The sequence below is a fragment of the Microcoleus sp. FACHB-68 genome (assembly GCF_014695715.1).
Classification (GTDB): Bacteria; Cyanobacteriota; Cyanobacteriia; order Cyanobacteriales; family Oscillatoriaceae; genus FACHB-68.
The window spans coordinates 1-50,187 of record NZ_JACJOT010000010.1 but is presented as its reverse complement, the minus strand read 5'-3'; the positions used below and the strand labels follow the sequence as shown (position 1 = coordinate 50,187).

Annotated in this window: 54 protein-coding genes, 1 tRNA gene and 1 pseudogene; 27 read left to right on the top strand and 29 right to left on the bottom strand. The window is 46.8% G+C overall.

What is annotated here, in order from left to right; translation table 11 throughout:
- The first annotated feature begins 239 nt into the window (after positions 1–239).
- Complete coding sequence (locus H6F73_RS17710; protein WP_190760105.1) at positions 240–440, top strand: hypothetical protein; 201 nt, start codon at positions 240–242, stop codon at positions 438–440.
- 54 nt (positions 441–494) lie between these two features.
- Here the strand turns inward: H6F73_RS17710 and H6F73_RS17705 are convergent, their stop codons facing one another.
- Positions 495–1,385: a YihY/virulence factor BrkB family protein gene (locus H6F73_RS17705; protein ID WP_190760104.1), complete on the bottom strand. Its 891-nt coding sequence runs from the start codon at positions 1,383–1,385 to the stop codon at positions 495–497.
- A 127-nt stretch (positions 1,386–1,512) separates the two neighbouring features.
- Between H6F73_RS17705 and H6F73_RS17700 the strand changes: the two genes are divergently transcribed.
- Positions 1,513–2,070 (top strand): hypothetical protein, encoded by a 558-nt coding sequence (locus H6F73_RS17700; RefSeq protein ID WP_190760103.1) that lies wholly within the window; start codon positions 1,513–1,515, stop codon positions 2,068–2,070.
- On the opposite strand, the gene thrC is transcribed toward H6F73_RS17700, so the two are convergent.
- The gene (thrC, locus tag H6F73_RS17695; RefSeq protein WP_242072534.1) at positions 2,015–3,055 is read right to left on the bottom strand and encodes a threonine synthase; all 1,041 of its coding nucleotides are present in this window, start codon (positions 3,053–3,055) and stop codon (positions 2,015–2,017) included. The genes H6F73_RS17700 and thrC overlap by 56 nt on opposite strands.
- Before the next feature lie 293 nt (positions 3,056–3,348).
- Here thrC and H6F73_RS17690 point away from each other — a divergent pair, with 293 nt between their 5' ends.
- Both H6F73_RS17690 and H6F73_RS17685 read left to right on the top strand, forming a co-directional pair.
- Positions 3,349–3,633: a hypothetical protein gene (locus H6F73_RS17690; protein WP_190760113.1), complete on the top strand. Its 285-nt coding sequence runs from the start codon at positions 3,349–3,351 to the stop codon at positions 3,631–3,633.
- Positions 3,634–3,907: 274 nt separating this feature from the next.
- A tRNA-Met gene (locus H6F73_RS17685) sits at positions 3,908–3,984 on the top strand.
- Between the two features lie 236 nt (positions 3,985–4,220).
- Here the strand turns inward: H6F73_RS17685 and H6F73_RS17680 are convergent.
- Positions 4,221–4,625: a hypothetical protein gene (locus tag H6F73_RS17680; RefSeq protein ID WP_199330653.1), complete on the bottom strand. Its 405-nt coding sequence runs from the start codon at positions 4,623–4,625 to the stop codon at positions 4,221–4,223.
- A 503-nt stretch (positions 4,626–5,128) separates the two neighbouring features.
- Here H6F73_RS17680 and H6F73_RS17675 point away from each other — a divergent pair.
- Positions 5,129–6,604 carry a DUF697 domain-containing protein gene (locus tag H6F73_RS17675; protein WP_190760101.1) on the top strand — a complete coding sequence of 492 codons (1,476 nt, stop codon included), beginning with the start codon at positions 5,129–5,131 and terminating at the stop codon, positions 6,602–6,604.
- Between the two features lie 382 nt (positions 6,605–6,986).
- Entirely contained in the window at positions 6,987–8,375 is a 1,389-nt protein-coding gene (locus tag H6F73_RS17670; RefSeq protein WP_347239564.1) for a GTP-binding protein, read from the top strand.
- Positions 8,376–8,425: 50 nt separating this feature from the next.
- Here the strand turns inward: H6F73_RS17670 and H6F73_RS17665 are convergent, their stop codons facing one another.
- Together H6F73_RS17665 and H6F73_RS17660 are read right to left on the bottom strand one after the other, a co-directional pair.
- The gene (locus tag H6F73_RS17665; RefSeq protein ID WP_190760100.1) at positions 8,426–9,253 is read right to left on the bottom strand and encodes a TlyA family RNA methyltransferase; all 828 of its coding nucleotides are present in this window, start codon (positions 9,251–9,253) and stop codon (positions 8,426–8,428) included.
- Positions 9,254–9,310: 57 nt separating this feature from the next.
- A complete protein-coding gene (locus H6F73_RS17660; protein WP_190760099.1) occupies positions 9,311–11,152 on the bottom strand; it encodes an ABC transporter ATP-binding protein in 1,842 nt (613 codons plus the stop codon).
- A 96-nt stretch (positions 11,153–11,248) separates the two neighbouring features.
- On the opposite strand from H6F73_RS17660, the gene H6F73_RS17655 reads away from it, so the two are divergent.
- Complete coding sequence (locus tag H6F73_RS17655; protein ID WP_242072532.1) at positions 11,249–11,677, top strand: DUF4112 domain-containing protein; 429 nt, start codon at positions 11,249–11,251, stop codon at positions 11,675–11,677.
- 312 nt (positions 11,678–11,989) lie between these two features.
- Here the strand turns inward: H6F73_RS17655 and H6F73_RS17650 are convergent, their stop codons facing one another.
- The 4 genes from H6F73_RS17650 to H6F73_RS17635 form a co-directional block, all read right to left on the bottom strand.
- The gene (locus H6F73_RS17650; protein WP_190760098.1) at positions 11,990–12,700 is read right to left on the bottom strand and encodes a Coq4 family protein; all 711 of its coding nucleotides are present in this window, start codon (positions 12,698–12,700) and stop codon (positions 11,990–11,992) included.
- Between the two features lie 283 nt (positions 12,701–12,983).
- Positions 12,984–13,640 (bottom strand): TetR/AcrR family transcriptional regulator, encoded by a 657-nt coding sequence (locus tag H6F73_RS17645; RefSeq protein WP_190760097.1) that lies wholly within the window; start codon positions 13,638–13,640, stop codon positions 12,984–12,986.
- 210 nt (positions 13,641–13,850) lie between these two features.
- A complete protein-coding gene (locus H6F73_RS17640; RefSeq protein WP_199330652.1) occupies positions 13,851–14,294 on the bottom strand; it encodes a DoxX family protein in 444 nt (147 codons plus the stop codon).
- Between the two features lie 305 nt (positions 14,295–14,599).
- Positions 14,600–15,139, bottom strand: a complete 540-nt coding sequence (locus tag H6F73_RS17635) for a Dps family protein (protein WP_190665539.1) — start codon at positions 15,137–15,139, stop codon at positions 14,600–14,602.
- 84 nt (positions 15,140–15,223) lie between these two features.
- Between H6F73_RS17635 and H6F73_RS17630 the strand changes: the two genes are divergently transcribed.
- A complete protein-coding gene (locus H6F73_RS17630; RefSeq protein ID WP_190760096.1) occupies positions 15,224–15,385 on the top strand; it encodes a hypothetical protein in 162 nt (53 codons plus the stop codon).
- A 21-nt stretch (positions 15,386–15,406) separates the two neighbouring features.
- Here H6F73_RS17630 and H6F73_RS17625 read toward each other — a convergent pair whose 3' ends face one another.
- Both H6F73_RS17625 and H6F73_RS17620 read right to left on the bottom strand, forming a co-directional pair.
- Positions 15,407–16,081 (bottom strand): HEAT repeat domain-containing protein, encoded by a 675-nt coding sequence (locus tag H6F73_RS17625; protein ID WP_190760095.1) that lies wholly within the window; start codon positions 16,079–16,081, stop codon positions 15,407–15,409.
- 254 nt (positions 16,082–16,335) lie between these two features.
- Positions 16,336–16,953 carry a methyltransferase domain-containing protein gene (locus H6F73_RS17620; RefSeq protein WP_190760094.1) on the bottom strand — a complete coding sequence of 206 codons (618 nt, stop codon included), beginning with the start codon at positions 16,951–16,953 and terminating at the stop codon, positions 16,336–16,338.
- A 188-nt stretch (positions 16,954–17,141) separates the two neighbouring features.
- Between H6F73_RS17620 and H6F73_RS17615 the strand changes: the two genes are divergently transcribed.
- Positions 17,142–19,529 carry a PAS domain S-box protein gene (locus H6F73_RS17615; RefSeq protein ID WP_190760093.1) on the top strand — a complete coding sequence of 796 codons (2,388 nt, stop codon included), beginning with the start codon at positions 17,142–17,144 and terminating at the stop codon, positions 19,527–19,529.
- A 60-nt stretch (positions 19,530–19,589) separates the two neighbouring features.
- Here H6F73_RS17615 and H6F73_RS17610 read toward each other — a convergent pair whose 3' ends face one another.
- Entirely contained in the window at positions 19,590–21,047 is a 1,458-nt protein-coding gene (locus tag H6F73_RS17610; RefSeq protein ID WP_190760092.1) for an MFS transporter, read from the bottom strand.
- Between the two features lie 163 nt (positions 21,048–21,210).
- Here H6F73_RS17610 and H6F73_RS17605 point away from each other — a divergent pair, with 163 nt between their 5' ends.
- Positions 21,211–21,756 (top strand): phosphoribosyltransferase family protein, encoded by a 546-nt coding sequence (locus H6F73_RS17605; protein WP_190760091.1) that lies wholly within the window; start codon positions 21,211–21,213, stop codon positions 21,754–21,756.
- Here H6F73_RS17605 and H6F73_RS17600 read toward each other — a convergent pair.
- Positions 21,753–22,697 (bottom strand): AEC family transporter, encoded by a 945-nt coding sequence (locus H6F73_RS17600; protein WP_190760090.1) that lies wholly within the window; start codon positions 22,695–22,697, stop codon positions 21,753–21,755. The two genes, H6F73_RS17605 and H6F73_RS17600, sit on opposite strands and share 4 nt — an antisense overlap.
- 345 nt (positions 22,698–23,042) lie before the next feature.
- On the opposite strand from H6F73_RS17600, the gene H6F73_RS17595 reads away from it, so the two are divergent.
- Together H6F73_RS17595 and H6F73_RS17590 are read left to right on the top strand one after the other, a co-directional pair.
- Positions 23,043–23,825 (top strand): M15 family metallopeptidase, encoded by a 783-nt coding sequence (locus H6F73_RS17595; protein ID WP_242072531.1) that lies wholly within the window; start codon positions 23,043–23,045, stop codon positions 23,823–23,825.
- 180 nt (positions 23,826–24,005) lie between these two features.
- Positions 24,006–24,716 (top strand): ATP-dependent Zn protease, encoded by a 711-nt coding sequence (locus H6F73_RS17590; RefSeq protein WP_190760088.1) that lies wholly within the window; start codon positions 24,006–24,008, stop codon positions 24,714–24,716.
- Between the two features lie 901 nt (positions 24,717–25,617).
- Here H6F73_RS17590 and H6F73_RS17585 read toward each other — a convergent pair.
- On the bottom strand, positions 25,618–25,794 hold the full coding sequence (locus H6F73_RS17585; protein ID WP_190760087.1) for a hypothetical protein: 177 nt from the start codon (positions 25,792–25,794) through the stop codon (positions 25,618–25,620).
- A gap of 984 nt (positions 25,795–26,778) precedes the next feature.
- Here H6F73_RS17585 and H6F73_RS17580 point away from each other — a divergent pair.
- The 7 genes from H6F73_RS17580 to H6F73_RS17550 all read left to right on the top strand — a co-directional run bounded on the left by H6F73_RS17580 (position 26,779) and on the right by H6F73_RS17550 (position 31,489).
- Positions 26,779–27,297, top strand: a complete 519-nt coding sequence (locus tag H6F73_RS17580; RefSeq protein ID WP_190760086.1) for a phycocyanin subunit beta — start codon at positions 26,779–26,781, stop codon at positions 27,295–27,297.
- Positions 27,298–27,375: 78 nt separating this feature from the next.
- On the top strand, positions 27,376–27,864 hold the full coding sequence (cpcA, locus tag H6F73_RS17575; RefSeq protein ID WP_190760085.1) for a phycocyanin subunit alpha: 489 nt from the start codon (positions 27,376–27,378) through the stop codon (positions 27,862–27,864).
- 255 nt (positions 27,865–28,119) lie between these two features.
- Positions 28,120–28,986: a phycobilisome linker polypeptide gene (locus H6F73_RS17570; protein WP_190760084.1), complete on the top strand. Its 867-nt coding sequence runs from the start codon at positions 28,120–28,122 to the stop codon at positions 28,984–28,986.
- Positions 28,987–29,067: 81 nt separating this feature from the next.
- Complete coding sequence (locus H6F73_RS17565) at positions 29,068–29,433, top strand: phycobilisome linker polypeptide (RefSeq protein WP_190760083.1); 366 nt, start codon at positions 29,068–29,070, stop codon at positions 29,431–29,433.
- A 27-nt stretch (positions 29,434–29,460) separates the two neighbouring features.
- Complete coding sequence (locus H6F73_RS17560) at positions 29,461–30,300, top strand: HEAT repeat domain-containing protein (RefSeq protein ID WP_190760082.1); 840 nt, start codon at positions 29,461–29,463, stop codon at positions 30,298–30,300.
- Between the two features lie 171 nt (positions 30,301–30,471).
- Complete coding sequence (locus H6F73_RS17555; protein ID WP_347239562.1) at positions 30,472–31,131, top strand: HEAT repeat domain-containing protein; 660 nt, start codon at positions 30,472–30,474, stop codon at positions 31,129–31,131.
- Positions 31,132–31,186: 55 nt separating this feature from the next.
- Entirely contained in the window at positions 31,187–31,489 is a 303-nt protein-coding gene (locus H6F73_RS17550; RefSeq protein WP_190760081.1) for a Dabb family protein, read from the top strand.
- A 97-nt stretch (positions 31,490–31,586) separates the two neighbouring features.
- Here the strand turns inward: H6F73_RS17550 and H6F73_RS17545 are convergent, their stop codons facing one another.
- From H6F73_RS17545 to clpS, 5 genes are all read right to left on the bottom strand, one after another.
- A complete protein-coding gene (locus tag H6F73_RS17545; RefSeq protein ID WP_190760106.1) occupies positions 31,587–31,991 on the bottom strand; it encodes a fasciclin domain-containing protein in 405 nt (134 codons plus the stop codon).
- Positions 31,992–32,386: 395 nt separating this feature from the next.
- Positions 32,387–32,584: an NblA/ycf18 family protein gene (locus H6F73_RS17540; RefSeq protein ID WP_190760080.1), complete on the bottom strand. Its 198-nt coding sequence runs from the start codon at positions 32,582–32,584 to the stop codon at positions 32,387–32,389.
- Positions 32,585–32,677: 93 nt separating this feature from the next.
- The gene (locus H6F73_RS27305; protein ID WP_190760079.1) at positions 32,678–33,100 is read right to left on the bottom strand and encodes a ssl1498 family light-harvesting-like protein; all 423 of its coding nucleotides are present in this window, start codon (positions 33,098–33,100) and stop codon (positions 32,678–32,680) included.
- Positions 33,101–33,462: 362 nt separating this feature from the next.
- Entirely contained in the window at positions 33,463–33,756 is a 294-nt protein-coding gene (locus H6F73_RS17530; protein WP_190665518.1) for a DUF2103 domain-containing protein, read from the bottom strand.
- A 214-nt stretch (positions 33,757–33,970) separates the two neighbouring features.
- Positions 33,971–34,264 (bottom strand): ATP-dependent Clp protease adapter ClpS, encoded by a 294-nt coding sequence (gene clpS, locus H6F73_RS17525; protein ID WP_347239563.1) that lies wholly within the window; start codon positions 34,262–34,264, stop codon positions 33,971–33,973.
- 534 nt (positions 34,265–34,798) lie between these two features.
- Here clpS and H6F73_RS17520 point away from each other — a divergent pair.
- The 4 genes from H6F73_RS17520 to H6F73_RS17505 all read left to right on the top strand — a co-directional run bounded on the left by H6F73_RS17520 (position 34,799) and on the right by H6F73_RS17505 (position 38,650).
- A complete protein-coding gene (locus H6F73_RS17520) occupies positions 34,799–37,258 on the top strand; it encodes a dynamin-like GTPase family protein (protein ID WP_190760078.1) in 2,460 nt (819 codons plus the stop codon).
- A gap of 195 nt (positions 37,259–37,453) precedes the next feature.
- Positions 37,454–37,813 (top strand): KGK domain-containing protein, encoded by a 360-nt coding sequence (locus H6F73_RS17515; protein WP_190760077.1) that lies wholly within the window; start codon positions 37,454–37,456, stop codon positions 37,811–37,813.
- A gap of 120 nt (positions 37,814–37,933) precedes the next feature.
- Entirely contained in the window at positions 37,934–38,317 is a 384-nt protein-coding gene (locus H6F73_RS17510) for a KGK domain-containing protein (RefSeq protein WP_190760076.1), read from the top strand.
- An 87-nt stretch (positions 38,318–38,404) separates the two neighbouring features.
- Entirely contained in the window at positions 38,405–38,650 is a 246-nt protein-coding gene (locus H6F73_RS17505) for an HNH endonuclease (RefSeq protein WP_190760075.1), read from the top strand.
- Here H6F73_RS17505 and H6F73_RS17500 read toward each other — a convergent pair.
- Positions 38,562–38,912: a hypothetical protein gene (locus H6F73_RS17500; protein ID WP_190760112.1), complete on the bottom strand. Its 351-nt coding sequence runs from the start codon at positions 38,910–38,912 to the stop codon at positions 38,562–38,564. The genes H6F73_RS17505 and H6F73_RS17500 overlap by 89 nt on opposite strands.
- A gap of 402 nt (positions 38,913–39,314) precedes the next feature.
- On the opposite strand from H6F73_RS17500, the gene H6F73_RS17495 reads away from it, so the two are divergent.
- On the top strand, positions 39,315–40,031 hold the full coding sequence (locus tag H6F73_RS17495) for a response regulator transcription factor (RefSeq protein ID WP_190760074.1): 717 nt from the start codon (positions 39,315–39,317) through the stop codon (positions 40,029–40,031).
- A 234-nt stretch (positions 40,032–40,265) separates the two neighbouring features.
- Here H6F73_RS17495 and hemG read toward each other — a convergent pair whose 3' ends face one another.
- A complete protein-coding gene (gene hemG, locus H6F73_RS17490; RefSeq protein WP_190760073.1) occupies positions 40,266–41,717 on the bottom strand; it encodes a protoporphyrinogen oxidase in 1,452 nt (483 codons plus the stop codon).
- A 97-nt stretch (positions 41,718–41,814) separates the two neighbouring features.
- Complete coding sequence (locus tag H6F73_RS17485) at positions 41,815–42,039, bottom strand: DUF2811 domain-containing protein (protein WP_190760072.1); 225 nt, start codon at positions 42,037–42,039, stop codon at positions 41,815–41,817.
- Between the two features lie 744 nt (positions 42,040–42,783).
- Here H6F73_RS17485 and H6F73_RS17480 point away from each other — a divergent pair.
- A complete protein-coding gene (locus tag H6F73_RS17480) occupies positions 42,784–43,044 on the top strand; it encodes a hypothetical protein (RefSeq protein WP_190760071.1) in 261 nt (86 codons plus the stop codon).
- Positions 43,045–43,490: 446 nt separating this feature from the next.
- On the opposite strand, the gene H6F73_RS17475 is transcribed toward H6F73_RS17480, so the two are convergent.
- From H6F73_RS17475 to H6F73_RS17455, 5 genes are all read right to left on the bottom strand, one after another.
- Positions 43,491–44,132, bottom strand: coding sequence for a methyltransferase domain-containing protein (locus H6F73_RS17475; RefSeq protein WP_190760070.1), 642 nt, complete (start codon positions 44,130–44,132; stop codon positions 43,491–43,493).
- Positions 44,133–44,206: 74 nt separating this feature from the next.
- Entirely contained in the window at positions 44,207–44,545 is a 339-nt protein-coding gene (locus H6F73_RS17470; RefSeq protein WP_190760069.1) for a DUF3082 domain-containing protein, read from the bottom strand.
- A gap of 265 nt (positions 44,546–44,810) precedes the next feature.
- Entirely contained in the window at positions 44,811–45,764 is a 954-nt protein-coding gene (gene ispE / locus H6F73_RS17465) for a 4-(cytidine 5'-diphospho)-2-C-methyl-D-erythritol kinase (protein WP_190760068.1), read from the bottom strand.
- Between the two features lie 15 nt (positions 45,765–45,779).
- Positions 45,780–46,661: a 16S rRNA (adenine(1518)-N(6)/adenine(1519)-N(6))-dimethyltransferase RsmA gene (rsmA, locus tag H6F73_RS17460; protein WP_190760067.1), complete on the bottom strand. Its 882-nt coding sequence runs from the start codon at positions 46,659–46,661 to the stop codon at positions 45,780–45,782.
- Between the two features lie 141 nt (positions 46,662–46,802).
- Positions 46,803–47,153, bottom strand: a complete 351-nt coding sequence (locus H6F73_RS17455; RefSeq protein ID WP_190760066.1) for an NfeD family protein — start codon at positions 47,151–47,153, stop codon at positions 46,803–46,805.
- Between the two features lie 168 nt (positions 47,154–47,321).
- Between H6F73_RS17455 and H6F73_RS17450 the strand changes: the two genes are divergently transcribed.
- Entirely contained in the window at positions 47,322–48,377 is a 1,056-nt protein-coding gene (locus H6F73_RS17450; protein ID WP_190760065.1) for a LuxR C-terminal-related transcriptional regulator, read from the top strand.
- A 112-nt stretch (positions 48,378–48,489) separates the two neighbouring features.
- On the opposite strand, the gene H6F73_RS17445 is transcribed toward H6F73_RS17450, so the two are convergent.
- Positions 48,490–49,269: an ATP-grasp domain-containing protein gene (locus H6F73_RS17445; protein ID WP_190760064.1), complete on the bottom strand. Its 780-nt coding sequence runs from the start codon at positions 49,267–49,269 to the stop codon at positions 48,490–48,492.
- Positions 49,270–49,322: 53 nt separating this feature from the next.
- Here H6F73_RS17445 and H6F73_RS17440 point away from each other — a divergent pair, with 53 nt between their 5' ends.
- On the top strand, positions 49,323–49,892 hold the full coding sequence (locus tag H6F73_RS17440) for a Uma2 family endonuclease (RefSeq protein WP_190760063.1): 570 nt from the start codon (positions 49,323–49,325) through the stop codon (positions 49,890–49,892).
- Positions 49,893–49,992: 100 nt separating this feature from the next.
- Here the strand turns inward: H6F73_RS17440 and H6F73_RS17435 are convergent.
- A pseudogene (locus H6F73_RS17435) lies at positions 49,993–50,187 on the bottom strand (photosystem II q(b) protein); the annotation flags it as partial.

The following is a 50,187-nucleotide window of genomic DNA, read 5'->3' as shown; positions in this document are numbered from 1 at the left end:
GATAATTTTCTGGCGCAGATCAAGACTGTAGGGTCTCATAGTTATTGTCAAGTCAAAGCCTTTTTACCTTTTCTTGCTCTCTATTCTACCTCATTCAATCGAGAACCGTTATATATAAAGACGTATATAAACCAACAAGGTTGGTACACTTTAAAATGTGGCTGACTTTTGTGAAATTACTCCTGGCTTGTTATCGTTAGTGTGAATACTTGAGGCGATCATGTTAGGAGGAAACAGCCGTGAGCCGATCTTTCAATTCGGGAACAGCCGTCTTGCCATACATTTTTGGCATTGTCTTGGGGTTAACAGTCCTCGTGTGGCTGCTGAGAGGCTTTGGAATTCTCACATTTATTCCCGGCTCAATCCTGTGGATATTAATATTGCTCTCTATTACCACCGGCATCATCAGCCGGCTGCAAAGCCGCAGGGGAAGGTACTGAGTGGAGTGTGCTGAGTGCTCAGTAGTGAGTGGGAAAGTAGTGAGTCCCTCTTACCTATTTTCTTTTCCCGTATTGAGGCCGGCGCATGACCTCCCCAACTGTGACATTTAACTGAGCGCCAATTAACATCATTAGCGAACTCAAGTACAGCCACAGCAACAAAACAATCACAGCACCCACAATCCCATAAGTTCGGTTGTAGTTACCAAAATGGGAAACATACAGCCGAAACAGGCCCGATAAAATTGCCCAAAAGACTGCCGCTAAAACAGCACCGGGCATAACCGGCGTTCCAGCAGGCCACCGGCTCGGTCCATAACGATAGATAAAGCCAAAGGCAACAGAAACAATTCCTAAAGCCACAGGCCAGGTAAACAGCCGCCAAAGTCTCAGTAATCCATACTCCACGGTATCATCACCTTGGCTGGCAACCAATCGCACGATCAGGTCACTAATAAACACCAAGGCTGAGGCGTTGATCAGCAGCAAAATCGTCCCAAGGGTGAGAGCGAGAGAAACCAATTTGGCTAGCCAAAACGGTCGAGTTTGAGAGGGAGGAATTTGATAAATTTGATCAAGGGCGGCCATCGCCGCGCTCAGGGCACCCGAAAATGCCCAGAGCGAGGCAATAAAGCTCAAAGAAAACAGCCTTTGATTTCTCGTAATGCTAAGCTCTTGGATCAAACTGCGAATCAGAATGCGAACATCATCCGGGGCGAACTTAGCGACCTGACGCGCCAGGTCGTAAATCGTTGATTGCAATGATTCAAACAGCCCAATTGCCGCTAAAAACGCCAAAATCGCCGGACAAATGGCTAACATCGCGTTATAGGCCATTTCCGCCGATAAGCCGGCTAATCGCTGTTCCCCCACGCGCTTGATAATTTCCCGCAGTGTTGCCAAATTCAGGTGGCGAAAGAACCGGAAAAAGCGAGTTGATAGCATTTTCGATTTAAGATTATTATTACTTATCAATTCTTTGTCCTTCGTCATTCATTATGGGCATCCTTAAATAAGGACACAAAGCACGTTCAGACAAAGAACAATTTAAAATCTAAAATCTAAAATTGATATGACTCACGACGTTAAGCAGTGGTTGGATGAAATTAAAGCTCTGCAACAGCAATTAGCAGAGCGTGAAGCCGAACGAGAGGCGGCCCATACGAGTGCCGAACATTGGCGCGAACTTTACAACAAAGAAGCGCAGCAGCGTCGAACTGAGGCGAAGCTAGCCCAACAAACGATTGAATCTCTGAAGGCAACAATTCAGCGCCTTCAGGAAGGCTTTCCCCACCTCAAACCCGGCGGAACCGGCACTGGGGACACCCTCGCTCAACAAATGGAACAATTGGCAGCTGATGAAGCAAAAGCCAAACTGGTGGAGTTGTTCAGGGAACGGGATCTGGTTCTTCAAGAAGTTGCGCGTTTGGCAGATGCCCTGAAAGTCGAACAAGCTGCCCATATCCAAACCCGCGAAAGTTTAACAACGGCTTTGGGGGATACGATGGACCGGCTTAAAGCCGCCCGCGCCGCCCTCACCGGCACAGATGGGCCGGCAGCGACGGCGGCTGAGGCTAAAAACCCATTACTGATGCTACCGCCGATAAACTCGGATCAATCCCCTGCTTAAATGCGTTGTTACAGTGATGGATGGCACTATCTGGGTCTTTAAGACCGTTGCCGGTGAGCACGCAAACCACGGTTGCGCCGGCAGGAACGCGATCTTTCACTTTCAGTAAGCCGGCGACGGATGCAGCACTCGCCGGTTCACAAAAAATACCTTCTTGGCTAGCCAGTAGACGATAAGCCTCTAAAATTTCCTCGTCTGTGACAGCATTAAATTGCCCTTGGCTCGCTTCTCCCGCCGCGAGTGCCCGCTCCCAGTTGGCCGGGTTGCCGATCCGAATCGCTGTGGCCAAAGTTTCTGGATTGGTCACAGGTGCGCCGGTGACGATGGGGGCTGCACCGGCTGCTTGAAATCCCATCATTCGCGGTAAGCGACCGCATTTTCCTTCCTGATGGTATTGACAAAAACCCATCCAGTATGCAGTGATATTCCCCGCATTACCCACGGGAATACACAGCCAGTCGGGGGCATCACCGAGAACGTCTACCACCTCAAATGCAGCGGTTTTCTGACCTTCCAGCCGGTAGGGATTGACCGAGTTTACCAGCGTCACCGGATAGTGAGACGCCATATCCCGCACAATCTCCAGCGCCCGGTCAAAATTTCCCTTAATTGATAGAACTTCAGCCCCATACACCAACGCCTGCGCCAACTTACCCAGCGCCACATAGCCTTCCGGAATCAGAACAAAGGCTCGCATCCCCCCCCGCCGTGCATAAGCTGCTGCTGCGGCTGAGGTATTGCCGGTGCTGGCACAAATCACTGCCTGCGCTCCGGCTTCCTTGGCTTTGGAAATGGCCATTGTCATTCCCCGGTCTTTAAAGCTGCCGGTGGGGTTGAGACCATCATATTTCACAAAAACTCTCACCTCTTTACCAACCAGCTTGGCAATCGAGGGAACGGGGATGAGAGGGGTGTTGCCCTCTTGCAGGGTCACTACCGGCGTGGTATCTGTCACAGGCAGGTAAGACCGATAGGCTTTGATCAGACCGGGCCAGCCTTTAGCAGCGACCGGCTGGTCGCCCGTATGAAGGTTTGCCCCAGAGGCATGAGAATCAGCAGCAGACAGGCTCAGAGTCACGGTTTTTAGGGGTTCAGATGCAAACAAAATTAGTTTTAACCTTTAGTTTACCTCGATCCTCCAGAAAGCCTACGCCTTTGATCAGATGCTGGTAAAAATCTCAGTCAGTTGAGAAACTGACACAAGCAGAAAATTGACAAATTGGATGCAAATTAATTTATAGTTCAGGTTACAATACGTCATGGTGTGAGTAGGCAAAAATGACTAACCAATTACAGATGTCAAATTGTCCATCCACTTGTACTCAGTCCCCAGGGTCTAGCGATGCTCTGGTGTCGTCACCCATTAGAAATAAACCGATAGAATCGATGAAGTCTCCTTATCAAGCCGATCAGCAAGTGAAGTTCCTGCATCTCCAAGCAGAAATTGAAACCTTATTGTTACAACTGCAAACTATCAAGCAGCGGCAAGAACCGCAGCAGCCAGTTTTAGCCGGCTTTACGGCAGGTGAGACACTCCGGCAGCCGGCAGGTGTAGGCCGATAAGGAGAAGGGGCAGCGAACCCAATCGGAGCAGTCTAGTGAGACGCTTGTGCCAGTAGCTGTACTGCCGTCGTTTCAGCAGCAGTCAGTTTCTGACTCGGATGATCGGCCCTTAAGGCTGAGGGTTAGACGCTACTCTTTCATGACGCTGACAAGGCAACCCCTAAAGCGCAACAGTCAAAATCGCAGTTGCGCCGGCAGGAGTTCAAAATAGTTTGTCTAGAGGGGTTGCCAATTTGTTAGGTTCCGAGTTATATTAATAAAAGCGACAAAGCGACGCGGGATAGAGCAGTCTGGTAGCTCGTCGGGCTCATAACCCGAAGGTCAGTGGTTCAAATCCACTTCCCGCCACCAAATAAAAACTTTAAAAGCCCTGTAATCAGATCTGATTGCAGGGCTTAGTTTTTAGCGCGATAGAAATTCCAGCGAGTTTTTCTAATAAAAATAAGTAGATGCGTGTCGAAGGCTTTCCCTTCTGTCGTTTCAGCAATTGCCAGCCGGCCAGAGCTGGCAATCATTATCGCAAAGCCTTTGGGTGACTTTTGTGTGTTTGAGCGTTAGCGCTAATTATCATGAGCCTTAGGGGACGATTACCACAAAGCGCGTACCGGCGAGCGGTCGGACGAGCCGTTCGGCGAACGGTCGAAGAACTCGTAACTCTGTAGATCGCAAAGATTGACGCGGTAGTCTTCGACCGTTTCACCGTCAGCGAAGATACCCCTGATGTCGTAGATGCAGGTGCGACGACCGTCGGCAATGCTCACTTGTGCGGACTCTCCCCGGTTGAGCACATCCACCCCTAAAATATCTCTTTCCCAGTTATTAACGCCGGTAGGAGAGGTGTAAAACTCTGTTAAAGGACTGCTTGCTCTGTTGATGAGCGTAAACGTGAGATTTTCAGTTTGAGCTTGGGTGCTTTTGACACTCAGTGAAACTAATGGCGCAGCTAAAGCGGTAGCGGCCATGAAGGTACAGAAGGACTGATTGAACCTCATCAAATTATCCTTAGAAAAGATTACCTGAGAATACCTATTATTGAATCGCACTACCTTGGCGGAAAGTCAATGGTTTGACGAACTATTTTTTAAAGATAGGTCTAGGGAAAGCCAGCGAGAGCGTTTGCTTCGCGTGTAGGTTCGCGTCGCCTCAGGTAACGGATCGTACATCCTGCTCAAGATTGCTTGACGGGCTTTATCTAAGGTTGAGTAAGGGATAGTCAGCGCCCTAACCCTTGCCTATCCTGTGCTTACGGCGAAATTTAGGGAACAATTCAGTTTGACGAGTTAACATATCCTTCCGTAAAAGATTTTTCTTTGGGTATTCATTGTGAATGAATCTGTGAAAAAGTGATTGTGATTTCACCGGCACCGGGCAACCCTACGCAGCAGTGCCCCTAAAGGTAGAATGAGATGCAGTGAAGCGTGTGAAGCTAAAGCAAGGTCTAACCTTGTTTTATCTTTTGCCGGCACGATCCCAAACAAAATCTTAAATTCTGTCTATGGCTGTCAACTTGCGGCGACCCATTTTAATTGGGGGCATTGGTCTTTCATTTTCCCTGTGGTTGTTAGAAAGTCTCCATCACTCAGTTGTGCAGGTGGGTGAGTGGACGGTTTTGGGGGTGATCGGAGCCGGCGCGGCGGCGTGGTGGCTTCAGCAAGGAACGCCCAAAATCAAACCGACTCCAACACTGGCGCTTCTAGACCGGCAAACGGTAGAAAAAGCCCTCGCAGAAGCAGAAACCATGATTGGGCATCTGGAGGCTGAGACACAAAACCTCGATGCCAATTCTCAAGCGGCGATCAAGGGTGTGTGCCAGACAATGGGGGAACGGGGAAACCAGCTCAAAGCTGAGTTAGACCGGCAGGAAATTCGCCTTGCTGTTACTGGTGGGAAGGCAGCCGGTAAAACAACGCTGATCCAAGCGTTAAAGTCTGCCATGCCGCAACTCCAGCCAATCACCTTCACAGAGACACCGGCATTGTTTGCGGGGACGGATAGCGGAACCACTGCCCAGAAAAATGCCCTAGAATTGGCAATTGCCTCAGACTTGGTGCTGTTTGTGATCACCGGCGATTTAACTGAACCGGAATGCCAAACCCTGCAACAACTAACATCCGCAGGTGTGCGAACTATTTTGCTGTGGAATAAGCAAGACCAATATTTGCCCGAAGAACGAGCAACCGTTTTGCAGCAGCAGCAATTCAGGATTAAAGAAATCCTAAATAGTGGGGATGTGATGGCGATTTCCGCTTCCCCTGTGCCGGTGAAAGTCCGCCAGCATCAACCGGATGGTTCAGTCAAGGAGTGGCAAGAGGTGCCGGCACCAGAGATTAATTCTCTCACGAGCCGGCTCTGCCAAATTCTGGCAGAGGATGCCCAAAAGCTGGTATTTGCAAGTACCCTGCGGGCAGCCGGTGCATTGAAATTAGAAGCAAAAACGGCATTGAATCGTATAAGACGTGATCGCGCCATGCCGGCAATCGAGCAATATCAGTGGATTGCTGCCGCAGCCGCCTTTGCCAACCCTGTTCCCGCCCTCGATTTGCTTGCAACCGGCGCAATTGCCTCTCAGCTTGTTGTTGATCTCGGTGCCATTTACCAGCAAAAGTTTTCCCTCCAGCAAGCCCAGGCAATTGCTACGACAATGGCAACTTTTATGCTGAAGTTGGGGTTAGTTGAACTTTCCACAAAAACAATTAGTACCGTCCTCAAAAGTAATGCAATTACCTTTGTTGCCGGCGGCGCAATTCAAGGCGTGAGTGCTGCTTATCTGACGCGAATTGCGGGGGTGAGTTTGATTGAATATTTCCAAGCTCAAGATGTTGCAGTGCCGGTTTCTGATGAGAAACCTTTGAATTTTGACAAGTTGGGGAAAACACTGCAAAGTGTATTTCAGCAAAATCAGCAGGCTGCATTTTTGCAATCTTTTGTCAAGCAAGTTGCGAGCCGGCTGACTCCTCAAACTGCCGAATGAGCGATGGCAAAGATAGGATGGGCAGGGCTATCGCTCTACTCATCCTAGAAATAAGGTAATAGCTAAAACAGATAAAAGCTTTGAATTAATTGTTAGCTATTTAATAAATATAATTTTGGCCGGTTTAATGCCAAGGAAATTAAACCATATTTAAGTAAAACATCCAGTAATTTATGAGTGATTCCCACTCAATATGAGTAAATATCTGTCGGAAAACCGAAATTAAATTGTATTGAAGTTCGACAAATTCTCCAACGATAATGAATATGCAGGTGTCTTTCCCCATCTAACCTTGAGTAATCCTCAATCGCCCCAACCCAATCCCAATGTTGAGCGTCAGGCATCTAAGCAAGACACTCATTTTAACCGCGCCCGTGCGAGTCTGCGGCAAACGCTGTCCTGGTATTCTCATGTGCGCCGGCAGCCACAACTTGCCAAAGATACAGAACTGCAATCTGCCATGCAGAAACAGCTTGATGTTTTGTCGGGAAATCTCGCTAAGCTAGACCAAAGCATGATTCGCATTGCTGCCTTTGGTTTAGTCAGTCGTGGCAAATCAGCGGTTTTGAATGCCTTACTCGGCCAGAAAATTTTGCAAACCGGCCCAATTAACGGCGTCACTCAATGGCCGCGTTCGGTGCGCTGGATGCCCAATCCTGACGGTAAAGTGCAGGTCGAGTTAATTGATACCCCTGGATTGGATGAAGTCGATGGCCAGGTCAGGGCGCAGATGGCGAGAGATGTGGCCCACCAATCCGATTTAATTTTGTTCGTCGTTGCCGGCGATATTACCCGCACTGAGTATAAAGCCTTATCTGAGCTGCGGAAGACGCGCAAACCCCTAATTTTAGTCTTTAACAAAATCGACCTTTATCCCGAACAAGACCGGCAAGCGATTTACCAACAACTGCAACAGTTAGCTGCCGGCGAGAAGGAAAAGGGGAGAGTGGGAGAGGGGGAAATGCCCTCAACGTCTAATGCCCCATCCCCAATGCCCAATGCCCCATCCCCAATGCCCAATGCCCTATCTCCCGATGATATTGTCATGGTGGCGGCAGAACCGATGCCTCTGCCGGTGCGAATTGAGTGGCCCGATGGTCGGATCACGAACGAATGGGAAACCCCGCCACCGCAAGTCGAGGAACTTCAGCAGAAAATTCTTAATATTCTGAATCGAGAAGGGCGATCACTTTTGGCGTTGAATGCCTTGATTCAAGCGAGAGACGCTCAAGCAAATATTGCAAGTAAAACACTAGATTCTCGTCAAAAGGCAGCAGAAGACCTGATTTGGGAATTTGCTAAATATAAAGCTTTGGCTGTTGGCGTCAACCCTTTTGCCTTTTTAGACTTGTTGGGAGGAGTGGTGGCGGATTTGGCGCTGATTCGCTCATTGGCGCGGCTGTACGGATTGCCGATGACCGGCTATGAAGCGGGTAAACTTTGGAAAACGATTTTGTTGAGTGCCGGCGGTTTGTTACTCAGTGAAATGGGCAGTAGCTTAGTTTTGGGAATTAGCAAAAGTGCCGGTGCGGCTGCCGGTGCGGCGGGTGATGGGGGTGGGATTACGGCTTATGCCGGCGCTGCAGTTGCTCAAGCCAGTTTAGCCGGTTATGGAGCCTACACCGTCGGTCATGCAGCGCAAGTGTATCTGGAACAAGGTTGTACATGGGGTCCAATGGGTTCCGATACGATTATTCAAGACATTTTAAATCAGGTGGAACCGAACACCGTTATTGATCGTTTGCGGCAAGAATTATCGATGAAATCTTAAATTTTTGTCAGCGATTTTTAGGGCAATTTCTACCGGCACTTCTCACCCATTTAAGCCGGCTTCGGTTTCAATTCTCGCACCGCAGTTTCAGTAATTTGGGTGATTTCCTTTAAATCTGGCATTGGCAGCAAACTTTCCATTGCCAACCACAACAGATACTCAATATTACCTGCCGGCCCGACAATTGGCGACCAGGTTAAACCGCGATACTGCCATCCCAAACCACCGGCAGCTTGCAAGACTTGGGCGATCGCATCCGCATGATCCGCCGGATCTCGCACAACACCCTTTTTACCCACTCGTGATCTTCCCACTTCAAACTGCGGTTTCACCAGCAACACTGCCTCTCTGGGTGATTGCAGGAGATCCCACAGTGCCGGCATAATTTTGCTTAGGGAAATAAACGACACATCCACCACACCTAAATCTGGTAACGGTGAATCTTCACTATACAAGTCAATTTTTGTCAAGTTTCGTAGATTCGTGCGTTCTCTCAACAACACGCGCGGATCATTTCGCAGACGCCAATCAACCTGCCCGTAGCCAACATCAATGCCGTAAACACACTCCGCACCGGCTTGTAGAAGGCAGTCAGTAAAGCCGCCGGTGGAAATGCCCCCATCAAGGCAAATTCGCCCTTGTACGGGAATCGCAAAGACTTCTAAGGCTTTTGCCAGTTTTTCGCCGCCTCTGGAAACATAGGGCGAACGGGCTTTTACTTTAATTTGTGCCGCCGGATCGACTTCCGTACCTGGTTTATCAATCACCTGCTGATTTACCATTACTTCGCCGGCACGGATCAGCCTTTGGGCCAACTGCCGCGATTCACAGAGGTTGAGTTCTACTAATAGGGTGTCGAGTCGTTGTTTAGCCGGCATATCGGCTGGATGTAAGGCTATTTTTAGCCTGGATTAGGTTACTGAAGATTTTACAGGTTATTGGTATCCTGCTGCTTGAATTGTAAAAAGTTGGGCGTAGCGTCCATTTGCTTGCAGTAATTCTTCGTGGGTTCCTTCTTCTATCAGTTCGCCGGCTTCGATGACTGCAATTTTGTCCGCCATTCGCACGGTAGAAAAGCGATGAGAAATCAGGAAAACCATTTGTTTTTGAGTCAGGGTGCGGAAGCGCTCAAAAATTTCAAATTCGGCTTCTGCATCCATCGCGGCTGTGGGTTCATCCAGCACTAAAATATCAGCTTTGGTTCGCATGAATGCCCGTGACAAAGCGATTTTTTGCCATTGACCCCCAGAAAGTTCAATTCCTGATTTAAACCACCGGCCTAATTGAGTTTTAAAGCTTTCTGGCATAGTTTCAATAAAAGGTCGCGCCATCCCTTTTTCTGCGGCAATTTCCCAGCCGGCTTCGTCTTCTAAGCGTTCTACATCACCCACCCCTACATTTTCGCCCACAGTAAACTGGTAGCGAACAAAATCTTGAAAAATTACACCAATGCGCCGGCGCAAAATACCCACATCCCATTCTTGCAAGTCTAACCCATCGAGTAGAATACGACCGGCAGAAGGGGTATATAAGCGTGTCAGCAGTTTGATTAAGGTTGTCTTTCCAGAGCCATTTTTACCAACAATTGCGAGTTTTTCCCCTGGTTTAAGGTGGAATGATATATTTTTAAGGGCCGGCTGTTGGCTTCCGGGATAAGTAAAGGAGACATTTTCAAAACGAATGCCATCATTTGCAACTAAACCTTGAGTGACTCTCCCTTGCTGTTTAAAAATATCTTGCTTGAGAAAGTCGTAAAGATTGGCAAGATAAAGGTTATCTTCGTACATTCCGCCAATGGCGCTGAGTGTGCCGGCAAAGGTGGTTTGTCCTTGCCGAAATACCATTAAATACATGGTCATATCTCCCAGAGAAATACGACCGACAATGGTTTCTAAAACGATCCAGGCATAGGCGAGATAAAAGGCAGTTGTACTTAGTAGCCCTAATAAATACCCCCAAAAACCACGCCGCAGGGTGAGGTCACGGTCTTCGCCATAAAGCCGGTGAAAAATGTTACGATAACGTCCGAGTAATACCGGCCCTAATTGATAAAGTTGAACTTCTTTTGCGAAGTCTTCACGCGCAATTAGAGTTTCTAAATAATGCTGTTGTCGGGTTTCTGGGGAACGCCACCGGAATAAACGGAAAGCTTCGCCGGCAAAGCGCGTTTCGGCAAAGAAGGGAGGAATGGCTGTGATTACCAGTACAACAACTGCCCATCCTGAAAACTGTAATAGTAAGCCGCCGTAAGTAATCAAAGAAAGGGCGTCTTGCACTAGCTTAAAGGTGCGACTGACTAAACTCAAAGGCCGGCTGGATGCTTCATGCCGCGCCTGTGTCATTTTGTCGTAAAATTCTGAATCCTCGAAGTGAACGAGATCGAGAGTCAGCGCTTTTTCTAAGATTAAAACATTGACTTTTTGACCCAGCAGCACGCGCAACAAGGACTGGCAAACGCTTAAACCGCGTTGTGTGCCGGCAAGTAGCATCACAACAAGCGCTTCTAATCCCACGTAGCTGATAGCCGTCCAGCGATCGCTTGCCAGTCCACTTTGAGAAGCACTGATGACGCTATCGACAATTAATTTGCCGGCATAAGCAACGGCGGCTGGCAGGATGCCGGCGACTAAGGTAAGAAGGGCAAAAATTACTGTCAGCGTGCGGCTGGTTGTCCAGACTAAGCCTAATGCCTTCCCGCTGTACTGAAACACGGATAACGCTTGGCGCAAGCTTTGCCGGCTCCATTTAAAAGCGCTTTGTTTTTTCGGACTCCTCATGTTTTATCTATCAAATGGCGAGGAAAAGGTTGCAGTTTTGAGCTTAAGTTCCACTCTGCTTTCAGTCTTAAGGTATAAGACCCGTCGCGGTTGCTTATGGCACTATTATTAATTATGAACACTACACAACGTTTAGCGACTCTCAACCGCATCCGCAAACTCAGCCGGCTGATGGATACAGCCATCGGCATCCCTGGCACGCGTTTTCGCATTGGCATAGACCCTATTCTGGGCTTAGTTCCCGGTGCCGGTGATTTAGTAAGTACAGCCTTTTCAGCTTACATCATTTATCTAGCCGCCCGGTTTAACATTCCCCGCGAATTCTTGGCAAAAATGATTTTTAATGTTGGCTTAGAAGCTGTTGTGGGGACAGTTCCATTGATCGGTGATTTGTTTGATGCTTACTATAAATCGAATATACGCAACCTTGCCATTTTAGAGCAACATCTTCAGGCGGTTGATCCGAAACTTGAAGAACTTTCAGAAATACTGCCTGACTATACAGAATCGACTTTTTCTAAATAAGCCTGCTTGGAATCAATTTCTCGCGAAAGTATTCCAAACAAAAATAAAATTGTTGATGGCTAAATAAAGGCCGGTGTGGCAAAATAAAGCTATGTATTAATCAACAATTTTTTAATTTTGGCTAGGCTTTCGTTCACGATTTATTCAATTAATTTTATATGAATAAAAAAAGAAAAACTCAAGGGTATTATTATTGAGTTTTTCTTTCCTTTTAATAAACATCTATCATTGTCTAGGCTAGGGATATTTGTGGAATAAAAGTTGCATTTATTCCACAAACATCCCTAAACAAGATTGTTTTACTCTGTGGTTTTACCAGTCCAGATCCAAACTTGGCAGCCGGTTCTTCAGACTGTAGGGTTCATCAATGACAGGATTCGTAATATTTAATTCCTCACGCCATTGCCGCACAGGTTTGTCCCAACCGGCTTCCCAACGCTGAGCAATCAGCGGTTTAATTTGTATTGCCATCCCCATGCCTCTTGCCGACTGCTGCGTTACATAGTCAAGCTTCTCCGGTTGGCGCTTAAGCGCTAAACCCATACTAGCAACCTGAAGCAACACACCCATCGGATAGCCTATCTGAACTGCGTGAATTGCCAACACTCCCAACTCGCCGCCGGTAGGCCCAAAGCCTGTTATCAGGTGTACAATATCGTGGGTTTTCCGTAAGCGCATCGTCACCCAGTCTGCATCGGTTTTAACATCACGGCGACGGTAAAAGTTGGGGTCGAAGCCCAAGGCTTTCATCACGGTGGCATAGGTATGACCAAGCGTGCCTGGGGGTAAATTTGATAAAGCTTCGAGATCGATTTCAGGGCCGAGATAGCGGCTTTCCATCATAGCGCGGGCTTCCGGGATGGCTTTAACCCGTTCGACGCACACCTTCATCTGATCACTGCCTCGAAAGTTATCTTCGATGTCAAAAACATTTTCTGTTTTTTCGCCCATCGATTTGAGCAAATCCGTAACAGTGTGTAGATTGCGAACGGTTCGGGTGAGATCTTCAAATTGTTTCAGCATAATTTTCTCTAGATTGTGCGTAGATAATTTGTAATGACAAGGCTTTGTTGATTACCAATGAGCTTTATAACTTGAGCATCTTTTATTAGCCGGCTCTAATTGGGTTTGACATTATTCTTTTGGTTGCTATTTGTCATCGGATGATCATTTGTATAGGTTGAGCAAACCTATTGCGAATCAAGACAACTCAGCGGTTGTCTTCATGGGAGTGATTGCAATTACAAAGATTAAGTTCAACGAACAATATCGATATTTTTGATAGCAATGGGCAGGGTATTGAGCATTACTGCCGGCCTCCAATGCCGTACTCTAGAGTGCGTATAAAGTCATCCAAAATTTTGCCAATTGCACCCTGATCAAGCTCAGGCCCGTCTTTAACCAACTGCTTCACATTAAGCCCCAAGTGGGCAGGGATAAACTGCCTGAGTTCGTTACCCAGCGTAATAATCGTAAATGCTGCAATATCTGAGTTTATATCAGCCGCTAGTTCACCGAGCGCAACACCCTCTTGTACACACTTTCGCATAAATGCTATTGATGCCGCATTAGTGCGTTTAAAGACTTCATCCCGAAAGGGCACATCGCCGTGATTTGGCCCCCGATAAAGGATTTGGCTAAAGGCTGGATTTGCCAGTTGAAACGCTAAAATTGCCTCAAATAAAGCCCGCAAATATACAAAAAAGCCGGCTTGAATGCTAGGCAAGTTAACACTCGCAATGAACGAATTCCTTGCCTCAATCGCTAAATCGACTAGGTAGAGATACAAGTCTTGCTTGTCCTCAAAGTATTGATAAAAGCTACCTTTAGCGATTTTTGCCTGACTGACAATACTTGAGATCGACGCCGCTTCATAGCTGTGATTAGCAAACTCGGTGATCGCTGAGTCGATAATGATCCGCTGTCTCGTATCAGGCAAATTAAAGAACGTCTGGGACGGCATAAACCAGCTCAAGGCTAATGTGACCAGTCAGTCACATGACTGATTAGTCACAATCTAGCGCAAGCGCATAGGTCTGTCAACCCCTCCCCTAAAAATGAAAGGCAGTGGCTTATGGCAAATTGACCGGCTATATAAACTATTTACGTTTCCAAGCAGTCTAATGCGGTTGAAGATGGCAAAACCGGCATCGCGTCTTTAGCATCCCAAGCTTCAACTCGTAGGCAACTTAGAAATTAAATTTTTTGGAATAATACTTGCTTGCTTATCGGGATCGCTAGGCTTTGTATACCACCACGCCCAAGCAATCAAAACTGCTTGTAACGGTAGCCTAACTGCTTGAAACCAAGGCGAATCTGGAATTCCATCAATATGAATGTGATTGACAGCCATATTAATATTCGCTGGAAAAACTGCGATAAATAACGCAATAATTCCCCAAGCCGCCGCACGGGAAACTGGCGGGACTAATAAACCGATTGCCCCCAATATTTCAAAGAATCCACTAATATAAACTAATTCCAGGGGGTAGGGGAGTTGAGGTGGCATGATCTTTACAAATGGCTCGGAAATTGTAAAGTGAAGCACGCCAAGTACGATTAAAGCTACTGATAAAATTACTCTAAATATTTCTTTTAAGTTTTCAATTTTAAACATATAGTTTTTGTATTTTTATATATTATTAATTATCATGATTTGTTGCTTGACAAATCACTTATTTTTGTTAAAATCGGCTTTTAGCCAATATAAAACGATTGAACCCACCTTTAAGATGGCAGCCGGCAGAACAATAAAACAGTTTTTATTAAAATTCCTTGAACTCAAGCCAACACTCACGCCTAGCTCAAACATTTTTCTCTCAGCGGCGTCAGTGTGGCATGAGTCAAGGATTAAAACTGTAGCGGCATATTAAACCGGCTAAAACTGCCAAGAGAAAAATGTCTCAACTTCTGACAAATTTTCTAGACGTGAGCGGCAGTTTGGGGCGAAGCTTGAGGCTTTTGTCCATCCGATACCAGGGATTCCCCCTCGATAAACGAACGCAGCATCCAAGCCATTTGTTCGTGCTGTTCCATCAAGCCGGTTAAAAAGTCTGCCGTTCCTTGATCGTGGTATTTGTCACCAGACTGATCGACATGATCACGCAGGTTACGGATAATTTGCTCGTGATCATCGACCAAGCGAGCAACCATTTGTGTTGCTAAAGGCAGATCGCCAATGTGCTCTTTAATCGAGGCATATTTTAGGAAGCCTTCAGCCGTTCCAATCGGATAACCGCCCAAAGTTCTAATCCGTTCTGCAAGCTCATCAATGTTAATGGTTAATGCTTGATAGTGTTCTTCCCACAATTGGTGGAGTGAGCGGAACTGAGGGCCAACCACATCCCAGTGATACTTCTTGGTTTTGATCAGCAAAAGATAAGCATCGGCGAGGTCATGATTGAGTAAATCAATGACACCATCGCGTTGCTCGTCAGTAAGACCGATATTTAACTTACGCATTCAAGAGCCTCCAAACGTTCTGACTTCTCATCTATTGCAACAAATTCAACACCTAATTACATCAACCGAGAGGAGGATAACAAGTTGGCACGAAGTGATAGAATTTCTATTCTGCCGGCAGGAGGCGAACACAACCTTACGGTGGTATCCATTACTACCTCAAAAAGTTTGACTGTCATGCCGGCAAAACCCAGACAAGCTCAGCATCAACAAGCTTTGTTTGCGTGCCAGAAAGCTGGCAAATAGCAATCCTTAAATCTGCCGCGCCTAAATTCCCGCCTCATCCAAACGCTGTAAAGAAATACTCGCCGCCTCAGCCACTTGCCAATGAGCATCCTTTGCTAAATACTTCAGCGCCGAAACACTCTTCTCACTCGGCAAATGCCCCAACGCCTCTGCCAAACGCTGCCGGATCAGCCAATCTTCAGACTGAGCAAAGCGGAGAATGCGATCAACAGACTCTATCGATTTAATTTCACCCAGCGCTGCGATCGCCCCTTGTTGCACCACCACTTCCTCACTATCGAGCGCTTTCATCAGCACATCATGAGCGCGAGGATCTTTCAAATTTCCCAGCGCCACCGCCGCACTAAAGCGCACCAGCCAATCTGTATCCTCATAAAACGCCCGCACCAGCGGCTCAAACGCTCGCCCATCTTCTAGATATCCCAAAGCGCCGGCAGCATCAGCGCGAATGCCGTAATCTGGATCAGTTTCTAGCAACCGCACCAAAATCGGATAGCACTCGTCTGTTTGTTTGACTCCCAGCGCAAACACTGCCATTGAGCGCACTTGCAAGCTTTGATCGTCAAGGACTTTTTTAATTAAGGGCACCGCATCATCGGCTGGGAATTGCCGCAGGGAAGCCAGCGCTATCATGCGATCACGAGAGTTTTCGCTGTCTAGGTGCTCGGAAATTTGTTTTAAAGTAAGCGGATTCATACGCGCCTTAGTTCACAAAACTTTACAATCTTCTTATCTTTAATTATAAACGTCCGGTTATGGCATTCTGGTGATTTGCGTTTGTTTTGCAAAATACGCATAAAGACAATAAGCCTCAAACGACTGATATGCATAGCTTACAGATTATTTTTAAAATTTGAGAATATAGCATTTAAAAATAAATTATTCCAGCCGGCGGCACCAGCCTAAAGGATGAAGTCTCTTAATCTTGGCTATTGTGTCCCCCAGCGCCCCTACTTTCGCCGAAAGCGCCCAAAATGCTCCTCGCCTTGACGTGACGCCACCGAATTCGCCACCGGCACTAGAGACAGCAACTCGAAATCAGCAGCAAAATACTCCTCAATCTGTGCCGGTGTCACCCCAAAAGGAGGCCCGCCGGCACGAGAATGGGTAAAAAACAAACCGAGCAATTCCCCATCCGGGCGCAATAAGTCTCGCACCAGCTCAACATAAGCAGGCCGTCTTCCCGGCAAAATGGCACAGAAGCAAGTATGCTCTATCACATAATTAAAATAACTGGCAAACTCATCTGCCAAGTCAAAGATATCTCGCTGCAAAAATTGAGTAGAAATGCCGGCAGCTTCAGCCAACTGATTTGCTGCTGCAATGGCAGAAGGAGCAAAGTCAAAACCAACAACTTCAAAACCCTTAGAAGCAAACAGCAAAGCGTCGTAACCCTCCCCGCAGCCCAAAACTGCCGTGCGACCGGGGGGTGGAGCTTGACGAGCGTTTAAAAAGCTAACAAAAGGAGGAGCCGGTTGTCCTAGATTCCAGCCAGCCGTTCCTTCCTGATAGCGCTGCTGCCAAAAACTTACCGCTTCAACATTGAGTAGAGAATCGTCCGATTCCATTTTTTAGATTTTCTAGTCTAAATTATAACTTGGCAAAACAAACCAACCACAAAATTTTATAAATTCTTAGGGTTTTTACCTTATAATCGTAAACCAAGACACATTAAAGCTTAACTATATCAAAATCAAATACTGAAAAATCTACCCTCACAAAAGTTTAAATGAACTAGACTCCTGAATTGTGACTTATGAAACTTGAACGCGCTCAGCGCCTGCGTGAATATTGCAGAGACGAAGCCGCCTTTGAAGGGCTGCAACAAATTTTTAATACTTTAGAAGCGAACCATCGGCAGGCGCAAGAGCAACTTCTGTTCCTAGCATCCGTGTTAGACCAAGTTTGTCATGCCATCATCGCTACAGACAAAGACGGCAAAATAGTTTACTGGAACGGTTACGCGCAAATGCTCTATCAATGGCAGGCTGAAGAAGTTATGGGCAAAAGTATTAACGAAACGTTCGCAACGCAAGTGAACCACCACCAAGCCGAAGCAACCCTCAGCACAGTTAAGAACACAGGTTCAGCGCAGCGAGAATGGGTTGCACAGCGTAAAGACGGCAGCCAATTTGTCGCAGAGGTGAGTGATGCCGTTTTGCGAGATAGCAGCGGCAACTTGCTCGGCTTTGTCGGAATTTACGCCGATGCTACTGAGCGCAAACGTGCTGAAGAAGCACTGCGAAAAAGTGAAGAACGATACCGAGCCTTGTATGAAGAAACCCCCTCGATATATTTCACCTTAGATGCCGGCGGAACCGTGCTTTCCGTCAATGCTTTTGGAGCTGAACAATTAGCCTACACTCCAGAAGAATTAATCGGGCAATCTTTCTTGAAAGTTGTTTACGAAGACGATAAACCGGCAGTGAGGCAGCACCTGAACACTTGTTTGCAGCAGCCGGCATCCGTATCGCGCCGAGAAGTTCGCAAAGTGCGAAAAGACGGCAGCCTGTTGTGGGTGCGACAAGTCGCTCGCGCTGTACCAGGAAATGACGGAAACTTGATCGTACTCATGTTGTGTGAAGATATCACAGAGCAAAAGCAAGCGCAAGAAGCCCGATTGCAGAGGGAAACAAAAAATACGGCATTGCGGCAAGTGATACCAAGTTTAATGTTTCAGCTAGATAAAACCGGCAGCTTTCTGGACTTCATGCCAGAATCTAAAGACCAAAATTCTTTTTTAAACTTCAAGTTACAAAAGAAAATTCCAGTCGCTTCACTCAGCATTTGTAACAGCAATTCCGTAACAAACTATTACGAATCACCCACTTATTTTAACGCTAGCACTGTCGTCAGCAACGAGCTAGAACATCAAGTTCAAAAACGCACTAGCCAACTGAAAAAATCACTTGATTTTGCCGCCGGCATTCAGCGCATCACCGATGAAATTCGCGATAGCTTCGATGAAGCTCAGATTTTGCAAACCGCTGTCGTCGCACTTCACAGCGTCCTGAAAACAGATTATTGCTGCGCCGCTGTTTACAACCTTGAACGCACACAAGCAACCATTTGCTATGAAGCCACCCAGCCTCAGTTCGGATCGGCTGTGGGCTGTACGATCGACATAGCAGACGCCCCTAATACCTATGGCCGGCTGCTACGCGGCGAATACTATCAATCTCATGAACTAGGGGATATTAGCACACCCGAACTGTGCAAACATTTGCCGGTAAAACTGCTGTTCCCCATCTCATCCGATGATCAAGGAGTTATCGGTCACTTAGCAGTATTTAACCGAATGGGCACCGTTCTAGGCAAGACAGAAATTCTCTTAGTGCAGCAAGTCGCCAATCAGTGCGCCATTGCTATTCGCCAAGCCCGACTATATCAAGCCTGCCGCGCACAAGTCGAAGAACTCGCCAAACTTAATCGGCTCAAAGATGACTTTTTAAGTACCGTTTCTCATGAATTACGCTCACCCATCGCTAATATGAAAATGGCGATTCACCTGCTACAAGCGGCTGGCGATCCAGATAGACGCGAGCGCTATTTAAAGATTTTGCGAACCGAATGCGACCGAGAAAATGATCTGATTGAAGATTTATTAGATTTGCAAAGGCTGGAAGCGGACGCCTACAGATCACACACAACCGCTGTAAATTTATCTGAGTGGTTGCCGACGATTCTCACCCCTTTTAATTACAGAATCTCCAACCGGCAGCAGATATTAGAGGTTGAGTATCCGCCTGAACTCCCCCCCATTATTTCAGATCCCATTAGCTTAGGGCGGATTGTCACAGAACTGCTCAACAATGCCTGCAAATACACAAGTGCCGGCGGCAAGATAGCGCTAAGCATCCGCCACTCTGAGGGAGGGGGAGAATCTGTGACACCTAACCCTTCAGCCGCTGCACCCGTGTGCCTGTTCACCATCGTTAATCAAGCGGAAATTCCCAAAGCTGAACTGCCGCGTATCTTTGACAAGTTCTATCGAGTTCCTAACGCCGATCCCTGGGAACAAGGCGGCACCGGCTTGGGGTTAGCTTTGGTTTACAAACTTGTCGAACAGTTAGGCGGCAGCATTCAAGTTGAAAGTGATGCCGGTTGGACAGCTTTCACGGTTGCCCTCCCCACCCATTTATAAAGAGAAGAATGAACCCTGAAAACTGCGTGTAAAGTGCGGCAAATTGCAACTCTCCCCTCCCTAATCTCTAGTTCCTCGTTCCGCTCGGCGTTCCTGAAGTTGCAGTAAAATTTCAGCGTGGACTTCACGGGTAATCGGATAAAAATAAGCCAGTACCAAACCGACAATCAAAGCCAGTGTTGGCAAAGGGCCAATCGCAATGCGAATCACCATATCTACAGCATCCGATTGATCGGGCAGCGGGATTGCGGCAGTGGGCTTAATATAGCCGGCCCAACCTAGACTTTCTAACATCAACCACACCGCAAGTCCTAAACAAATTTTTTGCAGAAACACCATAAAGCTATAAAAAATGCCCTCGCGACGCTGTCCCGTTCTCAGTTCATCCAATTCAATTACATCGGGAAGCATCGACCAGGGAATTAGATAAGCTGTGGACACCCCTAAGCCGGCCATCGCTGCCAAAAAGTACATTAACCCGACTTGACCGGGTTGCAGGAAAAACAGTCCTGCCTGTGCCAAAATCCAGACACTCATCCCCATAAAGTAAACGGCTTTTTTGCCCACGCGCTTGCTGATCGCACCCCAAACAAACAGCATACTTAAAGCAGTTCCCTGCACCAATAGCAGCACTAAATTAATTTCCGTCTGTCCCAGGCGCATCAAACTTCCCACAAAGTAGGGAATGATTCCAGCCGTCACCTGCACAGCTAACCAAGAAAACAAATAAATTCCGACCACAAACAAAAAAGGCCGGTTGTTCAAAATTAGCTTTAGCTGTTGTAACACCGGCAAAGACACAGGTTGCTCGGTTTCCGGGTGTTTTGCGGCCACTGCAGCGGCACGTTTGCGTGTTCCCCAAACACACCAATATAAAGGCAGTACAGAGAAAATTGCACAAATCCCTCCTAATACCAAAAACTGCTGTCCTCGGTCATTGGGAATGAGCTGTGCAATCACTAAAGCCAGCAATAAAGACAGAATGCTGCCGCCAATGGAAAAGGTAAATCGAAAGCTGTTGAGGCTGGTGCGTTCGTTGTAATCTTGGGTGAGTTCGGGAGTTAGAGCAGTGTAAGGTAAATTGACAACTGTATAGAAGGTATTAAATAAAATCGAGATAATCGTGTAGTAGAAAAACAGACCCCACTGATTAATACTTTCGGTATTGCTAAAGCGGGGGACAACCCACTGCAAAAAAAAGAAGACTCCAAACGGAACTGCCCCCCAGATCATCCAGGGATAGCGGCGTCCCCACCGGCTTTGGGTGCGATCACTCAGCACCCCCACTAATGGGTCATTGACGGCATCCCAAACCTTACCAACCAGCTGGGTTTTGCCGGCTAAGCCGGGGGCTAACCCGGCCACATCGGTGAGGAAGGGTGACAAAAAAGAAATCAAAAGCATTGCTGTGATTGCCGTCCCCATATCCCCTGCCCCGTAGGCCAGTTTGGTGCTAAAGTTGAGCTTTTCAGACTCAGGTGAAATAGGGGAATCAGCAGAAGGGGAAGTGTTAGTCATGTCAGTTTGTAACGAAGTAAAATCAGCCCTCGCGGTTGCCAAGCATCTGTGATGAAGAAAGGCGTTTCATCGTTCTGTTATTGTGCCTTATGTCGCGGCGCAACATTTCGCATCTGCCGGCAGTTGTATTATTCTGCTGATCCCTGCGTTCATCATGCTATCTATGTCTGATCTTTATATTTCCTGGTCTGAGTACCATCAAAAAATTGAGCGCCTCGCTGCCAAAATTTACCTGTCCCATTGGCAGTTCAACCAAATTGTCTGCATTGCTAGAGGTGGGTTGCGCGTGGGCGATACCCTCTCGCGGATTTACGACCTGCCCTTGGCGATTTTATCGGTTTCTTCTTATGGGGGTGCCGGTGGTCAAGTTCGCGGAGAAATTTCTTTCTCAACCCACCTGACAATGACCACCGGCAAGCTGGGCAGTCATATTCTCTTAGTGGATGACTTGGCAGATTCCGGCATCTCGCTTCAGCAGACACTTAACTGGCTATCGTCTCATTATGGGGCGGATATCGAGGAAATTCGCACGGCTGTTCTCTGGTACAAAGCCTCTTCCATTATTGCGCCCGATTACTATGTGGATTACTTGCCAGACAATCCCTGGATTCACCAGCCTTTTGAACCCTACGAACAAATGACACCGGCTGAACTTGCTGCCACTTATTCTTCTTCTCAGGAAATTGCCTGGGAACGAGAAAATTACTAAAGGCCAAAAATCCACAACCACACCGGCAAGATCAGCAAAAAGCCAACCGATCCGGCTGCCACGGCGGTAACCGCTAAATCGCGGTCGAGATTGTAAGCTTCTGCAAGTACGAGGGTGGCAAACGCCGGCGGCATGGCCATTTGCAGCACAATCGCTAGATGCGGAGGGCCGGTAATGCCCAGAAAGGGTAAACCGGCACCCAGCACTAAAGGCACGATGAGCATTTTAATTCCCAGGCTAATCGCTGCCGGTTGCAAGCTTCCCCAAGAAGACAGCCGGCTTAGTCGCATTCCAATGTGCACGAGGGCTAAAGCCAATGAACCCCAGGCAAATGCTTGCAATATTTCTTCCGCTAGCATCGGCAGCGCCACGTTTCGGACAATTAAGCCAAAACCAAACGCCCACAGGGCCGGATTTTGCAGCATGACAAGGGCTAATTGCCAGGAATTTTGAGTGCCGATGCCAAAGCGAGCGGCCAGGACTACTCCCAATCCGTAAGCACCGAATAGGGTGCCTAACATATCGTAGAAAAGCGCCCAGGCGAAGTATTTATCTCCCACTAATGCCAGGATGACTGGATAGCCTAAATATCCGGTGTTTCCCACCATTGCCGCTAGCAAAAAAGTGCCCTGTGCCGGTTTTGAAGCCATTAAGCCTGAAGGGTTGCGCTTGCTTTCTATCTCGATCCAAGCCCACGCTAATCCTGCCCCTAGAATAATTGCGGCCCATGCGGCTGCCGGCGCTATCCAAATTGAGCCAGATAAATCGGCCCCGCGCAGAAATGCCACAATGCCCACCGGCACGCCAATCCAGAATAAAAATTTGCCCAAATAAGCTGGCGCGACTTCTGGCAGTTTCCAGCCTAAAACCAATCCCAGCGCAACTCCACCGGCTAACTTAAAATACAGGTTTAGTAGCTGAATTCCTAGGCTGGAAATCATTTTTCATTTATACTTTAACTTGCATAATATTTTAATATAAAATTCTTGGATAAAGTGAAATAATTCATTCAAATGGATGCCTGGATTTTGCCGGCTCTGCATCTGTCTTCATAACTGAGATCAGTCACTAAGCAAATTAGATGCGGTTAAGTTGGAAAAACTGGGATTGGATCAGCAAAGATCTACGGGCAATGTGGCACTGAGCGTGTAAAGGATAGTGTAGACGCCCAACACGATTCAGTTGCCGCAGATGTTGATAAATAGGTCTGCATATACAATGATTGAGTGTTGGATTGAGTGCGGAGAGTAGCTCCCTTGAATAAGGCTGGTTCGTCTGGAAAACCCTTGCACAACTCAGTACCCCCGATAGACGATATTCCTGTTGCTTTCCGGGATACTCCTGAGCAAAAACCCCAGTCTCGGTTTTCGCGGGGATGGCTGATTGCGGGATTGGTGGGATTGGCAGTTACGCTCGTTGCCGGTGTGGGGTTTGCCTTAGTAGAAACACAATCGATGGCGTCGCGGCAATTGGCACAAACCGCCCCAGGTGCGCCGGCAAGCGAGTCAACGCAGCCCCAACCTAATGCCGGCGCGACGAGTAGCGTTGAGGAGCAAGAAATTCTTTTAGGACACAAGCGCTATGCGGAAGCGCCGGCAGCAGAACTCAAGCAGGTTGCGCCCGATGGCAGCATTAAAATGCGTAAAGCCGCAGCCGAAGCATTTTTAGCGATGCAGGCAGCCGCTCAGGCAGAGGGTATCAGCTTGGTGCCAATTTCTGGCTTTCGCACGATTGACGATCAACAGCACTTGTTTTTTGAGGTGAAAGCGGAACGGGGACAAGTGGCAACCAAACGGGCGGAAGTCAGTGCGCCTCCGGGTTATAGTGAGCATCACACCGGCTACGCCATCGATATCGGGGATGCAAATGTGCCGGCAACGAACGTCAATCCCGAATTTGAAAACACGGAAGCTTTCAAGTGGCTTTCGGCGAATGCCCCTCGCTATAGCTTTGAGCTGTCATTTCCCAAAGATAATCCCCAAGGTGTCAGTTATGAGCCTTGGCATTGGCGCTTTGTGGGCGACTCCGATAGCTTGGAAACGTTTTACAAAGGGCAGGGCGCGAAATAGTTGGGACGGCTTAGCGATTTAGCGGGAGAGCGGAGTTTAATCCATCTGTCCGTACAGAGAGCGGTTATCGCAAGGTTGCGGATTGTCAGGTTAGTCGTTAACAATAGTTAACAATTAACTGATTTTTACCATCGCTGTACGGGCCGGTTTGGAATATCGGTTCCTACCCACTAAGAAATAATGAGTAAGATTTCCCTCAATCTCATTGCCATAACAATTTTTACCCTGACACTTTCCAGCTTGTTAGGGCCAATATTTAATCTCTCCCCCGCAGTGCCGGCGATCGCGACTTTTTGCCTGTTAGGACTGGCTACTTTGGATACCCTCAGCTGGCAAGGGCAAGGCGGTACACTGCTGGTAGATTGGCTTGCCGGTGCCTCTGGTGAGCATCGTGAACGCATTGTGCGTCATGAAGCCGGTCATTTTTTAGTTGCTTACCTGTTGGATATTCCCGTTGCCGGTTACGCGCTCAATGCCTGGGAAGCCTTCAGACAAGGACATTCAGCCCAAGGCGGCGTACGATTTGATGATCGAGAATTGGCGTTGGAAGTGCAGCAAGGGCGTCTTTCCGCTCAGTTGCTAGATCGCTACTGCACCGTCTGGATGGCGGGAATTGCGGCTGAAACCCTGATCTATGGCAGTGCTGAGGGAGGAGCTGAAGACCGGCAAAAAGTTAGAGCGGTGTTGACTCAACTGCGGCTTCCCCAACAGGGACAGTTAAAAGAGCGCTGGGCATCTTTGCAAGCGAAATCTTTAATTGAATCTCATCAATCAGCTTACGAAGCTTTGGTAGCGGCAATGGCGCAGCGGCTGCCGGTTGATGAGTGCTGCCGGTTAATTTCTGAGTCAACAACTCTACCCACAAAAGAACACGGCGATTCATCTCGCTGAAATAAATAGCAATACTTAATCACCGTGTTCTAGAACCAGGGAAATTATGCTATCTACAGCAATCTTATCTAAATTGTGACCAAGCAGAGAACCTAAAAAGATTGCTGTGCGGTCATCTTGCTCATTAATTTTATGGCTACCAAGGCTTTTAGCAAGATGATAATTTTTGACTATTTTTTTTGCGGCAAGTCTATGTGTAACGCTAGGGTCAACAATGATTTCTGCAAATACTATTAATGCAAGTGCTAATTTAACGAACCATCTTGACGTTGCCGGCCACCTTGCAAGCGCCCTCTTTTAAACTCGTTAGTGCCAAGGTTTTATCTGCTTCTCAGATTTATTCAAAAGACGTGGGTTTCCAACGTCTTCAACGTCTGATGCCGTTATGACTGATATATTGTAATTATCAATGGCACCAAGGAAGCCCGCATTGAACTCAATTTCAAAGGCTTTTAACTAACGTCCTATCAAGAAATCGGCTAATAAATTCATTTAACTTAAACTCTTTCTTTGAAACGAAACTCTAATTAGGCAAGGCTTAATCAGTTGCTAATAATAACCAAATTTGGAATTAAGTAAGTTTTGAATTAAATAGGCACTGATTGCGATTTTATGATTTAATGCAATCGGCTTAGCTCAGTTAAAATCTCCGATGCCTAAATTAATCTTCATATTTAATGTGAAATTTCCAACTTTAAGAGAACGATCCCGACAATGCCGGCCTGACTCTTTAGTTTAAATTTCTGCGCTGAAAAACTGATAAGCTTACTTTTTCACCGACTCTTGCTTCCAGGGGACACTCACAGCTTAAAGTTTTTATGAGTGGGGCAACCAGTCAAAGCATTCTTAATTTCTAAGTTATTGGAGAGCCGACAGCATTACATCGCTGTAGCAGAACCTCTTAATTTATGAACACAGGAACAATTAACACCGGCAATCTGTTGTTTGTCGTCTGGAGTGCATCGGGTTGCCGGTTAAATATTTCGTTTTTGTAACAATGCAACTGCAAATCTCCCTGAATCTGGCCGGTTTGGCGTTCTTGAAACTGGACAGCCGATGCCGGCAAGCCAGCTGACAAACCGAAATCTGCTTGAGCACGCTGAAAAATATCCTGTCGGGGAATGTTGAAGTGCTTTGACTATAACGACGCGAACACTGGATAACCTCCCCATCCGCTGATTCGACTTGGGGGTAAATCTGCTGAAATGGGCTAACACACAAGAAATCGCTCATGCGCTAAGAGATCCCGCCTTCACTCTTCATGGGCACAATTACTTATACAGTTGCAACCAAGGTTAAGAACCGCCTTCACTCTTCATGGGCACAATTACTTATACAGTTGCAACCAAGGTTAAGAAATGGTTAAAAATAAAATTTCTTAACAAATTTTAATAATAAAAGGCGCGAGGGCGTTGTATAAAAATAACCTGAAGGGTATGGAGCGCAGGCAACAGCCCGAAAAAAAGGATTTACCAAAGTTTTCCAATTTCTCATAAAACTTGGTAAAGTCTTAAAGAGTTGGTCTGAGACACGATGACCCTTATCCGTTAAAGTGAGATAACAGACGAGCAATCGCACGTTAACTCATCCAGGCCACCGGCAAAATGCTGGAGTCAGTACAAGCGCTTTTGCTATTACGCTCTAAGCATAAGTCAGGAGTCAGGAAGAAACGGAAAGGCGAGTGAATTAGTATCAAGACGAAGGGATGATTTCCAAGATTTCCAAACTCCTTAATGGAGGGAGGATAGAAAGGCAATTGGCACCGTCTTGGGGGATAAGATGCTTTATGTCAAGTGACAAAAGCAGCGAAATTCCTCTCGAAATTTCTAATCCTGAACAAGGAAAAGAAAGTGTCAAAAAAAACTGTAAAGTTTTCTCAAATTGTTGAAATGTTGGTGTAAAGTTACAGAAAGTGTGTAACACTCAACATTTAAGAGCAACGAAAGCCGAAGTTGTTGCTGTTGTTTATAGCGAGCCATTACGGCAGCTCCAGTAGCTTCAACTGGCTCAGATGCACAATTTGAATGCAGATCCAACTAAACCAAGATAGGAGACAGAGTTCATGCTAGATGCATTTTCCAAAGTAGTTGCCCAAGCTGATGCCCGGGGTGAATTCCTCAGCACCGCTCAACTCGATGCTTTGAGCAACATCGTCAAAGAAGGCAGCAAGCGCTTGGATACCGTCAACCGGATCACCAGCAACGCTTCCACCATCGTTGCCAATGCCGCTCGTTCTCTGTTTGCAGAACAGCCTCAGCTGATCCAACCCGGTGGAAACGCCTACACCAACCGTCGTATGGCTGCTTGCTTGCGCGATATGGAAATCATCCTGCGCTACGTCACCTATGCAATGATTGCCGGTGATGCCAGCGTTCTCGATGATCGCTGCCTGAATGGTCTGCGCGAAACCTACCAAGCTCTAGGCGTGCCCGGTGGTTCCGTTGCCAACGGCGTCCAAAAAATGAAGGAAGCTGCTGTCAAGATTGCCAACGACCCCAACGGCGTTACCCAAGGCGATTGCAGCGCCTTAATGTCTGAACTAGCCAGCTACTTTGATCGCGCCGCCGGTGCAGTAGGCTAAACCCGCTGATATCCTTCAGCAAGTTCTCACATTTCGACGAAAACTTTGTAGCAAAACCATTCGGGAGAGACTCAAACGATGAAAACCCCCATTACTGAAGCAATTGCAACCGCCGATACCCAAGGCCGTTTCCTCAGCAACACCGAATTGCAAGCCGTAGACGGTCGCTACCGCCGCGCAGCTGCCAGCATGGAAGCCGCTCGTACTTTGACCAGCAATTCTCAAAACCTGATCAATGGTGCAGCCCAAGCGGTGTACAACAAATTCCCTTACACCACCCAAATGCAAGGCAATCAGTACGCAGCCGATCAGCGCGGTAAAGACAAGTGCTCTCGCGACATCGGTTACTACCTGCGTATGGTCACCTACTGCTTGGTTGCTGGTGGCACCGGCCCAATGGATGAGTTCCTGATTGCTGGTTTAGATGAAATCAACACCACCTTTGAACTGTCCCCTAGCTGGTACATCGAAGCGCTGAAGCACATCAAGAGCAATCACGGTCTGAACGGACAAGCCGCCACCGAAGCTAACACCTACCTTGACTACGCCATCAACGCCCTGAGCTAAGAAAGATACGCTCTATAGCGTCTTTACGATTGCGTAGTCCGGTAAGAGATGTCCGGATAGGTAGGCAGGGGCTAGCAACAGGCTAGTGGTTGTTTACCCGTCCGGGCATCTTCGTTTATATAGACCTTAAAATCAGCGATCAGCAACAAGATTGAGAATTTTAGATTTGGGATCGGATCTAAAAACTCATGAAAGCTGAAAGCGATTGCACAAGGTTTGGCTGAAAACGCTTGTTGTTAGTTGGGAGAATTTTAAATGGCTATTACAGCAGCAGCATCCCGCTTGGGAACATCAGCTTTTAGCGAAGCATCGCCAGTTGAATTGCGGAGAGATTGGAGCCTGCAAGATGTTGAGAGCGTGATTCGTGCCGTCTACCGTCAGGTTTTGGGCAACGACTATCTGATGAAGTCAGAACGACTCACCAGTGCAGAATCCCTTTTGAAAAATGGCAGCATCACCGTGCGAGAATTCGTGCGCTGTGTTGCAAAATCGGAGCTTTACAAATCGAAGTTTCTTTACAACAATTTCCAGACGCGCGTCATTGAACTGAACTATAAACACCTGTTGGGTCGCGCTCCGTATGATGAGTCTGAGGTGATTTTCCACCTGGACATCTACGAAAACCAAGGGTTTGATGCCGAAATCGATTCTTACATCGATTCTCCGGAGTATCAAGAGAGCTTTGGCGAAAATATCGTGCCTTACTATCGCGGTTTTGAAACCCAACGCAGTCAAAAAACCGTAGGCTTCACCCGGATGTTCCGGCTGTATCGCGGTTATGCCAACAGTGATCGCTCTCAGGTGGAAGGCAATAACTCCCGTCTGGCTCGCGAACTCGGTCAAAATCGCTCATCCGCCGTTGTCGCTCCTTCAGGTGGTTCTGAAGGCTGGGCATATCGCACATCTCAAGATTCCACTCCTACTACCAGTTTGGGTGGCTCTTTAGGGTTTGGTCAAACGGGTAAAGTTTACCGGATTGAAGTAACCGGCGTTCGCAATCCCGGCTATCCTAGCGTGCGTCGCAGCAGCACCAGCTTTATCGTGCCTTACGAGCAGTTATCGAACAAACTGCAGCAAATTCAGCGCCAGGGCGGTAAAATTGCCAGCATTACGCCAGCCTAAGATCGTTTTGAATTTTGAAGAGTCAAAAATTCAAAGTTCAAAGTTAGTGTAAGACTTTCATCTTTAGGAGATCGCAAGAATATGCTTGGTCAATTAGCTTATGGGAGAGCGGCAAACAGCTCTTCTGGTAGCCGGCTCTTTCGGTACGAAGTCACTGGTTTAGCTCAAAGCGAAGAAAGTGACAGAACAAACTACCCCATTCGCCAAAGTGGCAGTGTGTTTATCACAGTGCCTTACAACCGGATGAATGAAGAAATGCAGCGAATCCTTCGCATGGGTGGCAAAATTGTCAACATTTACCCGATGACCGCTGAAGGTAATGCAGAATTCGAGAAGAGCAGGAAAACTGCATCGGAGCATCACCATGAGGGTGCATCGGAGCATCACCATGACGCTGCTTCCGAGCATCACCACGAAGGTGAAGGCAAATCGGAGCACGATAGCTAAGTAAGCCATCTGACAAGTACCAGACCCATGCAGGATTATTTTGAACCGGCACCACCCGCACCTGAAAATGGTGGCGAATCTTTAACCGCAGAGCAAGCAATCGCAAATCTGCGGGGTGATGACCTGGGTCTGCGCTACTATGCAGCTTGGTGGCTTGGCAGATTCAGAGTTCGAGAACCGGCGGCAGTTGACGCTTTGCTGGCGGCTTTGGAAGATGAATCTGACCGCACAGACGATGGGGGATATCCCCTGAGACGCAATGCAGCGCGGGCACTGGGCAAACTGGGAGACCAGCGTTCAGTGCCGGCGCTGATTTGGTGTTTAGACAGTTCAGACTACTACGTTCGAGAAGCTGCTGCCCAGTCGTTGGAAATGCTCAACGCGACGGCGAGTGTGCCGGTGTTGATGCAAATGCTAGCCGGCGGTGTGGAAGCGGCTGTGCGGGTTCCGGGAAAACCCCATCTCGCCCAACCCTACAATGCAGTCATCGAAGCGCTAGGAACCCTCCACGCTACGGAGGCGATTTCCCTGATTCAGCCTTTCCTCGAACATCCGGTTAAGCGGGTGCAATACTCCACAGCACGAGCGATGTACCAGCTCACAGGCCAATCAATTTATGCAGAACGCCTGATTCAAGCTTTACGCGGCGATGAGTTGCAATTGCGCCGGTCGGCTTTGATGGATTTGGGTGCGATTGGCTATTTACCGGCAGCCGAGGCGATTGCGGAAACTTTGGCAGAAAATAGTCTTAAGTTGATTGCCCTTAAAGGAATTTTAGAACATCAGCTAGGGAGTAACCCGACACAACCTCCTTCGCTGTCTGATCATGCGATTCAAGTTATGGCGGTAATGGATTCGCTTTTGTGATGAAATGCCGGCAATCTTAAGTGATAAAAAATATTGATAATCTGTACGTCAGGCTTCTTGCAAAGTCTTAGGTTTTGATTTTTAACCACAGATGGACACAGATGGACACAGATGGGTTAATGGTTAATGTGCCATAGAGTTTGATGTTTGGAGGTTTTTGCAAGAGGTTTAATGTTTAGTGATGTAATTATGACCAAGGATGAAAGCATTCAAAAATTGATTCAAGCCGTTGATGAGGCGGATTCTGCTGATGGCTTGTTAAACGCAGTCAAGGCGTTGGCGGCTGAAAACTCACCGGCAGCGATTCCTAGTTTGATCCAGGTTTTACGCTACAACAACCCTGGTGCGGCAGTTGCAGCGGTGGATGGGCTAATTTTAATTGGGGAGCCGGCAGTGCAGCCTATTTTAGATCAGCTTGATAGCTATAACTACGGTGCGAGAGCTTGGGCGGTTCGCGCATTAGCCGGCATCGGTGATCCGCGTGGCATCGATTTACTGATCTCGGCGGCTGAAACTGATTTTGCCTTGAGCGTGCGCCGCGCGGCTGCTAGAGGGTTGGGCAATCTGCAGTGGGTTGGGCTGTCAAGCGAGCAGGTTTGTAACGATCAAGAGCGGGCTTACAACACATTAACCAAAGTTTGTGAAGATCCAGAATGGGTGGTGCGCTACGCCGGCATCGTGGGATTGCAAGGATTGGCGAGTGCGGTGCCGGCAGATCGTCCCGCTTGGTTTTCTCAACTTCTGGCGCAGTTGCAGCAAATGGCGCAAGCAGATGCAGAGTTGGTGGTTCGCGCCCGTGCTGTGCTGGCAACTCAGACTCTCACTGCCTAGCCTCGTTTTGTGGAACCCAAGAAATTTAATGTCGTTTTTTCAATAGGAAGATTGAATGATCAAGCATATTGTCATGTGGCGGTTAAAAGATACCGCAGAAGGCGCTTCTAAAGACGAAAATGCCGGCAAGATGAAGGAAATGCTAGAAGCGCTCCCAGCAGTTATCCCAGAAATTGAGCATCTTGAAGTGGGGATGAATGGCATTGAATCACCGGCAGCGTACGATGTGGCACTGTATTCAGCCTTTGCCAGTTTCGATGCGCTGAATACTTATCAGAAACATCCAGAACACGAAAAATGCAAAGAATTTATCGGCAAAATAGTTAGCGAACGCGCCGTGGTTGACTACGAAATCTGATAAAGTTTTGCGCCTAAATTGTTCCTTAAAACAGTTATGGGGCAGCGACTATAAATAATCGCTGCCCCACAGATAGCATTCACTACCTAAGCGCTGGTTACGCCGGCATCAAAACTGTGTCAATGATGTGGATGACACCATTATCAGCAGCAACATCTGCTGTTGCAACGGTGGCATCATTGACCTTGACGCCGCCATTGGAAGCGTCAATTTTCACGTCTGAACCTTGAACTGTGGTTGCTGAATCCAGCTTAACCACGTCAGATGCCATTACCTTGCCTGAAACGACATGGTAGGTCAGGATTTTCTTAAGCGTTGGGATATCCTTAAGCAATCCTTCTACTGTACCTTCGGGAAGCTTAGCAAAAGCTTCATCAGTCGGCGCAAAAACTGTGAAGGGACCAGCGCCTTTTAAAGTGTCTACCAAATCAGCCGCTTTGATTGCAGTAACTAGGGTGTTGAATGAGCCAGCATTGATGGCAGTTTCTACGATATTAGCCAAGTTGTTCACCTAGTTTTGTGTCTTCTGTTTTCAACTATAAACCTTTTTGAAACGAAGAATATCTACTATTAGGCATAGATATATTTTGTTGAGTTGCTCTCAGCAAATAGCTCATTTATATTACACATAACATTAAAAGCGTTTTTTAGATTAAGGAAAAATTAATTTATAAATAATAGTCAGATAAATTTTGATAGCTAGCAGATAAAATGGCGACATGATGTTAGGGATCGGCAGCTTAACATAAAAAAAAGCTCGCCGCTAATACAAGGATTGCAACAAAGCTTTTTTATATTTTGAAGATTATTTTACCGGCTCTCAGGGGAGCTTTGGCAAATTGACTGTTGCGGCTGTATTTCGTAACTGCCAAGTGCTTGAATCCTTGCTAACCCGCTTTAGATAGAACTAGCGCCGGCATCGATATTCCACTCGTGCTTCAGAAATTCCCGGTACATCGTTTCCTGCATGATCATCTGCTTATGCAGCATCAGCAAAAAATCCTGGGCTTGTTCACGAGACATTTGCTGCACTTGGTCGGCAAAGCTACGGATGGTAAATTCTTGTTCTAAAGATAATTTGATAGGCTGATTCATGGCTGGCTCCTGTGCCCAATTTGGGCGAAAAATAGAGGGTCAATGCTAGCTAGATATCTGGGTTTAAAGCGAAATATCTAGCTATTGTTATCCCTAGCTAACAACAAATACAGTCAATAGCGTTAAGGCAACGAACACGATAGCAATTGCGCCTTGAAAGGCATAACCCTTCTGCTGTTCTGGTGAAGGATACTCTGCCAAGGTAATAGCCGGCTGCATTGCGTAGTTATTGTTAAGTCCCTCGTTATCTACGGTGCGTCCTACCGGCACCTCAAGCAATTGAGTGGCATTGCTACGTTTATAGGCTTGGGCTTCTGCGGGGATTAGTTCTCTGCCATTACTGCGAAGGGGTGCTGCGGCTTGCTTCCCTTTCTTTCCTGCTTTTAATTCACCTGTTTGATCGAAGTGCATTTCTAACGGTTCGTCGATGTATGTATCAGCCTCCATAAAGAAGCTGTCGGCAGTCATACATTCATCTAGGTTGAGGGTGTTCCCTTGTTTATCGGTGTAGCGCATGGGTTTGTGCCCTCTTGTAAACTTATGTTAACTAATATAACACGATATTTACAAATAGACCGAATTGCAGTAAATCCAGAAATGAGCGATGACATTCCTGGATCTCTGTTTGGCCTAAAAGTGGCGAGATTGTCCCGGCAAACGCGCAAAGCGTAAAACTCCTTATCTCTAAGGTTTTCAGCAAATTTTGTCAGGCCGGCAAAAGAACTGGATACCGCCTGTATTTTATTTCTAAAAACCTGATTGTATAAGGAGTGTGGCTGCGAGATAGCGACGGGTTACACGGCGCTACTTTTAGGCTTATGTATCAGAAGGCAAACGCTTTAGTCTTTAAATGTATTGCCTTAATCAGCAAGCTTGACTTATTTCTTTAATAACAAGGCAATTATCTCTTCCAGCTCATTCTGGCTCAAGCTGGTGATGACAAAGACTTCTTGAACCGTCTTACCTTGTCTTGCCAGCACCTTAAACCCGCCACGAATGGGAACGGACACCCGTAACGTCATCCGAGGGGTGTGACCCTTAACATTACCAATGACGCCTGGGGTAATGGTTTGAATATCGGCATACTTTGTCAGCCGTTCCAGGATCGCGATCAAACCGGGAATGTGAGTCGAATGATTGAGAACTAATCTAGCGCTGGAAGAGTTGCCCATAACAATTTAAACCAAATAACTACCCCCCTAGTCTAGGGCCGGCCTAGCCCAAAAAAGTGAAAAGCAAAAAGTGAAAACTTATAAGGGGGACAGTCAGAGAACCGAAAAAAGAAAAGAGCCGGCACCAGACGCGCCCGGTTTCATTTGAGTTTGTGCCGGCAGTTGATGATGATTGCTTAACAAACCCGATGAAATTCTCACCGGCTCCTTAACTTTAGGCTTTCTCTAATGGAGCCATCGTTAAGCCGGCACGACTGAGCTGTTGGTGATAAAGTTCAGCTTGCTCTTGCGGGCCAACCCAAACCGTCGCTTGGCCCTCAAAGTGGATTTGGTTCGTCAAGTCCCAAGCCTGATCGCCTGTCATCCCCGGAATATACTTCATCAAGCATTCAGCAACGTGCTGAAACGTATTGAAATCATCATTCAACACGATTACTTTATAGTTGGGATAGAGTTGCCGTGTAACTTGACTGGCTTTATCGGGAGCTACCGTTGGTGAAGTGGCCATTGCGTGAATAGCTGCTGAAAGTACCGCAGTCATAAGGCAGTTACCGAATTTATCTTTACAAAATTATACAACCTAAGTTTAATCATATTTTAACAGTTAATTAGCGAAGGGCTTTCATAATTTTCGGCTGAATGCCGGTGGTTGCCTAATTAATTGAGCATCGCTCTCTCAAGACGTGGCTAAATGTTTTTCCGAACTATGAACGTCAGCACAAGGTACTGCAAAGCTCAATGACGTTATTGCTAAGCCGGCTTGACAAGTTTCAGCATTCGAGTTAATTGTTTTGCTCTTATTTTTTAACTGAATAAATATTGAAAAGTAATTCTAGCACGTTCTATTTATTTTTATAGAATTAGATTTAAATCTTACAAATTTTTCGTAAAATTTAGAGAAACTTGTAACTTTGTATTTTTTCAGAAATTTTCTCAACCTGGTTCATACTCCTGGGTAGAGACAGGCAAATTTTGGGCAACCTATTAAAGAATTCAGATTCGATCTGTCTCTCGTTGGTTCCTCTTCACTCTCTGGACAAATATGACTCAACTGTTACCTCAGTGCGAAAATCTCCAAGCTCAGGTTGATAGTCTACTGCATTTGTTGAATCAAGAACCGTCCTTACGGATGCAAGATATCACCGGAGTTCAGGCGTCCCTGAAAAAAGCAATTTCTCCTAAATTTGAAATCGTCTTCGCCGGCGCATTTAGTGCCGGCAAATCGATGCTGATCAACGCTTTGCTAGAGAGAGAATTGCTCTACAGCGCCGAAGGACACGCCACCGGCACCGAATGTTATATTGAATATGCAGAAGCCGACAAAGAACGAGTCGTTCTCACCTTTTTAAGTCAGACAGAAATTAAAGAGCAGGCAGATGCTTTGTGTCAGCGTCTGGGATTAACAGCAGACACCAATCTTCAACAGCCTGAAGCGATTAACTTGCTAACTGAAAAAGGCGAAACGATCATCAAGCTGGAAGGTGGAGAAAGTAAATCTGATCGAGCGAAACAAGCGAAAGCACTGGTTTTGTTACTGAAGGGTTATGCCGATAACAGTGAGCGCATTCACCCAACCCACAGTAACACGTTTTCGATGGAGCAATTTGACTTTTCCAATTTAAAAGAAGCTGCCGGTTATGCGCGTCGTGGCAGCAATAGTGCTGTTTTAAAGCGAATCGAATATTACTGCCATCACCCGCTATTACAAGATGGCAACGTGTTAATTGATATGCCGGGAATTGATGCGCCGGTGAAAAAGGATGCGGAACTCACTTACCGCAAAATTGAAGATCCGGAAACATCTGCCGTCGTGTGCGTACTCAAACCGGCATCGGAAGGAGACATGACAACGGAAGAAACAGAACTTTTGGAAAAGATGCGAAAGAATCCTGGGATTCGGGATCGTGTCTTTTATGTTTTCAATCGAGTTGATGAAACTTGGTACAATACTCAATTGCGCCAGCGACTCGATGATTTGATCAATTCCCAGTTTAGAGACAACAGCCGGGTTTATAAAACCAGTGGCTTGCTAGGATTTTATGGCAGTCAAATCAAAGGAACGAACAAACAAGATCGTTATGGATTAAACTCTCTTTTTGCCCAAAGTGTCAAAGGCACCGGCATTCAGGAAGAAACGCCCCAATTTATCAGCGAATTTAACCGCTATTGTGCCAACTCTGGCAAACTTTCTCCGAGTAAATTTAAGATTGCGGTTTTCAGCTACGAAACCCCTAATGAGAATTATTTCAGAATTCTGAATGAACAGGGTTCACCTCTCATCGATCAGCTCATTTCCGATAGTGGAATTGAAGAATTCCGCACCGGCATCACTCGCTATTTAAAGGAAGAAAAGCGTCCTCAACTTTTTGAAGCGCTAGCAAACGATCTTCAGCCGGTGTGTGTCGCCTTGCGCCGGCTGTATTTAGAGCAACACCGAGAATTGGAAAGTCAACCAATTAATATTGAGGGTGTAAAGTCGCGGCGTTTGGAGCAACTGAATTACGAATTAGGGCAAATTGGTACAGCTTTGATTGAACATATCAGTCAGGAAGTCAATGAGACGATTACCAATCAGTGTCCAATCTTTGAGGAAGACTTTCGCAAGCTCAAAGTGAAAATGGTTTCACGCATGGATGAACTTTTAAATACTTTCTCTGTTGAAGAAGCTTACCGGCGTGCAACACATACTCATCCGCGCAACTCTACTGCGCCACTTTTGGCGATTTTAGTAGAGGCATTTTATTTCATGGCAAATGAATTAGAAGAAGTTCTCGTCGCAGAATCGCAACAAGTCATTGCCAATTGGTTTGTCTATTTAATGGATCGCATACGTCATCAAGAGTATTACCGGCAGATGTGCCGGCTAATTGGAACAGATGCCGGTGTTGAGCAAGCATTTAAAAGTTTAGAAACGCAAGTACAGCACGCAATTCGTGCGGCGGCGAGTTCAGAATGTGATCGTTATGTGCGAGAAAGCGCTCGATTTTACGACGAGAACACATTTTCAATTTACCAGTTCCGTCAAGTCTTGCAGCAAACTTCTCAAGCTTATGATTGCGCGAGTATGGTGGAGGCAGAACCGGCAATTCGTCAGCTGTTGAAAATGGACTTTGAACCCAAGGTGAAACAAACCATTCAAAGTGCTTTTCGCCAAACGATCAATCAAACATTCAAAACTCACTTGCTGCCCTTAGCCAAAGCGCAAGAAGAATCAATTTTACAGCAATACAACCGCGCTCGCGCCCATCTCGAAAAAACGCTAGAAAAGGAAGCCCAAGAACAACTCGACCACAATCAGAAAAATCAATCACAATTGCAGGAAACTGTCAATACTTATAATGAAGCCGTTGGCGGAATTAATCAGTGTTTACAAGGGATGCAATTAGATCGCTATCAACTGCCGGCGGTTAAGTTCAAAGATGATTTTATTACTGCCGGTGAAGTTTCTGAAGCAAATCATCTGAACGAGCAGAAACAGCAAGTAGAAGCTCTTGTAGATTAATCCAATTTCTTGCAAAAGTCTCAAATCACCAACTTCTCTTGAACACCAGCCGTTAATTTATCGTGTTTGTCTGTGGTAAAAAAAGACTTTTGCAAGAAGTCCATTTAATTAATCCGAGATAGAGAAGGATGAGAGAATGGCAAAAAAAAAATTGCAAATAACTTTGAGTATCCTAATGGAAAGAAGGATGAGGAAATGTCAAAAAGGGAAATAGAAGACAAGTTTGAGCGTCTAGATCGTGAAGATGTTGTGTCTGTATTTTCAGGACAAATTTTATTAAACAACCGCACCTTCACAATTAGTGAATTTATCGCGTCAATGCTGCCAATTATCAGGGAAAGAACCCAAAACTGGACAGTGGAGAAGGATTACTGGTTTGGTAAAGGCATTAATTGTAAAATACTCCAACCCGGTAAAAATTGGCAAAAAGGCAAAGTGAGAATTACTTTAGAGTTTTGCCCAGAAACTCTTGAGGTGGAAGAAACACCGGCAACTGAACCTGCAGCCGGCGAAGAAAGCTCACCCCTTGATGAGATCCGGCAAATGAAGATTTAAGAGAGCCGATGAAACTAACATTATGTCACGATTTTACGTGGCATAATCCACAAAAAATGCGTACCCATAGAAAAACTTAATTCATCAGGCATTTTTGTAATTTAGGGAGGACAGATTGATATGACCGATAAATTCAAGCCATTGGAAAAGCATGAAGTTGTGTGTTTTAAAGGAGACTCTTTAGGGCGCGAGTTAAATTTAAACTCTAATGGCTTTGTTGAAATAAATTTAACTGATTTAGAGTTTAAGCTAGCAATAAGAAGGAAATTGAATGTTTCAGACCCAATCAGAAACAAACTGTTTGGTGAAGGGATAGAATGTCATGCTTTGAAATATAAGGCTGACGGCTGGGAAAGCGGAAAAATTCGAGTTAAACTAACTGTAGAATTTTGTCCGGATGAGCCAGAAGTTGAAGAAACATCGGCACCCAATACAGCCGAAGCCGGCGAACCTGAATCTCCCCTTGATGAGATTCGACAAATGATCAAAGAAGAAAATCAATAAATGCCAGATGCCGGCGTGAAATCAGGCAAGGATTTGGTATTTAGGTTTTTGATAGGATTTTTCTAAGAAGACGCCACCGGCACAGCCATGACTAAAACACCCAGAATTCCCATTCCGCCAGAAGTGAGAAAATATGTTTTTGAGCGTGATCGTTATCACTGCAAAAGCTGCGGTCAAACACACTTAGAGACATCACTGACAATTGACCACATTATCCCCCTCGCGCGTGCCGGCAGCAACGACATCAGTAACCTACAAACCCTGTGTAGCCGGTGCAACCGGCAGAAAAAACACCACCTCGATCCCCGCTTTCACCGTCATTTCGATCTTTAAAAGGGTATTGATCAAGTATGATTTCTAATGCCATCTTAAGAAAGAAGTTGCAGCTAAGTGAGGCTTCGCAATTTGTTACAATCTGCCGAATCTTTTCGGGACTGTAACCGCCGGCAGTGCTTAGCTTAGGCAGCGCTGAGGCGAAGGCAAATCCCTCAAAGCCGGTGGCAACTTCTCCTGGGGCGGCTGGTAAGTAACTTTGCCTACCCCCCGCAGCCCAAGTGCCGGCACGCAACCACAGCTTAAGTCGTTGCGGTTTCAAAGTGAAATAACACCCGGCATCTAAACGCGTCTGGCGCTTAATCTTTTACTGCCTGGTAAAAGTAAACCAACCGCCGTCGGCTGCTCAGTTCCCTGTATCTTCTTGTTGCAGAGCCTGAATTCTGTTGTAAATTGAGCTTTACTTCCGTAAAATCAGGGTTTGCATACAAAAATTTCCAGGGAGTTTCGGTAAAACCCAGACACAAGTTTTAAACTCGCGTCAGTCGGTCAAGATCCTTGATCGATGGGCTTTGAGCCGATAATTTTCTAGAATGCTGGATAAACGACTATGCTGGGAGCCGCTCTCCTACAGAGTTGCTTAGTTGCCGCCAGAGCTTCACCTGGCGCTCGCCATCAGTCTGAGAAATCCTTCTTGCCCAGTTCTTAGAGCAAGGTTGTAGACATGGCCCCTGCCAAGATTCTTGTCGTTGATGACGACCCTGCAATCCGTAATTTAATTCATCGCTTCTTGAGCAAGCAAAGCTATGAAATGGAGTCTGCCGACAACGGCAAGACTGCCCTAGAGGTGTTTGAGCAGTTTAACCCAGACCTTGTGATTCTGGATGTCAATTTGCCAGATACTACCGGCTACCAGCTGTGTCAAGAAATGCAAAAGCGCACAGGTGTGTTTGTCCTGATGCTGACAAGCAGGACAGACGAGTCTGACATCCTCCAGGGATTTTCCCAAGGTGCCGATGACTACATCACCAAGCCTTTCCGCCTGGTCGAGTTAGCAGCCAGAGTCCAGGCAATTTTAAAGCGCCAGCGCCCCGTAACCACCGCAGAACAGCAAATTCTGACTTTGGGGCAGATGTTCATCGATCCAGTGCGGCGTGAGGTCACACTCAACAACGAGATGGTGCCTTTAACCGCGCTCGAATTTGACCTGCTGTATTTTCTGGCCAGCCACCCCAACCGAGTTTGGCGGCGTGCTGAACTCTTGCAAGAAGTTTGGGACTACGACTATGTCGGGGATCAGCGGGTAGTCGATGTGCATATTGGCCAAATCCGCCGCAAGATTGAAGTGGATGTTAACCAGCCTTCGATGATTCAAACTGTGCGGGGGGTCGGCTATAAGTTTGAATTGCCTGGGGCACCCGGAGCACCACAGGTTGAATGAGCTTTGCTGCTGCCTTCGCGTCCAACGTGTCTGATCCGGACACGAATTTTGACCGGCAAGGCAGCATCCGCAACCGGCCAAAACCGACTCCTAGGAGGCGAGTGCCATCCCTTTAAGCTTGCTTGCCGGCGCAACAGAATACTGAAGAGATTTGGTAAGCGGTAATGGTAACTCCAACCAATTACCATTACCTTTTTTCTTACCTTCCTCGGAGAATTGACACTGAGAAAAGCTTTAATTTTTAACCGCTAAATATTGCCCAACAACACTGGCACAATCTATGCCACGGCGAACGCAATCTCCCAAAGCAACGCCATCGGTGTAGTTCCCGCATAAATATAACCCAGGCAACTGCCGCAAACCCTGCTCGATTTGCTCAAGACGCCGGTGATGGCCAAGGGTATACTGCGGGATCGCACGTTTCCACAAATTCACCGCCAAAACCTTCGGGGGCACATCTGTTTTCAGCAGCGACCGGCAAAGGTCTTGATGCACCGCCTCAACAATTTGCGCTTGATCTAAATCCCCAATTTCCAGGTCTGTTGCGCCCCCAATAAAGTTAATCAGCAAATTCCACCCTTCCGGAGCACGACCGGCAAACAAACTCGAAGCCCAAATGGTGCCCAACGTGCGAATTCCCTGACCTCTGGGAATCAAGTTTCCAAACCCCTGCAATTTATCCTTAAAAGCGTCCGCAGGATACCCCAAGACGACACACGCAACCGGCGGATAAGACAATTCCTCTAAAGCATGGCTAATGGGGGGTTGTAGGGGCTGCAATAGCTCTGCCGTGACATAAGCGGGGGTGGTGAGCACCACGCTGCGAGCTTCAACCTGCTGGGAACCTTCCGGCGTCGAAAATTCTGCCAGATAAGTTTGCCGATCGGTGGGGCGCAACTGCAACAAACGCCAGTTAAGTTTCAAATTTTCGCCCAATTTGTTAGCAATGGCTTCGGGCAATGCTTGCATCCCAGTTCGGAACGACCCTAATTCCCCTGGTTTTGTCTTGGGAACGTCCGGATCGGTAACAACCGGCTGGGATTTTGGCCGGCGAGACAGCACTGCCCCTGCGATTAGTCCTCCACCCACTTCTGTTAGTTTTGCCACCCGCCCAAACGCAGCAGCCGCACTCAACTGATCGGGATCGCCGGCATACACCCCTGAAACGAACGGTTCTACTAAGCGCTGTGTCACCTCAGCACCCAAATGTCGGCGGAAGAACTGCGACACCGTTTCCTCGCCTCCCATTGCCGGCGGCACAAATCCTAACGCACCCATCAGCGCCCGCAGTTTCCCCGATAAACTCAGCAAGTGGGACTTCACCAATGCCGGCGGACTCATCGGCACGGGGATCAACTCACCCTTCCAGTACACGTAACGCGGCAGCCGCCGATCCGCGAGCACCAACTCGTCTTTTAAGCCCACATCCACAGCCAGTTTCAGCAGTGCCGGTGTCGGGGAAAAACTGTTTGGCCCTTCTTCCCAAAGAAAGCCGTCTCCAGACGATGACACAATGCGTCCCCCCACCCGTCCCTGACTTTCTGTTACCAAAATTTTCCAAGGACGGCTGCCGGTGGGCGCTTTGTCGTTTTGCAGGGTGTGGCCCAAACTCAGACCGCTAATGCCGGCACCCACAATCAGAGTATCTAGGACATTCGATGGATTGGCTGGTTGAGTTGTTTGCATGACTCTGGCAAAAAATTTTAAATTTTAGATTTTAGATTTTAGAGTGACGAGCGATCCAAAATCCAATCTCTAAAATTTACGCACCCCCCATGAAGTTTTAAACCGGATGCTTGAATAGCGCTTCAAGATACACGCGGGCAGCCTGACGATAGCTTCGTGACGATTCCGGGCTGCCACTACTGCCATTTTGCAGCAAAAACAGTGACAGAGCGGCAGAAAAAACCCGGTCTTGATCCCAGTCTGGATGGCTGTCCAAGTAGTTTTTGAGGGATTCGTGTAATTCTTCGGGAATTTCCGCCAGAATGCTGATGCTTGCGTTCATAAAATCTCCTTAGGCCGGCTACTTATTTTCTCCCTGCCCTGGGCCGGCGATTGCCTTCACTTCCACTACGCAGAAGCGACGAACAGCACCCGTCCAGGTGAGAGCATTTTTAGGTAGGCCGGTTCATTTTGCGCTACCAGGGGGTGGGGTTGTCAATGATGCGAAATGTTACAACCGCCTTCATACAAAAAAAAGGTTTACGAAGGAATAAGCCTTTGAAGGCAATTTCCGTTACATAACTTTACAGAAAAACGACTTTTGCCACAGGTTCCGGGTGTTGTCTGAGAAATCCCCAATCCAGCAGCAAGCGTTGATGATACCGTTCCCCCCTGTGGAAAACTCTGTCTAAATTGTGGAAAACGCTTTGCTTACCTGTGGAATGTTTGTGGAATCTTTGGGGAAAATTCCGGCGAAAAATAAGAATTGCAAAACTTTTCGCTTTGTATGATTTTTTGTTCGCATCGATTCGAGCAAGATTTGTGAGCGCCGGCCTGCCGATGATCCCCTCAAACCCAGTGCCGGCAGTGATTGCAGCCGTGCCGATTAAGAATAAGTTCGGGCAGCGTCCACAAGAGCAGCACTGATGCGGTTGTAAAGTTCTAAGACAATTGGTTGCCAGGTAACAAATATTTTCTGTATCCTTTGTTACAGAACGCAATAGATTTTAGCCCACTGCTAAGCCGGCGTAGCATCCTAGCCGGTCGGAAAGCCTTAGCTGTGTGCTGTTAACCAGAGGAGGAATTTATGAAACTCGACATCCGCACACCCAACTTCAATATCGCGTCCTGTCCCTATCCTCGGCCCGCTGCAAGACACCTAGATAGGCATCAGTGGCAACAAGAACTCCAGCCGAATACGTGGGTGGCACTCCTAGAGGTTCCGAGTGCTTTGAGTTTTGACGAAGCGCTTTTGCTATGCCGGCATTCCGATAGCGAGTGGGTTGCTTGGATTCCCGATCACGGAGAAAGCATCCTTCATGTCAGTCAATTTTTCCCAATGACATAAGCAAGCATTCGGTTACGCAATCTTTCATTCACTCCATAATGGTTTGCTCTGAATGCTTTGCAGGAAAATTACAGTCCAGAGGCAAAATCTCCCAACAATTGAGATTGTTGGGTACTCAAGTTCAAGAGTGCCGGTTAAAAAATATCCTTCCCTAGTAGGGTGCGTGACTCATGCACCCTACTTAACAATTTTTACTAAATTAAATTAGCTCACTCGCATTAAACTCACAACCTGACGCATTAGGTTAAGTAAGGCGTAGTGTCAAGGTTATTTCAACATTGTTTGCATCATTAATAACAAGTTGATTGAGAAACAGTTGATGGGCGATTGCGCGTTTAACTGTTGTTGAGCGGCCAACCTACGGCTATTCAGCCGGCAAGTCATGAGGAGCGATTTAACAAACAGGTTTTTAAAGCTTTTTAGGGCTGCTCTCTGTCTGCAAATGACTAGGACGGCTTACAAGAACACAACATTGATTTCCAAAGATAGGGCAACCGACCGGCAAACCTGAAGGAAATATCAGTGTATCCTTCTGATTTTAATAACGTGGTCAGCGTCGGCACCGAGAAGAATTTAACGTGACCCATATCCCAAAGAACGGTAAAATGCTCATCCATTTTGCCTGAAGCAGCCAACATCAAGTTCTTTAAGTAGCCGTGATAGGGCGTGCTGAGAATTAAACACCCGTTCGGCTTCAAGCACTTTTGGGCATATCTAACCAACTCTTTTGGATAAAATAAGTGTTCGATCACTTCAACGGCCATGACAATATCAAATGAATTGACCAGACCGGCATCTGGCAGATCGTAAATATCTGCTTCGATAAATTTGCAATCTGGGAAACTCTCACGGGCGATAGCAATTCCCTGTTCAGAACTATCAAGACCAACAACTTCATACCCGTGCTGTGCAACAAGATGGGTGAGACTGCCATTTCCACACCCAAGATCGAGCACGCGCGTCTGGGCAGCACCGGCAGGGCTGTTGGCAGAAAGTATTTCCAGCAAGGGAGTCATCAAATAGGGGTGATGATACCTTGGTTTGCTATCTCGATAAGCATATTCGTACTTATTAGGGGTTTTTTCCACCAATCAACCGTCTCCTGGGAATCTTGACTAGAACCCAAACTGGATTATTATCCCTGATGGCAGAACATTTATAACTATTGAGCATCTGAAGGCGGGGCCGATGGTTTGCTAAGCTGCTGAATCAGAATTTTAAGCCCTAGAGCCATGAGTCCTAAAGACACTAGCGCAAAGATGCCGGTGGCCATCGTGCTGATTCCTACAACCAGGGTACGCACAGCTGATGAAATATTCACAACCGCAACATTGTCAGAGTGAATCGGCTTATTGGCAAAGCTTTGGGCAATTGAGCTTGTGAGCAAGTAGCCGGCAGCAGCGAGGGCGCTAGACACTAAAGAGCCGGTGATGCAGCGTAGCACACTGGGTTGCTCAGGGGTTAAAGCTGGGGTATTAGGCGTTGGGTTCAGGTCAGTCATTGCTTTATTAGGAGGTAAGGGAAAGAATTGAGGATTGAATATTTGTGGCGCATAAGGGGTGATAGACAGACCATTTTATCTAATCTCCCATTATTCAGCCGGCAAGGGATTGGGCTGCCCATCTCAACGCCGCAAGCGAAACAAATTTCTTGCTTTCCTTATATTCTCGCTTTATGGGAAAGACTCACAGGGGTGCCCAATGCCTGATACCTGATTCCCACTTTTCAACCCAGAATTTCAAACGCTTTCAAACTCAGTGCTAACACTACTTTAAGGGGGATGCGAGTTGAATGCCGGTGGAGATGAACTTTGCCACCCACACCTCTAAATCAGGGTCAGGAATAGCAGCTTTCACTGCTTCTTTCACTTGTTGTGCCTGCGCTTGAGATTCCGTCACTGCAAAGACAGTTGGCCCAGAACCCGACATCATCGCTCCCAAAACCGGCGACTGCTCGAAGGCTTGGCGCAAACGCGACACTTGGGGATAGGCCGGCAACACCACGCGCTCTAAATCATTATGGAGTAACTGGCCAATTTTCGTGCCGTCGCGGCGGGCAATGGCATTTACCATCGGCCCAGAGTGTACGCGTTGCCGGCGGTTTTCTAGGGTATTTAGGTCAGAAACGTAGGTATTACTAAACTGCTGCCGGAATGTCTGATAAGCCCAAGCTGTAGACACTTCCAGACTGCGGTACTTCGCCAGCACCACATACAAATGAGTTAAATCCGGCAGGGGAGAAAGGGCATCACCTCTGCCGGTGGCTAGTGCAGTCCCACCGGCAATGCAGAAAGGCACATCAGAACCCAGCCGGCCTCCCAACTCCTGCAATTCCGAACTCGTCAAACCCAGTTCCCACATTAAATCTAACCCCACCAGCACCGCAGCAGCATCCGTTGATCCGCCGGCTAGCCCAGCAGCCACGGGGATGTGCTTGTGAATGGTGATGTCAGCACCCCCAAAGTTTTCAAAGCTATCTGGAAACTGCTCAGCCATGAGTTGGGCAGCGCGATAAGCCAGGTTACTTTTGTCAAGTGGCACTTGGGGATGATCGCAGTGAATGCGAATTTCATCGGTTCCATTGGCACGCACAGCGATGCGATCGGCTAAATCCACACTTTGCAACACCATCGCCAGTTCATGATAGCCATCCGGGCGAGTGCCGATGATTTCCAGATACAAATTGATTTTGGCTGGGGCGATTAGGGTGTAGGTTTGCATGAGAGGGGCTAGGTGCTAGGGGCTAGGGGCTGAGTCTGTAACTTCCGTGATGTGTTCTGTGTCTTGCCGGTTCAATAAGTCTCCAGTGTTTAACTGGTTGCTGAGGGCGACCCAATTAGCAACGCTGAGGTCTTCGGCGCGGACTTGGGGATTTAAATTTAATTGTTCCAGTAAGTGGGTCAAGCGATCGCGATCAATTAGCCCTTTTAAGTTATTTCGCAACATTTTGCGCTTGCTGGAGAAGCCTTGCTGAATTAATGTACCCATCAAGCGGGGATTGTCTGCCGGCACCTCTACCTGTCGGGGACGCAGACGAACAACAGCAGAGTCTACTTTTGGGGGTGGGTGAAAAGCTTTAGCCGGCACAGGGCAGATTAATTCGCAGGTGGCTAAATACTGTACTCGCACAGAAAGGGCACCGAAAGCTTTTGATCCGGGTTGGGCGTAAAGCCGTTCTGCGACTTCTTTTTGTACCAGCAGCACGATTGAATCAAAGGGTTTTGCTGCCGGCGCGGTAATCGTGCCTAGAAGTTTTTCTAAAATCGGGCCGGTGATATTGTAGGGGATGTTGGCAACAACTTTATTTGGATGTTGAAATGCCGGCCATGCGGTGAGTATAGCGTCCAATTCCAGGGAAAGGAAATCACCTTGGAGGAGCAAAAAGTTTGCTCTTTGCCCTAGCTGTTTAGCTAGGTGTTGGCATAAATCGCGGTCAATTTCTACGGCGACAGCAGACTGGACAAGGGGCAACAGCTGGCGCGTCAGGATGCCGGTGCCGGGGCCAATTTCCAGGACACGGTCGTTTTGAGATAACTCAGCCGCACTGATGATCTGATGCAGCGTTTTTTCACTTTGCAGCCAGTGCTGAGCGAATCGTTTACGAGGTTGAGGAGTCATTACTTCATTTTACGGGCCGGCAGCTAGCCTGAAATTGCAAAAGGCGAGCTAAATGCCCGCCTTCTTGCCAAGATATGATTTTGACACAGTTAGATACACCCTATACTCTAAAATCTTGAAATTCCCTGTACAAAGCCGTGACTAAAATACAGGAACAGAAGTCCGTCGGCTTAAACGTTCCTCCCAGTACATCTGACGCCCGGATTCAGTGCCGGCAAAAGCTGCCTCACTGTCTGACATTTCAATGGGGGATTCGGGTAAAGTTATCGGATCGATGGGGACTACCAGCAGCGTAATGCCTTCACGGGCAACAACATTCACAAACTGGTTAGGCGACACAGTCGCTTGACAATCTGGATTATAGAAGCGTGCCGGCCAGTATGTCCCGTCAAACTTAACGCGTCCTCGCTGATTGTAAGCGATGGCTTGTTCGACGATACCTAAAAGAGGTTGTGGGAACATTTTGACAGTGTCAGTGAATAGGGTGTCCATTCGCGGAATCTAGTAGCCCGTGTAACGGCTTGTATCTAGATCTCAAAATTACATTGTGCCTCATACACATCCGGGATTTGTGTAAAAAGATTCACAAGGAGGGCGGTAAAGCGTACCTGTAGCTCTCGCTTGCGATATGCTAAGAGACATGGCTCCATTTTAGAGTGCATGAATCACACCCAGTTTGATCAAGCCTTCGATAAGCTGCCTCATCGGCGCAAGCAGGTTTTGTTGAAGGTTTTAGCCGGCGAAACGGACGCAAAGATCGCCCAAGCTTTGACAATTACGGAAGCAACGGTTAGAAAACACATTGAAAATATTTGCAAAGAATTTGGGATTCGGAATGACTTTCCTGATGAGCGTCGTTTCAAACGTCCAGAGTTAATTGCACTGTTTGATCGCTATAAGCCAGAATTAGTTAATTCACAAGCTTTGCAGCGAACAGACTGTGCCGGTTCTTCTACTCCCTTAAATGAAAACTTCTTGGAAGCCGATGAATTGCGGTTTTCCACCATTTACAATCGGGACGTTTTTATTTTAATTGACCAAAGCGGGTCAATGGTGAGAAAAGATGCCGATACCGGCACCCAAACTCGCTATGAATATTTGCAAGAAGTGATTGAAGGACATATCGCTTCGATTTTATCTGCCGGCTGGCAATCGGTGAAACAAGCTGGACAGCAAATTTGTGAATCTGTTTCTATTTACTTCTTCAGCCGGTATGAAGTTGCACCGAATCCAATTGCCATTGCCGATGCCTCCCAAGTCTGGAAAATTTTTAGCGAGAATCAACCAAAGACAACAACCTTCATCGCCCCAACTTTAGAAAAATGCTTAGATACTTGGCTGAATAATGGCAAGCTTAAAAATCGCGGCGCTTTTTTTATTATCTACACAGATGGTTTATTTAATGATGAACCGCACTTTATCAATTGCATTGCCAAAGCCTGCGCCAATATTGACAATCCCAATACCGTTAAGTTTTTTGTCTTAGGAGTCGGCAAGGATATTGATATCAAGCACTTTCTTGATCTTGATTTCAATGTCAACAATCAAATGCCATACGATATTTTTGTCTTTGATTTAGTTAATGAAGTTGATGATATTATTTCACTTCTAAAACGCCAGATAACAAACGATCCGCTTTTGATATTTCCTAAGTGGGTAAAGGAGCAATATCCAGAATTTGTCCAGCAGGTATTAGCCGTGCGTCAGAGAATTTGAGGGCTTTTACTATCCCTATGTGATGGTGACGTACGACCCTCAAGATACAGAAAAATATTATAAAACTCGTCATTGTTTAATGGTGGAAGTTCTTTCACCTTCCCTCAAAAGATTAGAACCAAATGCGGGTAAATTCTTCTGGTGTCCAACCCACGAGATCGGACACTTGCCCATCCCCAATTTCAACAACGCGCTGCCTTCCCTCAACGGTTTCGATGACGTCTATGCTGAAAAAAGAGCTAGGAATTATTTGGGCGCATTCTCTAACCAAATCCGGGATAACCGCTGTTTCTTTTGCTGCGTAAGCATTGCCCTGCCAAATAAAATACCGTTGCTCGGAATTTTTTACCCAATTTTCTACCCGTCGAACACACAAACCACCTTCAATCTTACCTCTGAATTTTTGCATTTCTAGAACCACCGTCGTAATATCTTGTGGAGTTTCGACAATAGAGCCTGTAGAGGTTTTGAGCGATTTTACGTGGTCTTTTATGAAAAATCTGTCCCAACCCAGTTTTTCTAAAGCATCTACTAAATTTTCGTTGGGGTTATAGAATCGAGTTTCAGGGGTTAGATGCGAAATTAACGGATACCAGTTGGGCAAGTAGTGTGCCGCCGCATATTCACTTGTGCTGACAAGCATTCTGGCACCCATTTTTTCAACACTTTGCACAAGAAACTCATAATGCGCTAGGGGCAACATCCAGCCTCTGTACAGTACGGCATCTCCTGTATGAACAGCCGGCGTAGTTTTTAGCTCACCCCTTTCTAAACCCTCGATCAAAACCGAAGCAATTTCTGCACCACAAGCTTTAAATGTGTTTGCCTCATTGGAGAAGGCACTATCGATAGTTTTGGGACTAAAGTAATCCGACGGAAATAAGATTAGCATTGCGCTGAGTTAAGTGTGTAATAATCTATTTTCTAGATTTAGGCAAAGAAGTTATGGAACTAGCACCGGCATTTATTTCTCCTGAAGACTACCTCAAAGCCGAAGAAAGTAGCAAAGGACGCCATGAATATCTCGGTGGTCAAATTTTTGCCATGTCTGGCGGTAGCGAGGAACACAACCGCATAGCCCTCAATATCGCCAGTTTACTCCGGTTTCATTTACGCGGTAGTGGGTGTAAAACTTTCATTGCCGATATGAAAGTAAAAATAGAAATTGCCAGCAATACTGCCGATGTCTTTTACTATATCGATGTGATGGTGACGCGCGATCCTCAAGATACGGAAAAATATTATAAAACCCGTCCTTGTTTAATTGTAGAAGTTCTCTCACCTTCCACCGAAACCTTAGATCGACGCGAAAAACGCCTCAATTATCAAAGTTTACCGAGTTTGCAGGAATACGTTCTAGTTTCCCAAGAGGAGATGAAAGTAGAAGTTTATCGGAAAAATGAAGCGGGAACTTGGAACTTGGAAATATTCAACAGGGATGATATTTTACAGTTAAATTCTGTGGGGTTAACCCTGGCAATGGCAGAGATTTATGAGGACGTGCTGCCGGCTTAAATATTTGGTTTAATAAGAGGGGATGGGGCTAAAGCCTAACTACAAGCCAACAAAAAAGCGCCCCCTTGTGAGGAGCGCTTTTTTAATTGTTAGCTAAAACTTAGCCATTGATAGAAGGTGCGGTTAAAGCAACAGGAGTTTGCTCACCGGCAGCCAAATCAAGCGGGAAGTTGTGAGCATTCCGTTCGTGCATCACTTCCATCCCCAAGTTTGCCCGGTTGATCACATCAGCCCAGGTATTGATAACGCGACCTTGTGAATCGATTACCGACTGGTTGAAGTTGAAACCGTTGAG

Excerpts from the sequence above, each read along its gene's own strand:
- H6F73_RS17680 (WP_199330653.1), bottom strand. The coding sequence starts at position 4,625 with ATGAGGTTCAATCAGTCCTTCTGTACCTTCATGGCCGCTACCGCTTTA.
- H6F73_RS17705 (WP_190760104.1), bottom strand. The coding sequence starts at position 1,385 with ATGCTATCAACTCGCTTTTTCCGGTTCTTTCGCCACCTGAATTTGGCA.
- H6F73_RS17495 (WP_190760074.1), top strand. The coding sequence starts at position 39,315 with ATGGCCCCTGCCAAGATTCTTGTCGTTGATGACGACCCTGCAATCCGT.
- H6F73_RS17555 (WP_347239562.1), top strand. The coding sequence starts at position 30,472 with ATGTTTAGTGATGTAATTATGACCAAGGATGAAAGCATTCAAAAATTG.
- H6F73_RS17600 (WP_190760090.1), bottom strand. The coding sequence starts at position 22,697 with ATGATTTCCAGCCTAGGAATTCAGCTACTAAACCTGTATTTTAAGTTA.
- H6F73_RS17455 (WP_190760066.1), bottom strand. The coding sequence starts at position 47,153 with ATGGACACCCTATTCACTGACACTGTCAAAATGTTCCCACAACCTCTT.
- H6F73_RS17700 (WP_190760103.1), top strand. The coding sequence starts at position 1,513 with ATGACTCACGACGTTAAGCAGTGGTTGGATGAAATTAAAGCTCTGCAA.
- H6F73_RS17580 (WP_190760086.1), top strand. The coding sequence starts at position 26,779 with ATGCTAGATGCATTTTCCAAAGTAGTTGCCCAAGCTGATGCCCGGGGT.
- H6F73_RS17470 (WP_190760069.1), bottom strand. The coding sequence starts at position 44,545 with ATGACTGACCTGAACCCAACGCCTAATACCCCAGCTTTAACCCCTGAG.
- H6F73_RS17505 (WP_190760075.1), top strand. The coding sequence starts at position 38,405 with ATGACTAAAACACCCAGAATTCCCATTCCGCCAGAAGTGAGAAAATAT.
- H6F73_RS17625 (WP_190760095.1), bottom strand. The coding sequence starts at position 16,081 with ATGAATCCGCTTACTTTAAAACAAATTTCCGAGCACCTAGACAGCGAA.
- H6F73_RS17560 (WP_190760082.1), top strand. The coding sequence starts at position 29,461 with ATGCAGGATTATTTTGAACCGGCACCACCCGCACCTGAAAATGGTGGC.
- H6F73_RS17550 (WP_190760081.1), top strand. The coding sequence starts at position 31,187 with ATGATCAAGCATATTGTCATGTGGCGGTTAAAAGATACCGCAGAAGGC.
- H6F73_RS17565 (WP_190760083.1), top strand. The coding sequence starts at position 29,068 with ATGCTTGGTCAATTAGCTTATGGGAGAGCGGCAAACAGCTCTTCTGGT.
- H6F73_RS17660 (WP_190760099.1), bottom strand. The coding sequence starts at position 11,152 with ATGAGGAGTCCGAAAAAACAAAGCGCTTTTAAATGGAGCCGGCAAAGC.
- clpS (WP_347239563.1), bottom strand. The coding sequence starts at position 34,264 with ATGGCCACTTCACCAACGGTAGCTCCCGATAAAGCCAGTCAAGTTACA.
- H6F73_RS17445 (WP_190760064.1), bottom strand. The coding sequence starts at position 49,269 with ATGCTAATCTTATTTCCGTCGGATTACTTTAGTCCCAAAACTATCGAT.
- H6F73_RS17515 (WP_190760077.1), top strand. The coding sequence starts at position 37,454 with ATGTCAAAAAGGGAAATAGAAGACAAGTTTGAGCGTCTAGATCGTGAA.
- H6F73_RS17540 (WP_190760080.1), bottom strand. The coding sequence starts at position 32,584 with ATGAATCAGCCTATCAAATTATCTTTAGAACAAGAATTTACCATCCGT.
- cpcA (WP_190760085.1), top strand. The coding sequence starts at position 27,376 with ATGAAAACCCCCATTACTGAAGCAATTGCAACCGCCGATACCCAAGGC.
- H6F73_RS17620 (WP_190760094.1), bottom strand. The coding sequence starts at position 16,953 with ATGGAATCGGACGATTCTCTACTCAATGTTGAAGCGGTAAGTTTTTGG.
- H6F73_RS17605 (WP_190760091.1), top strand. The coding sequence starts at position 21,211 with ATGTCTGATCTTTATATTTCCTGGTCTGAGTACCATCAAAAAATTGAG.
- H6F73_RS17650 (WP_190760098.1), bottom strand. The coding sequence starts at position 12,700 with ATGCTGAAACAATTTGAAGATCTCACCCGAACCGTTCGCAATCTACAC.
- H6F73_RS17645 (WP_190760097.1), bottom strand. The coding sequence starts at position 13,640 with ATGCCGTCCCAGACGTTCTTTAATTTGCCTGATACGAGACAGCGGATC.
- H6F73_RS17450 (WP_190760065.1), top strand. The coding sequence starts at position 47,322 with ATGAATCACACCCAGTTTGATCAAGCCTTCGATAAGCTGCCTCATCGG.
- H6F73_RS27305 (WP_190760079.1), bottom strand. The coding sequence starts at position 33,100 with ATGCGCTACACCGATAAACAAGGGAACACCCTCAACCTAGATGAATGT.
- H6F73_RS17440 (WP_190760063.1), top strand. The coding sequence starts at position 49,323 with ATGGAACTAGCACCGGCATTTATTTCTCCTGAAGACTACCTCAAAGCC.
- H6F73_RS17590 (WP_190760088.1), top strand. The coding sequence starts at position 24,006 with ATGAGTAAGATTTCCCTCAATCTCATTGCCATAACAATTTTTACCCTG.
- H6F73_RS17655 (WP_242072532.1), top strand. The coding sequence starts at position 11,249 with ATGGCACTATTATTAATTATGAACACTACACAACGTTTAGCGACTCTC.
- H6F73_RS17675 (WP_190760101.1), top strand. The coding sequence starts at position 5,129 with ATGGCTGTCAACTTGCGGCGACCCATTTTAATTGGGGGCATTGGTCTT.
- H6F73_RS17610 (WP_190760092.1), bottom strand. The coding sequence starts at position 21,047 with ATGACTAACACTTCCCCTTCTGCTGATTCCCCTATTTCACCTGAGTCT.
- H6F73_RS17530 (WP_190665518.1), bottom strand. The coding sequence starts at position 33,756 with ATGGGCAACTCTTCCAGCGCTAGATTAGTTCTCAATCATTCGACTCAC.
- H6F73_RS17635 (WP_190665539.1), bottom strand. The coding sequence starts at position 15,139 with ATGCGTAAGTTAAATATCGGTCTTACTGACGAGCAACGCGATGGTGTC.
- H6F73_RS17640 (WP_199330652.1), bottom strand. The coding sequence starts at position 14,294 with ATGTTTAAAATTGAAAACTTAAAAGAAATATTTAGAGTAATTTTATCA.
- hemG (WP_190760073.1), bottom strand. The coding sequence starts at position 41,717 with ATGCAAACAACTCAACCAGCCAATCCATCGAATGTCCTAGATACTCTG.
- ispE (WP_190760068.1), bottom strand. The coding sequence starts at position 45,764 with ATGCAAACCTACACCCTAATCGCCCCAGCCAAAATCAATTTGTATCTG.
- H6F73_RS17510 (WP_190760076.1), top strand. The coding sequence starts at position 37,934 with ATGACCGATAAATTCAAGCCATTGGAAAAGCATGAAGTTGTGTGTTTT.
- H6F73_RS17520 (WP_190760078.1), top strand. The coding sequence starts at position 34,799 with ATGACTCAACTGTTACCTCAGTGCGAAAATCTCCAAGCTCAGGTTGAT.
- H6F73_RS17485 (WP_190760072.1), bottom strand. The coding sequence starts at position 42,039 with ATGAACGCAAGCATCAGCATTCTGGCGGAAATTCCCGAAGAATTACAC.
- H6F73_RS17690 (WP_190760113.1), top strand. The coding sequence starts at position 3,349 with ATGACTAACCAATTACAGATGTCAAATTGTCCATCCACTTGTACTCAG.
- H6F73_RS17570 (WP_190760084.1), top strand. The coding sequence starts at position 28,120 with ATGGCTATTACAGCAGCAGCATCCCGCTTGGGAACATCAGCTTTTAGC.
- H6F73_RS17665 (WP_190760100.1), bottom strand. The coding sequence starts at position 9,253 with ATGCCGGCTAAACAACGACTCGACACCCTATTAGTAGAACTCAACCTC.
- H6F73_RS17480 (WP_190760071.1), top strand. The coding sequence starts at position 42,784 with ATGAAACTCGACATCCGCACACCCAACTTCAATATCGCGTCCTGTCCC.
- H6F73_RS17615 (WP_190760093.1), top strand. The coding sequence starts at position 17,142 with ATGAAACTTGAACGCGCTCAGCGCCTGCGTGAATATTGCAGAGACGAA.
- rsmA (WP_190760067.1), bottom strand. The coding sequence starts at position 46,661 with ATGACTCCTCAACCTCGTAAACGATTCGCTCAGCACTGGCTGCAAAGT.